Consider the following 57,069-nt stretch of genomic DNA (forward strand, 5'->3'; position numbering starts at 1 on the left):
CGGCGACAGAGAGATGCGCAGGCTGCTGTGCCAGTCGGCGATCGTCCACGTCCGCACCGCCGAGGACTCGGTGGTCTCGGCCCTCTACAACAGGCTGAGGGCGAGGGGGGTCTCCCACCGGGAGGCCCAGGTGGCGGCCGCGCGCAAGCTGGTGACCGTGGTCTGGTCGTGCTGAGGAACCGCAGGCCCTTCAGCACCGACAGGGAGCTCCTGGAACGCTCCGCCGAGATGGCGGAGGAAGCGGAGGGGGATCCGGCGGCGGACTGAACCCCTGATATGCGGGCGCCGAGCGCGGGCATCCCGGGGCCTTAATCGCCGAGCACCATTTGGCCGCCGCATCAGCGGCAGGCCGAAGCAAAAGATGGCGCAAAGCGAGGGACAGCCGGATACGCGGTGAGGTCCTCCGTCCCGGAGGGGCGGATGGGCGTGAATAAGATGGCGGCCCGGCGGAGATCCCGCCCGCACGAGAGCTGAGGCACAGCACCTGCAGAAGGCGGTCGCACAGCGGAAGCTACGCAAAGTTTAACCAAAACGGGGCTGATAATGTGGTTGGCGGGCGCTGCCTGAATGGAATAACGGTGTCTGACGCGACAGGTGTCGGCTCCGGAGCTTTTCATGTCGGACAATCTGCTCCGGAGCCTCCTATCTCTCCCTTGGACGCCGGGCCTGCGGATACAGGCACGGTCCCCGGAACGGCCGCTCAGGAGGCGATCGGTCTGTTCCGGGATTCATTGGATTATATATCCAAGTATAGAACGGTGATGTTTGAAGGATTGATAGATCCTGCGGAGAACCTGCAATGCAGCCTCTCGGAGGGTGCAGAAGGGGCTCAGTGAGCTGAGCCTCCTTCCGCTTTCTTCATCAGTCCGCCGGGCTCCACGAAGTGAAGTTCCTGACCTGTTCCTCATAGGCCGCATTGTAGAACTTCTTCCTGCCTTCCATCTTCCTGATCTCAGCCATCTCAGCGTCTGTGAGCTCGAAGTCGAAGATGTCGAAGTTGTCCTTCATATGCTGAGGGTTGGTGGTCTTCGGGAACACGATGTTCTCTTCCTGGATATGCCATCTCAGGATGATCTGCACATTGCTCTTGCCGTACTTCTTCCCAAGCTCGGTGAACAGGGGTTCCTCGATGAGCCCTCTGTCCCCGTGGCCGATCGGATACCAGCTCTCGACCTTGATGCTGTAAGGCGCGATCTTGGTCTTCAGAGCAGTCTGCTGCCAGTAGGGATGGCATTCTACCTGGATAACGGACGGTTTGATCTCGGACTCGGAGAGGATCCCGTCGAGGCGGGGGCCGTCGAAGTTGGAGATCCCGATGGAGCGGACAAGTCCTTCTTTCTTCGCCTTCTCCAGGCCGCGCCATGCGCCCATGGTGTCGCCTGCCTGCTGGTGCAGGAGGACAAGGTCGATGTAGTCTGTTCCCAGGCGGCCCATCATCTTCTTCACGCCTTCGTAGCTCGCTTCCTCGCCGTATTCCGAAGGCCAGAGCTTGGAGGTGATCCAGACCTCGTCCCTGAGGACGCCGCTCTCCCTGACGCCTTCGCCGACGCTCCTCTCGTTCTGATAGGCGTGGGCGGTGTCGATATGGCGGATGCCCATTCCGAGCGCATCCTTGACCGCGTTCACTGTCTCGGGTCCCTCGGGCATCATGTAGACGCCCAGTCCGAACTGGGGGATCCTGCTGCCGTCGTTGAGAGTAACATATGTCTGATTTGCCATTTTTCTGCCTTCGAAATAGCATACACTATGTTGCTTATAATGATGTGCATGATACGCGGCTGCAGAAGCCTCTTCCGGTTCATTGTTAATTGGATTATACATCCATAAATACGGCTCCGCAGATTCGGAAAGCAGATGTTCAGAGTCTGCGTTCTCGGGATCGGTTCGCATACCGGCTTCCTGTACCTGAAGCCTGCCGCCGAACTTCGTTCAAAAGGATTTGACATAGATGTTCTGGCAGGCGATTCTTCAGAGTTGGATGCCGATCCTGAGAAACTGGTGCGTTTCATGTCGGAGGTCCGCGGATGCGGCGTGATCCTGGTAGCTGCGCACGGAGACGCGACCTTCTTCCGCCACTGGGATGCGTTCAGGTCCGCTGCGGGCGAGGAGCGCATCCCCATAGCCGTTGCAGGGATCAGCAAAGATCTCGACGGGCCCTACGGATCCCTTTTCACCGGCCCTGCCGAGGAGCGCGAGAGGGTGCGGCTGCTGATGGAGGTCGGCGGTGACGCCAATCTGCGCTCCGCCCTCATCTGGTGCCTGAAGAACTACGGAGGAAGGCCGGACCTCGAGGTTCCTCCGCCCGATCTTCCCCCGGCCCAGGGCGTGTACGTCCCGGGCAGGAAGGAGGCCCTGGCCCTGGAAGAGGGCCTGAAGGACGTCGGGAGGTCCGGAAGGCCGGCTATAATGATTCTCTTCGTCGACTCGTACTATGTAAGGCACAACACCGACGCCATCGACTTCCTGTACGATGAGGTCCGGAAGGCCGGCGGGGAGCCGGTCTGCGTCTTCCTTCATACCTATCCCAATCCCGCGACCGGGTCGCTGGGCATCTCGAAGATAGTAGACACTTATCTGCTGCGCGGCGGCAGACCGATCATCGACGCTGTCATCAACACCATGGGGTTCTCGCTGTCCGTCATCGCCGTGCCGGGGTGCGGGGAGCAGAAGGCCCCTGACGATTTCCTCACCCGTCTCGGGGTCCCCGTGATCCAGGCGGTGAACCTCTACGGCAGCGCGGATGATTGGAAGAAGAGCCCTTTCGGGCTCTCGGCCGCGGACATCGCGATGAGCGTCGTCTCCCCGGAATACGACGGGGACATCGACGGTGTCCCCTACTGCGGGACGGAGAAGTCCGAGGACGGGGAATACAGGCAGGCCGCAATCCCGGACCGCTGCGAAGCGCTCGCGGAGATGGCGGTGAGGTGGGCGAGGCTGCGCCGTATCCCAGAGAAGGGCAAGAAGGTCGCGATACTCATCTACATGTACCCTCCGAGGCAGGACCTGGCGGGCGGAGGCTACGGCCTCGATACCATGGAGAGCGTCTGCCGGCTGCTGGCGGAGATGAGGTCGGAGGGCTATTCCGTCGACTGGATCCCCGAAGGCTCCCGGGACCTGGCCGACAGGCTCCTGGCGGGGATCACCAACGACGACAATTGGCATTCCGACGAGCAGATGCGGAGGGCCGCCGTGGACCTGGTGTCTTCAGAGCAATATGCGGAATGGTTCTCGGAGATCCCGGAGAAGGTGCAGAAGGCCTTCACCGATGCATGGGGCGAACCTCCGGGGGACATACATACCCTGGACAGGAATCTGGTCCTGCCCGGGATAATGGACGGGAACGTGTTCATAGGGTTCCAGCCAGACCGCGGGAAATGCACTACCGAAGCCTATCATGACCCGGACACCGCGCCCCCGCACCAATATCTTGCATTCTACCGCTGGCTGAAGGATGTGTGGAAAGCGGATGCGATCATCCATGTCGGGACCCACGGGACCCTGGAATGGCTTCCCGGAAAATCGGCGGGGCTGTCTTCCGAGTGCGATCCGGACATAATACTGTCCAGAATGCCCAACATCAATCCCTACATAATCGATAACCCGGGCGAGGGGATGCAGTCGAAACGTCGGCAGTTCGCGGTGACCACCACGCACTTGATCCCGGCGATGGCCCGTTCCGGGGGCTATGACAGCATCAACCGCCTGGAGCTCGCGGTGCAGCAGTACCTGCAGGCCAGGGGCCAGGGGCAGACGGACAAGCTATCTGCCATCTCCTCGGAAGTGCGGAAGATTTGCGCTGAGATGAACATGCTCGGAGACCTGGGACTTTCGCCGGAATGCTCCGAAGATACCCTCGACGCGCAGATGGACCGCCTTTACGACTATATACTCGAGGCCAAGGACGCCACGATAAAGGACGGGCTTCACATCCTCGGCGAGGTCCCCGAGGGGAAGAGGATGGCGGAGACCGTCTACATGCTGGTCCGCAGCCGGAACGGGGACGTCCCCTCCCTGAGGGAATCTGTCGCCCATGCTCTCGGATATGAACTGGAGGACCTTCTCAGGGGCGCCTCTGCGGTCCTGCCCGACGGGAGGACCGGCGGGCAGGCCGTGCAGGAGATAGACGACGGCACGTTCTCCCTGATCGAAGAGTCCCAGAAGGCCGGTTTCGATACAGATTCGTGTTTAGCTGCAGCCCGCCGCATGTTCCCCCGTGCAGGCCCAGACCTGGAGGAGGCTGTGCGCTTCATGTGCGGTTTCGTCGTCCCGGCGGCGGAGAGGATGGGCGATGAGATCGGGAACATCATGAAGGCCCTCGACGGGGGCTTCGTCCCTCCCGGGCCTTCCGGCTGCCCCAACCGCGGTCGGGCGCAGATCCTCCCCACAGGGAGGAACTTCTACTCCATAGATCCAGACGGGATACCCTGGAAGCCCAGCTGGGACATCGGTTCGGCCATGGCCGAGCAGATGGTCGGCAGATACGTCTCCGACCACGGAGTGTATCCCCGCTCCGTAGGCGTTGTGCTGTGGTCTACCGACACCATGAAGACCGGGGGCGACGACGTCTCCTACATCCTGAAGCTGATGGGGCTCCGTCCCGTATGGGCGGACTACGGGGGCCGCGTCACGGGGCTGGAGGTCATCCCGCTCTCGGAGCTGAAGAGGCCGCGCGTCGATGTGACGGTGAGGATCAGCGGCCTGTTCAGGGACACCTTCCCCAACCTGTGCGTGATGATTGACGACGGGGTTCGCAGGATAGCGGAGCTCGACGAGGACGACGAGGACAATTATCTGGCGGCCAACGTCCGCCGGGACACAGTCGAGGCCATCGAGAAGGGGATCCCGCCTGACCGCGCCCGCAGGGAAGCCTCGTTCCGCGTGTTCGGGGACGCTCCGGGAGTCTACGGAGGCGGGGTCAGCGAGCTGATCCAGACCGGCAGATGGGAGAGCACCGCGGACCTCGGCGAGGCCTACCTGGCCAAGGGAGGCTACGTCTACGGGAGGGGGCAGGCCGGCGAGGCGCGCCCCGACATCTTCAGGAAGCGTCTGTCCGGGATGGATGCGACGGTGAAGAACCACAACACGCGCGCGTCGACATGCTGGACATGGACGACGACATGGATTATCTGGGGGGCTTCAGCGCTGCCGTGGAGGCCGCCCGGGGGCAGAGGCCGGAATCCTACATGGGCGATTCCTCCGATACCCAGAATCTGAAACTTAGGACGTCCCGCGAGGAATGCGCCTTCATATTCCGCAGCAAGATCGACAACCTGAAGTGGCTGGACGGCCTGAAGGCGCACGGGTTCGCCGGCGCAAGGAGCTCTCGAAGCTGTTCGATTACACCATGGGCTGGTCGGGCACATCGGGGATCGTCGAGCAGTGGATGTACACCGACCTGGCGGAGCGTTTCGTTCTGGATAAGGAAACGAGGGAATGGATCAAGGACGTCAACCCGTACGCGATGGCCGCCATGCTGGCACGTTTGTATGAAGCAAAGAAGAGGGGCTTCTGGGATCCAGATGACGAGATGCTGTCGAAACTGAAGGACGTTTATCTCGAGTTCGAGGAGAAGATCGAAGAGATCACAGACAGCTGAGGATCCGGAATCTCGGGAAGAGGCGGTGCCGCCCCGCCCCGATCATCTGGTGTTGTAAACCCTGTCCGCGATCATCCTGCAGCCGTTAAGCCCCAGCAGGGACCTGGGCATGATATCCAGGTAATCTCTGCTCGGAGGGAAGGCGTCGATCGCCGTGCGGCATTCTCCTTTCTCCTCCATCAGGGCGCCCATGAGGCCGGGACCGATGAACACATCGGTATATTCCGCGCGGACGTCCCTTCCGTAGGCGCCCTCAGCTCCCATCTTCGCCAGCATGTCCCTGATCCCTTTCTCGCTCTCCGGATCGTGCTCAGCGGTGGCGATCGCGCAGGGGGCGAGCTTCATCTTCTTCGAAAGCCAATGTGCCAGAGGGTAGGCGACGGAGGACTCGGCGGCTATGGTGTACGATTTGTAGCGAGAGATCTCCCCCATCGTGAACGCAGAATCCACGATGAGGTCGACGTCCGATTCCTCCTCATCAACGATCTCCAGAGCAGGAGATGGATCGGCGTCCGCCGCCTCGCCGACAGATTCCAGCCATGCCCTCAGCGCGTCGTAGCCGACCGGGGCGCCGAGAGGGCCCCTGGCCAGCGGGACGCCGAGCTCCTCCTCGTAGAACTTCCCGGTCTCCGCGAAGTACTCGGGGATGAGGCAGGCGTTGCATGCCGCGGAGGCAGAGTCCTTCAGCTCCTGCACGGTGCATCCGGGGCCGATGTCAGCGGTCACCTTCAGCCCCATCTTCCCGAGGAGCAATCTAATCTCCTTCAGAAGCGGGAAGCATCCTTTGGAGACATAGGTGAGCCCAGTCAGGTTCACTGTCCCCGGGACCTTCTCTTTCTTCTTCACGAGCTTCCTGGCTATGAGCTCCAGAGTGCGGTCGTAGCCGTATCCGAACGTCTCGGACATGAAGCATTTGCCGAGGACAGCCACATGCCCGTCCATGCCGGCGGCGGCCACCTCGTCCGCGAGCCGGTCCCCGATGAGCGACGCCCCCGGAGATTCCAGGACGGTGGCGAAGACGGTGCTGTTCCTTCTCAGTATGTCGAGGATCATCGACACCTTCTCAGGGGAACCGTAGATGTAATCGTCCCCGTCAATGCAGGAGCACGGTATCCTGCTGCGGTGGAAGAAGAAATCGCCTTCTCTGGTCTCCAGCGGGCGCTTCACGTAGCGTGTGGATACGTTGGAAGCATAGGCGCGGCACCCTTCGGGGCCGTGGAGCACGGTCATCCCGTCCTTGATGCTCTCGGCCGCCAGCATCGAGCCGTAGAAGCCGTCCAGGCGCGAGAAGTTGTTCATAGCCTGCTCACCTGCGCCATGCGGACGAGCCGCTTCGCGAACTCGAAGCCGCCTGCCACTCCGGGCAGCGGCCTGCTGATGTAGATATGCGGTATCTCCGCCCTGCTGATCATGATGCTGCTCCCTATGAGGCAGTCCGGCTTCTCCGATGAGATCTTCTCCCGAAGGCGGTCGAAATCGACGTCGTACTCCACGGGAACTCCCAGTCCTTCTACGCTCCTCCTGTCGACCATGCTCCACCTGTTCTCGGTCGGGCAGCAGATGCCGACGGCCTTCATCCCCAGGACACCGAGGATCTCCATGAGCCAGCCTATCTCGGACGTCGTGACCACGTATATGAGGCAGGTGCTCCCCGCGAGGGCATCCCTGTACTTTCCGGAGAGCTCATCGAACTCTTTCCTGAACTCTGCCGAGAGCGCTTTCCTCCGCTCCTCCGGGACCTTCATGAAGGAGCCGAACCCTTCGATCCATTCCTCGGTCTGCCTGATGCCCACGGGCATGGCGTCCGGGTAGAACGGTATCCCGGTCAGTTTCTCCAGGCATCCGGCCTCCTTCCGGCAGGCCAGAGAGCTGCGGTACATGAGATTGATGCCGCCCTTCTTCAGCATGCGCACTTCATCGGCCGTGTTCTCATGGAGGAACCTGCAGTTGATATTCAGCCCCAGGCCCCCGATCAGCTTCATGCATTCGTCGGCCTTCCTGAACCCCCTGTCCGGCTCCTCGGCGTACCCGATCAGGTTGACTGTGTTCTCCTCGGGCCGGACGGACATGTCGACCAGCCTGCAGATCGCAGCATAAGCGATGTCCCTGCCCTGGGTGGCGCCCCCGTTCATGATCCCGTCGGTCAGCACCGGGATGATCTCGGCACCGGTCTCGGACGACACCCTGGCACATACGCCTTCGACATCATCTCCGATGATCCCGGGGACGCAGGCGGTGACCGCGAAGATTAGCTTGGCCCCGGCTTCCGCCCTTTCCCTGAGGAGCTTCTCAAGCTCCTTGGCGCCGCCGAAGATCGCCGACCTGTCGGTGAGGTCCGTGCAGAAGATCCTCCTGTCGACGCCTTTCATGTACGGGACGCGGTCGTGAAGATGATGAACGAATCGTAACCGCCGGAGAAGTAGCAATGGCAGCTCCTCGGGCCGTGGACCACCACGTCGGCATCCTCGATGCCCGCGCAGCAGTACACCGACATGACCGCCCCGCAGGACCTCAGGGCCTCTCCCTCGCCGGTCGCCAGCTTCCTCGGCCTGGCGCGGGAGACAGAGCCTCGTACGGCCTTCTTCCCTTTGGCCACCAGGTCCAGCCCGTCATCGTCCAGGGGCCTGGCGGGATACAGCTCCGCTTTGCCGGATAGCAGTCCCTTCACGATCCTGGTGATCTTCGATACGGCCGCCGCGGCCTCGGAATCCGGGGCCATCTCGGAGACGGTGATCCCCTTGGATTCCGCCTCGGCGAAGTCGCCGGAACGGGGGATGACGGTAACTACCGGAAGGCCGACGGCATCCGCGAAGTTCTGCACGTACTCTATCTCCCCCTCGTTTCCGCGGCGGTTGAGGATCAGCCCGGCCACTCTGCGGCCGTCGCCGTCGAAGTTGCGGATCCCTTTCAGGACGTTGTTGGCGGCGTAGAGGGACATGAACTCCCCGGAAGTGACGATGAACACGGCGTCGGCGTATTTCCGGCGCAGCGGAACGGCGAAGCCTCCGCAGACCACGTCCCCGAGGACGTCGTAGACCATGACATCGGTATCGTCGGGCACGACGTCGTTGGCCTCCATGAAGTTGAACGCCGTCAGGATGCCCCTGCCTGCGCATCCGACGCCGGGCTCCGGACCGCCGGTCTCGATGCAGATGACCCCGTTGCTCCCGACAGAGACGGTGTCGCCGAGATCTTTGATGCCGGAGCCCATGTGGTCGAGCACGGTCGTCTGGGCCTTCCCGCCCAGCAGAAGGCGGGTGGAGTCGTGCTTGGGGTCGCAGCCTATCTGCGCGACCTTCAGGCCGGAGCCCGCCAGCTGGTAGGATATGTTGGCCGATATGGTCGATTTCCCGATGCCGCCTTTGCCGTAGATGGCTATCTGCTTCATCTTCCCGCTTCCTTTCTTTTTCTGTCAATTTATTTTTCCATGTTCCGGATTTCCGATAACGGATCAGACCTTCCTGTTCTTGATCAGGTAGAGGTCGATGAGGTAGAACGCCGCCGCGAAGCAGGCGAGCACTCCCAGCGCCCAGTACGGGAAGGAGTAGATGTCCAGGGCGGCGGACCTGATGCAGATGCTGGCCTCCGTGAGGGGGAGGGCGTAGAGCAGGGCCTGGGCCCATTCGGGCAGGGCCGCGACCGAGAAGAAGGTGCCGCAGAGGAAGGTCATCGGGGTGATGACGACGCTGCTGAAGGTCGCCATGGACTGGTGGGACTTGGCGAGCAGCGCGGCGGTCTCGCCGAGGAGCGAGAACGTGAAGCACGACAGCAGCACCGAGATGATGAGCAGCGGCGTGAGGTTCATGTACGACGGCTCGAGCGCATACCCGATGATGAACATCAGGGAGCAGCTCAGCAGGCTCTTGCACATCCCCAGGACGGTCTTGCCGATGATGATCGCCGAGTTGCCGAGCGGGCACATCATCATCTCGTCGAAGCTGCGGTAGTACAGCCTCTGGACGTTCATCCTCGTGGAAGTGGAGGAGAACGAGGACGAGAGCGATGTCAGGGCGATGATGCCGGGGATGATGAAGTCGATGTACGGAACAGTCACGCCCTCCACCTCCACGTCCTGGGCGTTCAGCCCGTAACCGAAGGCTATCAGGTAGAGCACCGGCAGCATCAGGCTGGAGATCAGGATGTTGACGATGTTGTGGCGCATGAACCGGATGTCCGACCAGGCCACGGCGTAGACCTCGGAGAAGAAGGACGTTTCACATCCCTCCTTTCCCGGCCTTGGCATCGCCGTTGCCGTGGTTCTTCAGGAGGAACCCGTTGTCGCCGATCTTGTTCCCGGTCATCTCCACGAAGGCATCTTCCAGGTTGGTCCTCCTGACGGTGACGGTGAAATCGGTGCCGAGGGTCTTGGAGAAGGCGTCCGCCTCCTCCCTGCTTGCGAAGTAGCGGTACTGGGTCTTCCTATCGGGACCGAAATACTCCACCGTGGCGGTGCCGATCCTGCGGGCCAGCTCCTCCGGGGTCCCTTCCGCGATGATCCTCCCTCTGTCGATGAAGCCCACCCTGGTGCACAGGGACTCGGCCTCCTCGATGTAATGGGTGGTCAGGAAGATGGTCATCCCGTCCTCGTTCAGCCTCCTCAGGAGGTCCCAGAGGCCCCTCCTGGCCTGGATGTCGAGGCCGACGGTGGGCTCGTCGAGGAACAGCAGCTTGGGGCTGTGGACCAGGGCGCAGATGATAGCCACCCTTTTCTTCCATCCGCCGGACAGGTCGTCGACCTTGTAGTCGTAGTACTCCCTCAGCCCGATGTACTCCGCCAGCTCCTTGATGCGGCGCTCGCGGTCCGCTTTGGGCATCTGCTGGTACAGCGCATGGGACATCATGTTCTCCCAGACGGTCAGATCCTTGTCCAGCGAGATGTGCTGCTGGATCACGCCGATGGCCGCCTTGGCCTCCCTCGGCTCCTTCACGATGTCATGCCCGTCGATCTTCACAGTTCCGGAATCGAAGCCGGTCAGGGTGCTCAGCACGCGCACGGTGGTGGTCTTCCCCGCTCCGTTGGGGCCGAGGAAGGCGTACATCTCCCCGCGCCTGACGCGCATGCTGATGCCGTCTATGGCGGTCTTGCCGCCGTATTTCTTCACGAGGCCGTCGACCTCGATTATGCAGTCGTCCAAAAGTCACACTTCCGATATCGCGATTCTGATTGGATTATACATCCTACCTATATATCGGATTCAGTGGCAGGACTGCCGGGCCCACATCATCCGGAGGTCTTCTTCCCGCCCACGATGTAATACTCCGCGTCGTCTTCAGAGAACACTGTTCTCAGGCCGCAGGAACTCAGGATCTCCTCCATGATTTCCGCATCCGGCAGATAATCGCGGCAGACCTCGGCCCCGGCGGATTCGTGGACATGGTTGATGTCGTCCTTCGATGCCGAGTGCGCTATCCACAGCGTCCCGCCGTCCCTGAGCGTCGCGAGATGGTACGCGCCGCCTTTACCGGATCGGGGAAATGCGGGAAGCAGGAGTAGCAGACCGCGATATCGTAGCGCGGGCCCGGATTCAGGTCGCAGACATCCGAAACTACATAGGACAGCCTGTCCGAAGGGGGGTATTTGCAGGCCGCCCTGTCGATCATCTTCGCGGAGTAATCCACCGCGGTGACATGGCCTCCCGGGCCCAGGCGTTTCAGGTAGTGGGGGATCATCACCCCTGTGCCGGTGCCCACATCCAGGATGCTGTCCGACGGGCGTATCCCCAGCAGCCCCGCGATCCTCTCCACTTTGGCTTGGTCGTGCACCGTAATGTTATCCCAGGTGTCCGCACGTTCGTCGAAGAACTCCCTCTGCTTGGGGTTCGTGCCTCTGTTCTCAAGATATCTCTCTGTCTTCTCGCTCATCATTCGCATCGCCTCGGTATCGCCATCAGGTGCCCGTCTATCTCCCTGACATCCACTTGGATTCCGTAGACCGCGGACATGTTTTCCGCCGTCACCGCTTCCTTTCCTCCGGCCGCGTATACTCTGCCTCCGGAGACCAGGACGAAACGGTCGCTGTAACGCAGCGCCAGGTTGATGTCGTGGTTGACCATCACCGCGCACATGCGGTTCTTGGCGACGAGTCCGCGGATCGCTTTCATCACATTGTGCTGGTTCCTCAGGTCCAGCCCGGAGGTCGGCTCGTCCATTATCAGAACCTTCGGTTCCTGGGCCACGGCCCGGGCTATCTGCACCAGCTGGAACTCCCCGCCGCTGATCTTGTTTACCGGCTTCTGGGACAGTTCCGTCAGGCCGAGGAGGGACACGGCGCGCCCGGTCACGCGCAGGTCGCGCTCCGAGACCTCCGTCCCCATATGCGGCCTGCGCCCCAGCAGCACTGACTCGAAAACTGTCATCGGGGATGTTCTTCCGTTCTGCGGCACATAGCCGACCGTGCGGGCGGTCTCCGAGGGACTCATGGGCGCCAGGTCCTTCCCTGCGACGGATACTCTTCCGCCGGAGGCCTCAGGACCTTGTTGATGCACTTCAGTAGGGTGCTCTTGCCTACGCCGTTGGGTCCCAGCAGGGAAACGATATCCCCCTCCCCGGCAGAAAACGTTATACCGTCGAGCACCGGCTCGGAAGGGTACGAGAACCGTATGCCATCGACCTCCAGTTTCATCTTCTGTATCTCCTGATCATCAGATATATGAAGGCCGGCCCTCCGAGCAGGGATGTTATGAGCCCCACCGGGAGCACATGCGGTTTGACGATGTTGAGCGCCACAGCGCTTGAGACCGCCATAAGGAGCATTCCGAAGAGCATGGACATAGGGATCAGGTAGCGGTGGTCGTTCCCGATCAGCATCCTAGCTATATGGGGCCCGAGAAGCCCGACGAAAGCGATGGTCCCGAATTTGGACAGCAGGAGAGCGGTCAGAAGCGAGGATACGGTCATCCCTACAGCGAGGAACAGCCCAGTCCTCACCCCAAGCCCCCTGGCGGCCTCGTCTCCGGCCTCCATAGCGTTCATGTTCCACCTCTGGGTCATGAAGAAGAGGCCGGCGAGGAAGACGGCGGCGGCAAGGATGATATCCCATTCCCAGGTAGCATAGTTGATCGTCCCGAAGCTCCAAGAGACTATCTGGCTCAGCTGGGCACTATCGGCCATGTACTGCATGAGGGTCATGCCGGCGGTGAAAACGGCGCTGACCGCGATCCCTGCCAGGACCATGGCCTCCGAGGAGATGCCGGTGTACCTGGTCAGGAGGAGTATCGTCCCGGTGGCTGCCATCGAGGATGCGAATGCCAGTATGGGGGTGCAGTAAGTCTGCATGAATTCTCCGCCGAGGCGCGCCGGCGTCGAAGTACACAATAGAGGCCGCGGCGCCGAAGGTGGCGGCCCCGGATATGCCGAGGGTGTACGGGGATGCGAGGGGGTTCTTCAGGACGCATTGCATGACAGTCCCTGCCAGCGATAGGCCGGCACCTACTGCCAGGGCGGCGACGATGACCTTCATGTCGATGTTCCAGACGTAGCGTCCCATGAGGGTATCATCGCTGAACGACAGGAATCCGCGGGCCACCTCGGACGCGGAGCGGTCATCGTTGTTCCAGAGAAGAGTGGCGAAGGCCGCGGCGAAAACAGCGGCCGCGGTCAGTGCCAAAGCCCGGCGCTTCCTGCGGATGCTCCGGAGATAGCCTTCCTCGGACAGGGTTTCCTCTCCCTGTCCGTAGATATCGAAGGCAGACTCTTCCGGGGAGTCTGCGGCCCGGCACGGGCACCGGGCTGACCAGGGGCCGGCAGTTCTGGCATTTGTTCACCAGTAGAGCTTGCTCAGGGTCATTCCCTGTCTCTCGCAGACCTTATCGTAATCGATGTCCGAGTCGGGGAAGAACAGTGCCAGGATCCCGTTCACTTTGTCCTCGATGCTGTAGCTGAAGACCGTCGGATCGATGACCGAGCCGATGTAATATGCATTGATCAGTTCCATCTCCCAGTTCGTCCCGTAATACTTGTAGACCAGGTTGGAGTAGATCTCTCCGCTCTCGGCAGCCGACACCGTGCTGGCCAGATCGGTCTTGTCCGTCTGATATGCGGTCTTGCTGTCCGATGCAGTCATCGCGTCGATGAAGATGTACTCGATCCCGTTGCTCTCGCCGGCCTTCATGACCGCGTTCTTGTCTGTCTGATACGGGTTCCCGCTGTTGCTGTCGGGCATGGCGTTCTCCGCGCCGACCAGATCGAACGGGAGATAGTTTCCAGTGGTCTCATAGAGTCCTCCCTTCATGAAATAGAACATTCCCCCGATGTAGCAGTTCGGAGATGCGGTTGAACTCTCATTGTACCCTGCCAGTTCGGCGACGGCCTGATCGATGCCGGAGATGAGCTCAGAGGCTCTGGATTCCATCCCGAGCACTTTCCCGACCAAGGTCACATCTTTCTTGAACCTGTCATCGTTGACGTCTATGCTTCCGTCGGCGTCCACGCATACCACTGCGATTCCGGTAGTGCTCTGGAGTGTGTTCGCATTATCGACATCTGTCATCGAGGTTATGATGACGTCCGCCCCGGTCTCCATGATCGCCTTGGTGCTCTCCTCGCTCCCGACATCAGTCTTGCTCTCGACGTCGTAAGCAATCCTGTAGGTCGCTTTGTAATAATTCGCCGGGAATGCTTTGTTCTTTGCATCGTAAGAATCGATGCCGACAATCTTATCTACCGCATCCTGGCCGAAGTAGGACACCAGGCGTGCAGAACCGGCGGAGAGGGTGACGACCTTGTCAACATCTTCAGGGACGGCCACGCTCCTCCCGCGGACATCCGTGACCGTGATCGTTCCGGGGCCTCCGTCCTCATCATCGCTGTCCGCTGCAATGTAGACTGCGGCCGCGGCGACCGCGATTACGGCCGCGGCGATTATCGCTGCCGTTTTGTATGTGAATGAAACCATGTTAGCACCTTTTTCAAAATCCGTAACAAGAAGCAGGTTTTATATTTTGTTACAAAATTAGAAAAAAGTATTACTTAAGTATCGAACGGGGCTAGGCAATCATTAATACGGAATCTGCGTTGAAGGTGGCAATTGGATATATATTCCATTGGAGGGGTTCCCGCGGAGATCAAAATCGACGGACTGTCATTCTCGTATTCCAGCACCCCGGTGCTGAAGGACATCACTCTCGATCTGACCGGACCTAAGTTCGTATCGATCCTGGGTCCGAACGGAGTCGGGAAATCCACTCTGATCCACTGCATCAACAAGATCCTGTCCCCGACGGGCGGGACTGTGATGCTCGACGGCAAGGACGTCAAGGACATCACGATAAAGGAGATGGCCAAGCAGGTAGGGTATGTCCCCTACTCCGCCAACGACACGTTCCCCCTCACGGTCGTCGACACCGTCCTCATGGGGAGGCACCCCCACAGCAAATGGGGCTCCCTCGATAAGGACCTGGACATCGTGTACGACACCCTCAAGATGCTCGGGATCTCCCATCTGGCCATGAGGAACTTCAACGAGCTCTCCGCCGGCCAGCACCAGAAGGTCATGCTGGCGCGCGGACTCGTCCAGGAGCCGAAGGTGCTCCTGCTGGACGAGCCGACGTCCAACCTGGACATCAGGCACCAGCTCGACGTCACGAAGATGCTGAAGAGGCTGTCCGAGGAGAAGGGCATCCTGGTCATCATGATAAGCCACGACATCAGCATCGCGGCGAAGTTCTCCGACGAGATCATCATGCTCAGGGACGGGGCGATCTACGCGGCCGGCACTCCAAACGAGGTCATCACCGAGCCCAACCTTGAGGCGGTGTACGGGGTGAAGTCCCGCATCGTCGACGACAACGGCCGCCCGCACGTGATCCTGAAGGATGCGCTGCCGATGGACGATCTCATCGAGAGCGGCGATACCCCGTATCCGGCCATGAACCGCGCCATAAGGTCCAAGAAGGGCACGGGGGGATGCGGGTGCGGCAGGCGGCCAGGTGGCCGCCGACGGTTCGGACAGCGACTGATACCGGCCGAGGCACCGAAACCTTTTACCGACGATATAGGAGAATGAGTAATGAGAGGCAAGCTCTACGGAGTGGGCGTGGGGCCGGGAGACCCGGACCTCATGACCCTCAGGGCGAAGGATGTTCTGGAAAAATGCAGTGTTATCGCCTATCCGGTCAGGAAGCTCGGCGAGGGAGGCGTCGCGCTGAACATCATCAAGCAGCGCGTGGACATCAGCGGCAAGGAGATCGCCGAACTGCTCTTCAGCATGGACCCTGACGACGAGGTCAGGAAAAAGTGCAGGGCGGAGGCCATGGCCAAGATGTGCCAGATGCTCGACGAGGGCAGAGACATAGCTATGGTCACCCTCGGCGACGTCGCCGTCTACAGCACCTACATGTACATCGATAGGGAGATCCGGGAGCGCGGCTATGAGACCGAGGTCATCCCCGGGATACCGTCGTTCTGCCACGGGGCCGCCCTCGCGCGCCTGCCCCTCATGATCGGGGAGGAGAGCCTCGCCGTCGTCTCGATGGCCAAGCACAACCTCGCCAAGGCGGAGAAGGCGCTGGATTCCTCGGACAACATCGTCCTCATGAAGGCGTTCTCGTCCATCCCTGATATCGCGGCGATGATGCGCGCCCGCGGCATCCCCCTGGACCGGGCGACGGTCATGAGCAACGTCGGCATGGCCGACGAGTACATCGGACCCCTCGATCCCGAACGTTCTTACGGTTATTTCACGACCGTCCTCATCAAGAAAGGCGATTAAAATGGAGAAAGTGCATTTCATCGGAGCCGGTCCCGGAGACCCCGAACTCATCACGATAAAAGGTAAGAAGCTGATCGACCAGGCGGACGTCATTATCTACGCCGGCTCCCTCGTCAACCCCGCGGTCCTTGCCGGGAGGAAGAAGGACGCGGAGGTCCACGACAGCGCCTACATGAACCTCGACGAGGTCATGGACGTGATGATCTCGGCGGCCAAGGCCGGGAAGAAGGTCGTCAGGGTCCACACCGGGGACCCCTCGATCTACGGCGCCATCCGCGAGCAGATGGTCAGGCTCGACGCCGAAGGGATAGATTACGATGTCATCCCGGGCGTCTCCTCGTTCTGCGCCTCGGCCGCGGCCGTGAAGAAGGAGTTCACCCTCCCGTCGGTGTCCCAGACGGTCATCATCACGAGGATGGAGGGCAGGACCCCCATGCCGGACGGCGAGAAGCTGAAGGACCTCGCCAAACATCATGCCTCCATGTGCATCTTCCTCTCCGTGGGCTTCATGGACGAGCTCACGAAGACGCTGCTCGAGGCCGGCTACGCCCCCGACTGCCCCATGGCGGTCGTCTACAAGGCCAGCTGGCCGGAGCAGAAGATCCTCTACGGCACCGTGTCCGACATGGCCGAGAAGGTGAAGGAGAACAAGATCGAGAAGACCGCCATGACCATGGTCGGCGGGTTCCTCGGGGACAAGTTCGAGCTCTCCAAGCTCTACGACAGCCACTTCACCACCGGCTACCGCAAGGGGACCGACTGAGATGGCCGGCAAGCTCACCGTCGTCGGATTCGGCCCCGGCGGCAAAGAGGACATGACCCTGCGCGCCGTCCATGCCATCGAAGACGCGGACATCGTCACCGGGTACACCGCGTACGTCGATCTGCTGAAGGAGTTCTTCCCGGACAAGACGTACAAGGCCACCGGCATGATGAAGGAGGTCGACCGCTGCCGGTCGGCCATCGAGGACGCCGCGTCCGGGAAGAAGGTGGCCATCGTCAGCTCCGGCGACTCCGGCATCTACGGCATGACCGGGCTGGTCTACGAGCTCGCCGAGGAGATGAAGGCCGGGATCGAGATTGAGTCCGTCCCCGGCGTGACCGCCGCCTCGTCGAGCGCTTCCGTGCTGGGAGCGCCCCTGATGCACGACACCGCCCTCATCAGCCTGTCCGACCTCATGACCTCCATCGAGAAGATTATGGACAGGGTCGACGCGGCCGGCAGGGCGGATTTCGTCATCGCGCTGTACAACCCCAAGAGCCGCAACAGGACGGAGTACCTGGGGCAGGCGGCCGATATCCTGCTGAAATACCGTTCCCCGGAGACCCCCGTGGGCATCGTGAGGGACGCCGGCAGGAAGGACCAGAGCAAGACCCTGACGACGCTCGGGAAGCTGAAGGATGCCGATGTCGACATGTTCTGCACCGTCGTCATCGGGAACTCCCAGACCTACGTCAGGGACGGGCTGATGATCACCCCCCGCGGATACCGCGGGAAGAGGTTCTGAGAAACCGTTTAGATGATATGAGGAGTGAGAAAGCATGACATTCGAGATAATGACCCCGCGCGAGATCGAGGCCAAGAGCATGGAGACCATAACCAAGGAGCTCAACGGACGCACCTGGCCGGAGCCCGAGTTCTCCATCGTCAAGAGATGCATACACACGTCCGCCGACTTCGACTATGCAGACAACCTCTGCTTCAGCAAGGATGCGGCGAAGATCGGCGTAGAGGCGCTGAAGAACGGGGCGGACATCGTCACCGACACCAAGATGGCGTACTCCGGCATCAACAAGAACCGCCTCTCCGCCTTCGGAGGGAGCGTCCACTGCTTCATCTCGGACCCGGACGTCATCGAGGAGGCGAAGGCCAGGGGATGCACCCGCTCCACCGTCTGCATGGAGAAGGGGGCCAAGCTCGGCAAGCCCACCATCTTCGTCATCGGGAACGCGCCGACCGCGCTCATCGAGCTGCACAGGCTCATCAACGAGGAGGGGCTCAGGCCCGCCCTCATCGTCGGCGTCCCTGTCGGCTTCGTGAACGTCGTCGAGGCCAAGGAGCTCATCATGACCGATGACGTCCCGTACATCGTCGCCAAGGGCCGGAAGGGCGGCTCCAACATCGGAGCGGCCATCATCAACGCGATGCTGTACACCATGGGGCGCTGAACGGCGCCCCGGCATTTCCGGGACGGCGAGCAAGTGCCAGACAGCGGATGCAACGCCATAGAGGCCCGCGGGATAACAGTCAGGTTCGGGGACTTCACCGCGGTGGACCATATCGACATAACCGTCCGGCGCGGGGAGATCTTCGGATTTTTGGGACCTAACGGCGCGGGGAAGACGACCACGGTCAAGGTCCTCACGACCATGATGAGGCCCACCGAGGGGGAGCTGTCCATCGAGGGCGTGAGCACGGCGGAGGACCCGAGGGCGATCCGCTCGGAGATCGGCGTCGTCCAGCAGCACATCGCGCTGGACAAGGATCTCTCGGTCCGCGAGAACATCGTCTCGAGGGCAGTGCTCCACAAGATGTCCAGGAAGGACATCGGCCCCCGCCTGGAGGAGCTCTCGGACATGATCGGCATGACTCCGTACCTCGACAAGAAGATCTCCGACCTATCGGGCGGATGGAAGAGGAAGGCCGCCATCATCGGCGCGCTCATGCATTCCCCGAAGATCCTGTTCCTCGACGAGCCCACGGCCGGGCTCGACACGCAGTCCCGGCACATGCTCTGGGACATGATCCAGATGCTCAACCGCGCCGGGGTGACGGTGTTCGTGACCACCCATTACATGGACGAGGCCGAGTCCCTGTGCGATCGCGTGAGCATCATCAGGAAAGGGCGCATCATGGAGACCGGGACCCCGAAGGAGCTCTGCGACCGCCTCGGCAGGTTCACCGTCGAGTACGACGGGGACAGTGGCAGGAGGGAGTACAGGTTCTTCTCCTCCAGAGAGGAGGCCAAGGATTTCTTCGGGGAGCAGGAGAGCAGGAACCCAGTCATCAGGGGAACGCATCTTGAGGATGTGTTCCTCGAGGACACCGGGAGGGACAACATGAAAGTCATAGAGAAGGCGCTGCGCATATGACCCTGATCGGCGACATATTCCGCGTTGCGCTTCCGGACATGTACTATCTCAGGCGGAACATCCTCGTCCTGCTGGCCACCTCCATAGTCACTCCGCTGCTGTACCTGGTGGCGTTCGGGTACGGACTGGGGAACGGCATAACAATGGACGCGGACGGGAAGACCTTCGAGTACATCGCCTACATGGTGCCCGGTGTCGTGGCCCTTACCACTGTGACCTCGTCGTTCACGACGGTATCGAACAAGCTGATGATCCAGAAGCGGTTCTACGAGAGCTTCGACGAGATGCTCCTCTGCCCCATAACCAAGACCTCGCTGGTGCTCGGGAAATCCGTCCTGGGTATCGTGAAGTCCGCGCTCTGCGGGAGCATCATGCTGGTCCTCGGGTCCTGCCTGAGCGGGGACATGCACATCACCGCCGGCCTGATAGGCTGCATGCTCCTCTCCTGCATGACGTTCTCGCTCCTCGGCGTCGCCGCCGGGATGATCATCCCGGACCTGCCGTCGATGAACCTGTTCAACAGCTTCGTCATCCTGCCGATGACCTTCCTGTGCGGCACGATGTTCAGCATCGATTCCCTCCCGGACACCGCCGCGGACATAATCTGGTGCCTCCCGCTGACCCACACCTCCGAGTGCCTCAGGGCCTGCGCGCTCGGCCTCGATTTCCCGTGGGTATCGCTGGCAGTCCTGATCGCCTACGCTGTTGCGTTCTACCTCCTCGGGATGTTCGCCCTCAGGAAGTCGGAATGATACGGCCCGGGCCCTTCGGGAACGGCATGCCGATATACGGACGCGCCCATACTGCAGACGGGGATCCGCTGATCGCCGGTGAACAGGCATGAACAGGATGAGAGCAGACGATGACGTGATGTCCGATGCCGTCAGGCTGCAGAAGGTGAACGAGGTCCTGGACAGGCTGAAGGCCCTCTCCGTGGACCATGTGCTGCTCATCGAGGGCCTGAAGGACAGGCGCGCCCTCACGCCGTGGGCATATACGGGGATATGTTCCAGATACAGTCGTCGGGAGGCCCGGCCGCCGCCGCGCAGTACGTGCAGGAGCATGGAGGGAAAGCCGTCATCCTGACTGACTGGGACAGGCGCGGAGGCTCGCTGGCGTCCGGTCTCAGGGATCTGCTGGGGCCGGATGCGGACACGGACATCCGCGCGGACCTGGCAGCCCTCTCCCGCCATTACATAAAGGACGTGGAGTCTTTGGACTCCTTCATCGAGCGTCTTTCGGCCTCAGATGAGCGACGGAGCTCAGTCTGCCTTCTTCCTCCGCCTCATCTTCAGGTCTGGGACGGGGAGCCCCAGCTCCGAGAGCCTGACGGCGCGTCCGCGTTGCCTTTGGAGGCGGCCTCGGAGTACAGCTTGACCGCCGTTTCCCGGTCCGTCTCCTCGATCATGCGGGCATACCTGGCCTGGGCCTTGGTGTACCCGGCCTTGGCCGAAGCCTCCAGGTACGCCGTGCCCTTCTTCTTATCCTTGGCCTCGGTGTCCAGGAATATCTCCGCCAGGCGGTACAGCGCCCTGGGGCTGCCGGACCTCTCCAGCCAGACGGCGGCGAGCTTCAGGTTCCTGTCCGTTCCCTTGCCGAGCATGTAGAACTCGCCCAGGTTGGTCATCCCGCGCTTGTTCCCGGCCTGCGCGGACCTCACGTACCAGGCGAAGGCCGCGGTGCGGTCCTGAATGACGCCGTTCCCGTAGTCGTACATCACCCCGATGTTGCACATGGCCCGGGCGTTCCCCATCTCTCCGGCGGCGATGTACAGCTTGGCCGCTTCGGCCTTGTCCTTGGCGACGTTCAGCCCGATCGCGTAACAGTAGGCTAAGTTGCGGGTACCGGAAGCATCGCCCAGGCGCGATGCCTCCCTGAAGAGCTCTACCGACCTCGATCTCTGTTCGGAGCCGCCGTCTGAGAAAACGTCCCCCAGCAGGACCATGGATGCAGGGTCCCGGCGGAGATGTTGGCCTCGAGAAGGGCCACAATCTCAGGGTCCCCGGGGGATGATGAGGAAAGTTCGAGAGCTTTGGAGAAACGGCCGCGGATCAGCGGGTCGCCAGATCCGGACTGCAGGGGAATGTCTAGCATAATTTCTGCTATGCTGTCCGATAAGATAATCGGAACCCATTATTGGATTCGATGCCTGTCCATCTCGGCGTTCAGGAGGGCGTCCGCGCGGGGGATCATGCGCTCGGAGCGGCGGACGTTGGTGAACGTGTGGTGCGGGATGAGCGAGACCAGGTTCTGCGCATCGTCGTGAAGCGCCTTCATATCGGGGGATTTGACGGCGTACTGCCCGGTCATCTGGCGGATCACCAGCTGGGAATCCATAACGAACTCGACATCGTCGAACCCGAGCTCAAGGCATTTGGAGATCCCGGCGATGAGCCCGCGGTATTCGGCATAGTTGTTGGTGTGCACGCCCAGAAATTCTGCGTGCTCATGCACGACCTTCCCGTCGACGGTGATGACGATGGCATAGGCGGATTTGCCGGGGTTGCCGCGGGAACCGCCGTCGGAATAGGAGCAGACCTTCGGCATCGGTAATTCAGCTCTTTAGCGACCCTGTTGTGCGAGTCGACGAGGATGACCTTGGCGGAGATCGGGGCATCGGTGAGCTCGTATCCCATGATGATGACCTTGTCGCCGACGGAGGCCAGCCTGGCCGCCGCGCCGTTGAGGGCGATGATGCCGGAACCCCTCTCCCCCGGGAGGATGTAGGTCTCGAAGCGGGCGCCCGTCTCGATGACGGCGACGGTGACCTTCTCTCCGACAAGCATGCCGCTGCGGTCGATGAGGTCGGCGTCGATGGTGATGCTCCCCTCGTAATCGAGCCTGGCCTCCGTGACGGTGGCCCTATGGATCTTGCTCCTGAGCATCCAACGCATGGATGTACCATTCCTGTCCTTTCTTTAAAGTTTCCTGTTCATGTCCGTATCGGTACATTAGTAACACGAATGAAATATTATTTATACACAATATGCTGATAACATTCTCACGAAGAAACGTATTACCTGAGACCGTCAGGCATTCGGGCCCCTGTGCCGCCTCCTTTCAGGGGCCCGTTCCCGGTTTCTGAACGCTTCTGTTTTGGAATCATTCAATTAATAATCATTCATTTATGAATACATATTTTGTGCATAATTAGTTCCTATAAAGTAATATTTATATCAGGTTCCGTATGTAATCCCCCGATGAACAGCAAAATCCTGGTCATGGTCCTGGCCGCCGTCCTCGCCGTTCCGGCGTTCGCCCTGACGGAGTCAGACGGTTCTTCGGCGGAGTCCTCGGACGGGACAGACAGTTCCGGTTTCGAGATAACTTACACCCTTTCGGGCACCGAATACACGGTATCGTACGACGGGCCGGACGATAATGCCGTCATATTCGGATATGCCATCGGCAAGACCGTGGACCAGGCGGGGATGCACTCTAAGGTCTATGCCGCTGACAAATATGCCAACAATGCATTCTCCGAGGACGGGAACGACAAGGTCGCGGAGCTCCCGACCCTGTACAGCTCGGGAAACATCGATCAGATATACGCGACCCTGGTGCAGGCAGCCGATGATGGATATCTGGACAAGGAGAACACGACGGTCATCCTGACCACGTACGTCGCCAATTCCCAGAGTCTCAGGGACAAGCTCGCAGATGCGGGCTTCACACACGTTCTGTTCTACGGCAGCATCGAGACCTATGGCCAGGTGGTCTCATGCGTGTCCGACATCGAGAAGGCGCTCGGTTCATCCAACGGTCTTGCAGACGCGATGACCCAGACGGAAGAAGACGTGACCGCCGCCCTGAGCGGTGCCGAAGAGAAGGATTTCATCTATCTCTGGTACAGCAGCACCAACGGCTGGGGCGCGAAGCAGTCCGGCCTCGCCGTCACCCTGGGCGAGACCGCGGCCGGGAACAACGCCGGATACACCTCTGATTCTACTTCAGGCACCTACTACAACGAGAACTTCATCATCCAGTGCCTGTCGTCGCATCCCGACTGCGTGATCGTCCTCGACAGCGGCTATGTCCGCAATTACGGAGGTTCTGCGGAGAAGTTCGTGGACGAGTTCATGGGCGGTTCGATCGGGGATCACACCCTCTTCGTCTGCGAGCAGGAGTGGAACAACTATGACCCGCAGTTCGCAGACGGCCTGAAGGCGTTCGCCGCCGCGCTCCACCCGGACCTCTACTCTGAGAGCGATGTGAAGGTCTACAGCAGCTCGGATTTCGAAGACGGCAGCAGCGGCAGCGGGATCGGCGCTGCAGTCTACGCCGGCGCCGCTGCCGCCGCCATAGTCCTGGTGGGGGCCGTACTCTGGCTCCGCTCCAGGCACTGAGGCATCCCCTTGGCCGAGGAATGGGGAAGGCGCACCAAGGCGCTGGCATGCGCCGCCGTCCTGGCGGCCCTGCTGGTGCTGGCGGTGTTCCTGGACCTGTCGTATGCTCCGGACCCGATACCCTTCAGGAGGGTATGGGACGTCATCTGCGGGAACGGGACCTGGGCCGACAGCTTAATCGTCCCGATGAACGCCGAGCGCGTATGCATCGGAGCGGTGGTGGGCTCCGGCCTCGCGGTCGCAGGCGCGGCAATGCAGGCCATGTTCCGCAACCCGATGGCCTCGCCGTACATACTGGGTCTTTCCTCCGGGGCCTCCCTGGGGGCCGCTTTGGGCATACTCTTCGCGGTACCGTTCATCCCTGCGGTCGTCAGCACCCCCGTCCTCGCCTTCGTTTTCTGCCTCCTGACCATGTTCCTGGTCTACGGGGTATCCAGGATCGGCGGGGTCACCCATACGGAGACGCTGATCCTGACCGGGATCGCCGTCTCCTCCCTGATGTCAGCCGTCGTCTCGTTCCTCACGTTCATATCGGGCGACAAGATGGAGGACATCGTGTTCTGGACCATGGGCAGCCTGTCCCGCGCGGACTTCGGCGAGACCGCGGCGGTCGCTATCCCCGCGGCCGCGGGATGATCGTCATCTACTCCTACGCCAAGGACCTCAATGCCATGATGATCGGCGACTCCCACGCCATGGACCTGGGGATAGATGTGGCGAAGACCAGGCTGATCGTGCTGGTCGCCTCCACGCTCGTCACCGCTTCCGCAGTCGCCTTCGCCGGCTCCATCGGCTTCGTCGGGCTCATAATCCCGCATATCTTCCGCATCCTCCTGGGCCCGGACAACAGGATCCTCATCCCCATAAGCGCCCTCGGAGGCGCAGCGTTCCTGATCTTCTGCGATTGGCTGGCCCACGTCATCGCCGAGCAGTACGGGGTGCTGCCCATAGGCATACTCACCGCGCTGGTGGGCGCCCCGTACTTCATCTACCTGCTGAGGGTCAGGAGGAACGAGGTGGGATGGTGAGGGACCTGTGCGCCGAGGGGCTGCATTTCAGGTACCGCGAGAAGCCCGTCCTGGACGGAGCGGACCTGGATATTCGCGAAGGAGAGGTGTTCGGGATCCTGGGGCCGAACGGGTGCGGGAAGACCACTCTCCTGAAGAACCTGAACAGGAACCTATCGCCTGAATCCGGGAGGGTGCTGATCGGGGACGACGACATCGCCGATATGGCCAAGAAGGACATAGCCAGGGAGATCGCCGCCGTGCCGCAGGGGAACGAGATCAGGTTCTCATTCACTGTCAGGGACATCGTGGCCATGGGGAGGATGCCGTTCCAGAGGCAGTTCGAGGGGGAGAGCAGCTCGGACGGGGAGATCATCGATCAGGCGATGCGCGATGTCGGCATCTGGAACATGCGCAGCAGGCATATCAACGAGATGAGCGGGGGAGAACGGCAGAGGGTCATCATCGCCCGCGCGCTGGCACAGACCCCGAGGTACCTCCTCATGGACGAGCCCACGAACCACCTGGACATCAACATGCAGTTCGAGGTCCTCGATCTGGTGCACAGGCTGTCGAGGGAGAAGGGCCTGACCGTGGTGATCGTGTCCCACGACCTGCCGATGGCCGCCCGCTACTGCGACAGGGCCGCGCTCATCGCAGACCACAGAGTAATGTGCTGCGGGACCCCGGAGGAAGTGCTGACGCCGGAGAACATGAGGCTGGTGTTCGGCATCGATGCGGAGCTCACGAAGGACAGCAAGACCGGGATGAACAGCGTCATCCTGCACGGATCGGTCCGCAGAAACTGATGCCGCGGCCGTTCGGATGCGGCAGAGGCCGATGCGCATCAAGCGATTGGATGAATGAGAGTGCTCAGAGGAGAGCATAGTGGAGAAAATTGGCGTCCCGGATGGAATTCGAATCCATGTCGGGGCCTCGACAGGGCCCCATGATAGGCCACTACACTACCGGGACGGCTGAAATGACCTATTGATATGTGCTATTTAATGGTTGCTGAATCGGAGGGTCTCGGTACAGGGGGATCAGCTGGCCTGCAGATTCCGAAGGGCTGATGCTGGCAGACGATGCGGATCTTCCAATTCCATTCAGAGCCGAATTCTGCCGGGGAATGCTGCGATATGCAGGCCTTCCGGGATGTTTGTTCCCTGAGCGATGGCTGCGCAGTTCTCTGTTCAGAATGCAGAATATGGACAGGCCAGTATCATCGTGATGGCAGACGTGCCGCCTTTGCGACGTGCTTCTGCACCAGCGATTTCCGATTACGTTGGATTAATAATCCAAATGCATTAAATAAGGATTGGATATAGCATCCAACACTTCATTGGTGATATGAATGAATACCAAATTGATCGCGGTCGCGGTCGTGGCCATTGTAGTGGTCGCTGCGGTGGCAGTCGTGATAGTCGCCAGCGGCAACGACGATGACGATGGCGTAGAGATTACCGCTCAACTCAGAGTCTTCGGAAATGCTGACGGCGATTATGATATCGACAATGATGACCTGGAGATCATCCAGGACATCGCTGACGGAAAGACATCTTGGGATGCCAGCGCGAATCCGCTCGCCGATGCGGACTGCAGCGGTTCCGTTGATTCGGCGGATGTCGAGCTTGTTCAGAAGATCATTAACGGCGAATCCTGCACGATACACAATTACAACACCTGCAGCACCGGGGATTACATCGTTGAAACTGCATGGCCGTGCACTTCAGCGCTTGCAACCGGGTCTTCCAACATGCTCTGGCTCATGACCATGGCAGGGATGGACGATAAGGTACATGGAATTTCTTACAGTTCGAGCAGTCCCCCGGATTCAACCCTCTTTCCGGCGTTCTCCAAGATGACCTCGATCGGGAGCAGTAGCACCACCATGCCCTATGAGAGTGCATCCAATTACATCACAGATTACAATGTCGACGTCATCATCGTCGAGCGTACCGCATCGACTGTCAACAAGACCACTGTCGAGCCCGTTTACGAAGATGCCGGCGTCGATGTAGTGAGGGTCAATCCTTCCTGCGTCGAGGCGGATGATTTCCTCACTGAGCTCTTCATGCTCGGTTTCCTTTTCCAGACGATGGATAAATGCGTCGACATCGCCGAGTGGTGGATCCAGATGCAGGAATACGTTGACAGCGAGCTCTCTTCCGTGGAAGCTGTCAAGGCCATAGCCTGCAATGGGACCTACGACTCTGCGAAAGACAGGATCTGGATCTCTGCCGGAAACTCCGATTACAAGGACCTTCTGGTCCATGCAGGGGCCACATATGCCTTCGGGGACAGCGTCCCGGCCGGAACATATTCCAGCGGATGCTACTTCTCCTCCACCGATACCTGGCTTTACAACTATGATATTGACTACATAATCAACATCAAGACCAACGACTGGTACAGCGGTACGGTGGATATCGTATCGAAGTACGAGTCATGCGTCGGTATCTTCAATCAGACCGAAGCGTACCAGGCCCAGCACGCAACTGTCATCGTCGGAGATGCACCGATACCGATCAGACTGGCGTATGCCGCCGCGACCATGTATCCGGAAGTATTCAGCGAGGAATGGGCTGACGAGCTCAATCAGGAGTTCTTCGAGAAGTTCACAGACCTGTCCATCGACTTCACGAACCTCTTCTTCACCATAACCTATGCGGATTACGTTGCGGCCGGCGGAACAGCATATCTGATTGCCTCGTGAACTCCGGAGTAAAGCAGGTGGCGGATTGAACAGCAATGCAACCGAAATGGCCGAGTACGGCCGTTTCATCAGAAGGAAAGTTGCATTCGTTACAGTCTGCCTCCTGTTAGTGGTGCTCCTTTTCGGGATATCGATAACGATTGGCACCAGGGACATCTCGTTCGCGGATGTGTACTCCTATCTGTGGAGGCACATCTGCGGCGAGACCTACGATGTGGGCACCTACGAGTACTGGGACGATTACATCATCTGGGAAGTGCGCCTTCCCAGGGCGGCATTCTGCATCATAGCGGGAGCCGGATTGGCCGTCGGCGGGGCCGTCATGCAGAATGTCATGAACAATCCGCTGGCCGATCCGTACAGCACAGGCATCTCATCGGGAGCGGTGTTCGGGGTCGCCGTATCGGTCATCCTGGGGATCTCGGTCTCGGCGATCTCTTCCCAGCTCTCCAATTTCGGCGTCATCCTCAACGCCTTCATCTTCGCGATGATCCCGATGGCGTTCATAATCCTCATCTCGCCGAGGACCAATACATCCCCGGCCACGCTGATCCTGGCGGGCGTAGCGATATCGTACCTGTTCAATGCCCTCACCACTCTGCTGATGATGTCCACCGACAGCGAGACGCTGGCAACGGTATATAGATGGCAGGTCGGTTCCGTGGCCGAGATCACTTGGCCCTCGGTCCCCCTGATGGCCGCGATAAACATCGCAGGCATAGCCGCGGCGATAATCCTTTCCAAGAAGCTTAACATCCTCGCGCTGGGCGACGATAGCGCGAAGAGTCTGGGCCTGAACGCTCAGAACATGCGTCTCGTGTGCCTCATGATCGTCACGTTCATGGCGGCATCTGTCATTGCCTATGCGGGGATCATCTCGTTCATCGGACTGATATCGGCGCATATCGTCCGCACCGTCCTCGACTCGGACAGCCGCTTCGTCATACCGGCATCAGCTGGCTTCGGAGCTCTTTTCATGCTGTTCGCCGACATATGTGCCAGGCTGATATCGGATAACGATGCTGTCCCAATAGGCGTCATGCTTTCGTTCATCGGCGCCCCGATCTTCCTCATCCTGATCATAAGACAGAAGAGGGCGGTATGGTGAACGCTGGGGTCGCGGAATACCGTCGCAGGACACGCATCAGGGTCCTGGCCACCGTTATGATCGCCGCTGCGGCCGTTATAATCGGGGCATATTCCATCTGCATCTCGCAGTACGCTGTAAGCTTCAGCGAGGCCTTGGACGTCATCGCGAAGAATCTCAGCGGCGGGACGTTCGACACTTACCACGACAGGCTCGTCAACCACATCGTATGGGAGGGATATCTCCCCATAGGGATCGCAGGACTCCTCATCGGGGCCATCCTCGCCCTCGGCGGGGCTGTGATGCAGACCATCGTCCGTAATCCGGTCGCAGACGCGTATACGACCGGCATATCGTCGGGGGCCCTGTTCGGGGTAACGCTATTCATTGTACTGGACTTCCAGATTGCTGGGTCATCCAAGGACGCCGGTATGATCCTGACGGCTTTCGTGTTCTCCATGATCCCCGTGGCTATCATCGTCCTCTTCGCCTTCTTCAAGAAGGTGATATCGACGGTCATGGTCCTCATCGGGATCGCCGTCATGTACATTTTCGTCGATGTCCACGCTGCTCCGCTATACTGCGAGCGAGGAGGACATCGCATCCATCTATTCATGGACTGTCGGCACGCTCGCAGGGATCGGCTGGAACGCCATACCTTGGCTTTTAGCGGCCTTTGTATCCGCTTTCGCGGTGCTGATGGTGATATCGCCTAAGATCAACGTCCTCGAATCCGGGGACAGGATGTGCACGGCATTAGGGGAGAATCCGTTCCGCATCCGCATAATTTGCCTGGTCGTGACCTCCATCGCCACATCGGTCGCTGTCTGCTATTCGGGAACGATCGGATTCGTAGGCCTCGTCTGTCCCCATATAGCGAGGGCCATAACAGGGTCGAACAATCGCCTGCTGATCCCCTGCTCCGCAGCCATAGGGGCGCTTGTCCTCATCGCAGCAGAGACGGCATCCAGGATGGTAGGGTCCACAGGAGTATCCGTCGGTGTCATAACATCGCTCATCGGCGGGCCGCTGTTCCTGTATTTCCTGCTCAGGCAGAGAAAATCGGAGTGGTGAAATGAGCCAGATACGTATCGGCCGCGGGTGTATCTTCGAGGCTGTCCTGATTGCAGTATGCTTTGTCGTCCTGCTGGTCTCCGTCCGTATCAACGATGCCGGAGGGATCTCGGACAATCAGCTCACGGTCGTATCGTCGATTCTGGGGATAATCGTCTCCACGAGCATCCTCGTCCTGGGGGCCCTGGCCCTCACCGAGTCTCCATCGGAACGCTACCGCAGGAGGCACGGCGGGGACGAATGAGAGGCCGTCGCTTGAAAAGCATGTTCGACGAACGGCCTGTTCAGACGGTTTCCCAATGTCTCTGATCGCATTGCCGAATACTCACTCGGAAACCGTGCTTTTGGAATCAATTTACCATTTTTGACAATATTTAGGACATAATAATCGATTTATACAAAATCAATTCAAACTTTCGATTGCGTCTGTAATCGTATTTTGTGCTGTAACATTCGTAACAAACTTTTGTTGGATTATTATTCCAACTATTTATAGGAGAAATGGATTTACCATCCAATCCCAGCCCAACTGCACAATCTGGGTCGGAGTGCATTAGAATGAATTCGAAAATCATGGCGATAACTGCCGTCATAGTGGTCGTCGTCGTTGTAGCCGCCGGAGCGATCGTCGTCCTCAATGACGATGACAGCGACAGCAGCGATGCTGCGATTGCATCTCAGCTCCAGCTTTACGGAAACGCCAACGATGACAGCACCATCGACAGCCAAGATGCGGAGATCATCGAGAACATCATCAACCAAGAAGAGGGATACACCCTTGAGAAGTATCCCCTTGCCGATGCAAACAACGATGGTGCCGTCGATCAGGAAGATCTCGACCTCGTCAACAAGATGATCAACAGGGAAACCGGGACGGTCGTCAACGTCATTTCCCTCGATACCTCCGGAAACACCACCGTCGTTTCCGTGACCTACCCCCTCAGGAATATTGTCACTTACGCTACCAACGTCCAGATGCCTGTCCTGTATGCCGGAGGCGCCCAATATGTTGCAGGGTTCTTCTCCTCCACATACGACGTTGCTGAGAAGGCGCTCATTGACAATGCGAAGAACTTCGGAGCAAGCGGAAGGACCATCGACGATGCCGCATGGAACAGCTTCACTTCCTACGCCTCCACCCTGGACGGCGGAGTAGGCGCTCTGATCGCAGATTACAGCGGGATCAAGCAGATCACCTCGGCCCGTGTGTCCGATCTCGATGCCGCCGACATCCCCCTCCTCATCTTCTCTTCGGCCGATACCACAGATGAGATCACCACTGTCCTCACTCTCGGATATCTCTTCGGAACAGACTGCGAGCAGACTGCGGTCAAATATGCCCAGACCAGTTGGAACGTCATCTCCCAGGTCAATGATGCCATCGCGGGCATCTCCGACGATGACAGGCAGACGTACATCGCTCTGACCATGTTCATCTACATATGCCAGAACGATTCTACCTTCAACACGACCGCGGCCACTGCGGGAGGAATACCCTACTACAAGGTGAATTCCACTTTCGCTTCGGCGTATGAAGGGACTGGATCCCTCAAGATGGGAAGCACTGAGGCTCTCTCCAACTACAGCGATGTCGACATCCTCCTCAACTGCCGTTCCATGGACTGGGGACTGAGCGACTCATCGGAAGTGAACGCCCTTATCATCGACACCTGGGACCATTATTCCAAGTCCACCTCCTATCTCGCGTACTTCGCAGGGTTCGAGGACAAGCTCGTCTACATCAACAACCTCCTCCCGGGAGCGGTCAAGGTCGCGTACATGGCCCACTTCATGTACGGGGACAAGCTCTCCCTCGATTGGGCAGACGGAGTCCTCCAGGACTTCATCGACATGGGCCTCGATCCGCTCGAGGGACAGACAACCAGCTCGATCCTGAGTTACGTCACCCAGGATACCTACAACGCGGCCAAGGCGGCCACATTCAGCTGAAACCTTTTCAAAAAGGGGGGAAACCCCCTGCCGTATCATGAACGACAACGATCCTCTGACGAAAGAAGAGCTGACGGTCGAGTACCACCATCTGCTGGCCAGAAAGGTCCTCCTGCTGGCAGTGTGCATCATCGGGATCGTATTGGTGGTCGGCCTGCTGTCGTTCGATACTTATCCGGGCATAAGCCTGCGCGAGAGCTACGAGATCATATGGAACCACATCGTCGGCAACAGCTATCCCAAAGGCTCCCTGTACTGGTGGGCCGACCGGCAGATCTGGAACAGTGCGATCCCCCACGCCATCGTAGCCATAATCGCCGGCTGTTCCCTCGCTGTCTGCGGTGCGCTCATGCAGTCTCTGATGACGAATCCTCTTGCCGATCCCTACAGCACCGGGATATCCTCCGGGGCCTGCTTCGGAGCGGTGGCGGCGATCATCATGGGGATCACGATGAACGGCGTCGTAGGGGAGGCAGGCACGATCCTCAACGCATTCGTCGGGGCGATGATCCCAGCCCTGCTCATCATCCTCATCTCCCAAAAGGTCCGCATGACCCCTGCGACGCTGATCCTTCTGGGGACCGCCATCTCGTACTTCTTCAACTCCCTGATCACCTACATGATGATCACCACCGACGCAGATACGCTGAAGAGCGCGTACCTGTGGCAGGTAGGAAGCCTCGACGGGATGACCTGGGACTACGTCCCGATAATGTTAATCATCACGGTCATAGGGTCGGTTTTCGTGATGTACGCCGCCCACACCCTGAACGTCATGTCCCTCGGCGAGAACAGCGCGATAAGCCTCGGGGTCGATGTGGAGAAGTTCAGGATGCTGTGCCTGATGCTCATGTCGGTCATGACCGCGGCGATAGTCGCGTTCACCGGGATCCTGGGATTCGTCGGCCTGGTCGCGCCCCATATCGTCAGGCTCGTGATCGGTTCGGACAACAAGTACGTCATCCCGATCTCCATGGCCGTCGGCGCTCTCCTCCTGCTGATAGCCGATTACATAGCCAGCCGCCTTTCGGGCATACCTGTCGGCGTGGTCCTCAGCGTCATCGGCAGCCCGGTATTCTTCATCCTGATCGTTTGGCAGGGAAAACGCACAGGGGCGGTCTATTGAGCGACAGCTGCCCGAAGAATCAGTACCTCAGATTCAACCGCAGGAACCTGATCTTCATCCTCTTCTTCATCGTCCTGGCGGCGGCATCGTTCTTCCTCACCCTCGGGTTCGGGACCTACAATATCTCGGTGGGCGATGCGATAGGCTGTTTCATCGACCATCTGTCCGGAAATGTGAAGGACCCGACCGGGGACCATTATATCTGGGACGTCCGCCTTCCCAGGGCCATAGCGGCGCTTGCCTGCGGCGTTGCCCTTTCAGTTGCAGGAGCGGTCATGCAGAACGATTTCAGGAATCCTCTTGCAGAGCCGTACACCATGGGCATTGCATCCGGAGCATTCCTCGGAGCGGTCCTGAGCATCATACTCGGAATCTCCATAGTGCCGTTCCTCACGAACCAATATTCCATCATAGCCAATGCCGCCATATTCTCCCTGATCCCTACTTTCATCATCGTGCTGGTCGCGAAGATCAGGAAGACGACGCCGTCGGGGGATGATCCTCACGGGAATAGCGGTCATGTTCCTCTTCAGTTCTATCAGCCAGATAATCATGGTCACTTCTCCCTCGGAATCCATGGCGGAAGCATATGCCTGGAGGGTCGGGGACCTCGGGACCGTGGGGTGGGCGGACCTTCCCTACATGGTCGTTTCGACGTTCGTCATCACTGCCATCATCATGCTTCTCGCCGGCAAGATGAACGTCATGTATGCCGGGGACGATTATGCTAAGACGATGGGCGAGAACGCGGAGAATCTGAGGATAGTGACCCTGGTCCTCGTCTCCGTCATGACCGCCGCGGTCGTGAGCTTCACTGGCACAATAGGTTTCATCGGTCTTGTCGGGCCCCATGTGGCCAGGATCTTCGTCGGTTCCAACAACAGGTACCTCATCCCCGCATCGGCCGCGTTCGGCGCCGCATTCATCCTGCTGGCCGATTCCTTGGCAAAGGTCACCGGCGTGAGCGGCCTGCCCGTAGGCGTCATCAGCTCGATGGTCGGAGGTCCTCTCTTCATCTGGATCCTCGTCCGCCAGCGCAGGAGCGCCTGGGCCTGATCCCCGCGAAAATCGATATAAGCCCAAGGCCATGACCCATACGTCATGGCAGCGACTGTCGGCGATTACATGGTTCGCGACGTTCAGTACGTCGCGCCGAACATGACCGTTGAAGAAGTGAAGGACAGGCTCATCAACTCGAATTTCCACGGTTTCCCCGTGGTCGAGAACGGCTACCTTCTGGGATATGTCACCGCCAAGGAGCTGCTCCGCTACATGGACACTCCCAAGGCGAAGCTCCGCTCCGTCATGTCCCGCGGAACCCTCTGCGTCATACCCTCGATGAGCATCGACGATGCCACCCGCGTCCTCTTCCGCTACGGTCTGCGGAACCTCCCTGTCGTGGACGAGGAGAAACGCCTGGTCGGCATCATCTCGAACATCGACATCGTGAGGTCCCAGATCGAGAAATCCCGCCCCGGGAAGGTCATGAACGTCAAGAACTTCATGGAGCAGCAGAACGGCATCACCATGAGGATCCACAACGAGGAGATCCCCATCGACCAGATGATCCCAACCCAGAAAGAGGTGTATATGGATGAGCTCGTCGGCCGCCAGTACGAGATCAAGAGAGGCCTGAACGAGCCCCTTATCGTCATCAAGAGGCACAACGGCTACCTGGTCGTGGACGGGCACCACCGCGTGATGGCCGCCAAGCGCCTGGGCATGAAGACCTTCAAATGCATCGTCCTCGAGCCCAACAACCTCGACATCCCGCTGGGCCTGGAGACCACCGCCGAGAGATGGGGCCTCCATACTCTCGACGATGTGAAGATCATCGAGGGATCCAGGCATCCGTTCATGGAGATCACCACTATGCTCCTGCCCAAGGAGCAGGCCGACAACATCAATCAGATCCTCATGGAGAGGATGGAGGAGGATCCCGGGCCAGGGGTCCCCTCGCCCCTTTCCCCCAGGGTCATGAAGAGACAGTCCCAGAGGAAGGATGGGAAGGCCGCTCCCAAGAAAACCGCCGGCGGCAGGAAAAGTGCTGCCGCAAAGCCTGCCGGCAAGACGGAGAAACCTCGGAAGGCCCCGAAATCCGCATCTAAGGAGAAGAAGGCGGCCCCCAAGAAGAAGGCCGCCGCGAAGACCGCGGAGTGAAATCTCCGAGGCTTTCGGTTTTTTATCAGCCAAAACGGCCGGGGCCTGCGGACGGCTCCTTCCGGAGTGTCCGGCGGGCGTGCCGGCCGGTCCGCTCTCAGTCCTTGCCGTCCCAGGCGGTTATCCCGGTCCGGTCCGATAGGCATGAGGGGTCGAATACCGGCTCTTCCTTCCCCTCCTTCTTCTGCCTCCGGTAATCCCGGAAGGCCTCTGCGCCGCGGCGGTACAGCTTCAGGATCAGGTAGGCGTTGAAGAACGCGCAGACCGCCATCATCACGTCGAGCGCGATGAACGCGTAATCCGAGGAGATCCAGCTGAAGACGAAGACGACGATGATCACCAGCAGCTTGAGCCCCAGCTTGGCCGCCTTATGGTCCCCGAACATGAGCAGGTTGCCCTCGGCCACCACTATGTCGGACATGAGGCAGGTGAACGCGAAGACGAACATGAACACGGTCAGCAGCGCCGGCGCGAGACCGCTTCCGATGGTGTCCTTGAAGACCTCCTGGAGGCAATCGATGGAGTCTCCGTCCCCGCCGATGAACGCTCCCACGTCCGCATAGGACAGGAAGACAAGGGCGGTCAGGGTGCTGACCAGGGTGTCGACCAGGACGCCGAACGCCTGGGTGTAGCCCTGCTGGGCAGGGTGCTTGACATCGGCGATGGAGGACAGGTTGGTGATGGTGCCGATACCTGCTTCGTTGGACCACACTCCCCTCCTGAGGCCCCACATGATCGCTGTTCCGATCCCTCCGCCGATGACTGACGGCGGGGAGAGGGCGTCGCCGAAGATGCTGCCGAACGCGTCGAGTATGCCGTCGCCGCTGAGGGCGATGGACACGATGCACATGACGAACCAGCCGAGCGCCATGGCCGGGACGATCCATACCGACATGTCGGCCACGCGGTACACGCCGAGGAACACGATCACCGCGGCCAGGGAGGTGATGAAGATCGCAGTGAACCACTGTCCGTCGATGTCGTGCTCGTCGAAGAGGCCGTTGAGCGCCTCGGCCATGGACACGGCCTCGCCGGAGACGTACCCTACGAGGTACATCAGGATCATGATGAACGCCAGGGCCAGGCCGAGCTTCTTCATGCCGAGCCCGTGGAACATGGTGTAGGCCGGGCCTCCGCGGAATCCTCCGTCCTCTTTCGGCGTCTTGTAGATCTGGCCGATGGTGGTCTCCAGGAAGCTCGTGGCCATGCCGATGGCGGCGAACACCCACATCCAGAAGATCGCTCCGGCCCCGCCGGCGATGATGGCCGTCACCGGCCCGGCAATATTGCCGACGCCGATGCGCGAGCCCATGCTCATGCAGAAGACATGGAACGAGGAGATCTTCCCCGGGCGGGGTGTTTTGTTCAGGTCGAAGGTTGTGCGCACCATCTCCCCGAGCCCGCGGAACTGGACCCCTCTGAGGAGGACAGTGGCGAGGACCCCGATGGCGGCTATTACAGCAAAGGCGACGTACCAGATGTAATCGTCGATCGAATAAAGCGAATCCACTAACGACATGGGATGCCTGGTGCGGATAGCATGACGTATTAATCACCCTTGTCATTAAAATGTTAGAATAATGCGGAATCCGAAGACACAATTGCGGAAACGCGATAAAATCTATACGATAATCGCAGATGAGCCGGGACGTCCGCGGATGCCGCAGAGCGACCGGTCAGGAACAGAAGGAGACCGGCCCTAAGGGCCGGGGAAAAGGTTTCAGGGCCTGCTCACTGGGTCCTTTCCCTTACGGCCCTGAGGAGCATCCTCTGCTCGGCAGAGGCGATGATCCTCTTGGTCCTGACGAAGGTGTCGGGGTTCAGGGAGATGCAGTCGATCCCCTGCTCCACGAGGAACTCGCAGAACTCAGGGTAGACGGAGGGGGCCTGCCCGCAGATGCTGACGTGGTTGCCGTTGGCGTGGGCGACCTTGATGAGGTGGCTGATGGCGGCCTTCACGCCGGGGTTCCTCTCGTCGAAGTAGCCCATCTTCCCGAGGATATCGGAGTCCCTGTCGCAGCCCATGGTGAGCTGGGTGAGGTCGTTCGAGCCGATGGAGAACCAGTCGCAGTACTTGCAGAACTCCTCGGCCATGAAGATGTTCACAGGCACCTCGGCCATGAAGTAGAGCTTGAAATCGGGGCCGCGGTAGAGGCCGACGGACTCCATCATGGCGGTGATCTGCTTGACCTCGCCGACGGTCCTGACGAAGGGCAGCATGACGTTGACGTTCTTCATGCCCATGTCGTCCCTGACCTTCTTGATGGCCTTCAGCTCGCACATGAACGCCTCGCGGTAGTTCTCGGAGACGTACCTGGAGCATCCCCTCCATCCGATCATGGGGTTGTCCTCGTTGGGCTCGAACTCGGCGCCGCCCCTCATGTCGCGGTACTCGTTGGTCTTGAAGTCGCTGGTCCTCAGCGTGACCGGCCTGGGGTAGAACGCCCTGGCGACCTTGGAGATGCCGTCCGCGAGCTTGTCGATGAGCTCCTGGGCCCTGCCCTCCTTGATGACGGCGAGGGGGTGCTCCCCGATGTAGTTGGTGAAGAGGAACTCGGACCTGAGCAGGCCGACTCCGTCGCAGGGCAGCTGCGCGACCTCCTCCGCCTTCGAGGGCATGGACATGTTGACCATGACCTTGGTCCCGGTGATCGGGACGGGCTCGGTGAAGACGGCGGGCGCGGCCGCGGACGGAGCGGACGCCTCCGGGGCGGCCTTCTTCTTTATCTCGCCGCGGTAGACGGTCCCGGTGGAGCCGTCGACGGTCACGACCTCGCCGTTCTTCAGGGTCTCGGTGGCCTCGCCGGTCCCGACGACGCAGGGGGTGCCGAGCTCGCGGGAGATGATGGCCGCATGGCAGGTCATCCCGCCCTCGTCGGTGACGATGGCGACGGACCTGCTCATGGCGGGGACCATGTCGGGCATGGTCATCTTGGTCACCAGGACGTCGCCGTCCTTGATGACGTCCAGGGACATGCCCACGCTGTAGATGCAGACCTTCCCGGTGGCCATGCCGGGGCTGGCTCCGAGGCCGGTGAGGACGACGTCGCCGCCGGCGATCTCCGCTTCGGTGGACTTCTCCTCGCTTCCTCTCCCGATGGCGGTGATGGGCCTCGCCTGGACCAGGTAGACCTTGTCGTCCTCGATGCACCACTCCATGTCCATGGGCCTGTTGTAGTGGATCTCGACCTGCCTGCCGATCTCGGCGACCTCGAGGATCTTGGCATCGGTGATCTTCTGGACCTTCTGGAGGTCCTGGGGGATGTCCTCCTTGACCGCGCCGCCCTGAGGCCCGCGGACGTACTTCCAGGTCTGCTTGGAGATCCTCTTCTTCGTGATGGCCATCTTGGACTTGTCGATCTGGAAGGTGTCGGGGGTGACCTCGCCGCCGACAACCGCCTCTCCGAGCCCGTAGATGCCCTCGACGATGATGTTCTTCGCTCCGTTGTGGGGGTCCACGGTGAACATGATCCCGGAGTATTCGGAGTTGACCATCTTCTGGACGACGACGGCCAGCTTGACGTCCTCGTGCGAGTAGCCCTGCTTCTCCCTGTAGGATATGGCGCGGGCGTTGAAGAGGGAGGCCCAGCATTTCCTGATCTTGTCGAAGAGGTCCTTCTCGTCCTTGACGTTCAGATAGGTGTCCTGCTGCCCGGCGAAGGACGCATCGGGGAGGTCCTCGGCGGTCGCGGAGGACCTGACCGCAACGAACCCTTTCTTCCCGTCCAGGAGCAGCTTGTAGTTCTCCTTGATCTGCTTCTTGAGGTCGGCGGGGATCTCGTGCTGGGCGAAGAGGTCCTGGATCTTCTTGGATGCCGCTACAAGGGTGTCGTCGGAGTCGGGATCGACCTCCTTGATGGCCTCCATGATCTTCGGCATGATCTTGCTGGATTTTATGAAATAATCATAAGCAACAGTGGTCAGCACGAAGGCGTGGGGCACCGGGAACCCGGAGGAGGTGAGCTCTCCGAGGTTAGCTCCTTTCCCTCCGACGACGGGGACGTCGCCGACGCGGAGCTCGTTCGAATCAATGATCATCCTTTTCTCGATATTAGAGTCGACCATGGAAATCGCCATTCTGGAACCAGTTTCGCGGCACTCGCCGCACTGAATGAGAAATCCTGTTCAGGCGCTTATAAAGCTGATGGGGGACGCACGTTCTTAGGTGGTCTCAGGAGGGCGCTCGGCAGCTGTTTTCCATCTTTCCGAAGGGCGTTCGGGGGGTTTCCGCGGTGTTTCCCGAAAATATAATTATTAATATAATAATACAAATTATATAAATCTCGGTCCCGGAGGCCCGTCATGCCCGAAGCTCTTGTCGGAAGGAGGAAGGAGATGCTGATCCTGGAGAACCAGTTCCGTTCCGAGGGGTCGTCGCTGGTAGCGGTCACCGGCAGGAGGCACTCCGGGAAGACCGCGCTCCTCACATATTTCGCGTCCAGGCACCCCAACACCCTCTATTTCCCAGCCAGGGAGGAACCGGCATCCAGGAACCTCGCGTATTTCAGGCGCGCTGCCGGAGAGTTCCTCAATGATCCTTCGGCGGCCGCCGATGCCGACTGGAACCGCACGTTCAGGGCGCTGGTGGGCGGGAGGAGGTCGCAGAAGGTCGTGGTCATCATCGATGACTTCGACAGGATAGGCAGGAAGGACCCTTCGTTCCCGCCTCTGGTCCGCTACATCTGGGACACCGTCCTGAGGAATTCGCGCACCATGCTGGTCCTGAGCGGTTCGTCCTTCGCGGAGATGGACCGCCAGGTGACCGATTACGATGCGCCTCTCTTCGCTGCCATGACCGCCCGCATAGACGTGCGCCCGCTCGCATACGAGGCATGCCGCGAGCTCCTGGGCGGAGAAAAGGCGGGGAACGCGCTGGAATACTACGCGGCCGCCGGCGGGATCCCGCTCTTCCTGAAGCGTCTGGCTCTGCACCAATCCGTCTCCGAAGGCATCTCGGAGGAGCTGCTGGTGCCCGGGGGCTCTCTCTGCAGGGAGCCGATGGAGGTCCTCCGCGCGGAAGTGGCCGATCCAGGCGTCTACGTATCCGTCATGACCTCGATAGCCACCGGGCACCGCCGCCTCCTGGACATCTCAGAGGACCTGGGGGTCCCGCAGACAGGGCTGACCAGCTACCTTGCCAACCTGGTCTCTGCGGGGATCGCCGAGAGGGAGGTCCCGGTCCCGGGCGGAGGGAAGAAGGGGAGATACTGCCTCTCCGACCCCCTGTCGGAGATATGGTTCGGCTGCGTCAATCCGAACCTGGCGCTGCTGGAGACCGGGCGCAGGTCCGCGCTCACGGCGCTGATAAGCGCCAAAATGAGGGACGACATGGTGCCGAGGGCGTACCGCCGGGCATGCACCGAGAGGCTGTGGGATATGTCGTCCTCCGGCGCCTGGAACTTCGCGCTCACCGAGGCGGGCGGATGGTGGGACCGCGAGGCGGAGATCGGGGTCTGCGGCTATGATGCGTCGGGGAGGAACCTGGTCGCAGGCGACTGCTCCCTGCGGGGGCGCCCAAAGGGGCTGCAGGACCTTGAGGAACTGGAGGCGGCATCGGAGAGGGCGGCGCGCCAGCTCCGTGCCGGGGCGGTGTACTGGGTGATGTTCTCGCCGGACGGCTTCGATCGGGAGCTGGAGGCCAGGGCCGCCTCGGACCAGCGTATCCGCCTGGTGCCTCTGGAATGATATTAGGGGAGCCTAAGAATATTGGTGTTTTACGTAATCAGTTCTACGGAAAACGTAAACTTGAACATTCCATCCGTCAGAAATGGGCATTTTTTCTGCGAAATCCTACGAAAAACACAGCATTCCATATACAAGGGTTTAAATGATATGGCATAATCTTCGGTCAAGGTTGTTCTAAATGGACACAGAGATTTGCTGGCACGGAAGAGGCGGTCAGGGTGTCGTCACCGCGAACGAGATCCTCGCCGAATCTGTCATTTATTCCGGAAAGTACGTCAAGGCGTTTCCCGAGTTCGGGCCGGAGAGGATGGGCGCACCCATCAGGGCCTTCGCCCGCATCTCCGACCAGCCTGTCAGGGTCCATACTCAGGTCTACGAGCCTGATATCGTCATAGTCATCGACCCCACCCTGATCGGCAAGGTCGATGTGGCTAAGGGTCTTAAGAAGGGGGGTTTCATCCTCGCCAACTTCGAGGGGACCCCCGCCGAGCTCCAGAAGGCCATCGGCACCTCTGCCGAATGCCACACGGTGAACGCATCCAAGATCGCCCTGGAGGAGATCGGGAAGAACCTCGTCAACACCGCGATGCTCGGGGCCCTCATCAAGATCAGGCCCATCATCCCCTACAGCGAGATGGAGGACCACATCACGGACAAGTTCACCGGGAAACTCTCGGACAAGCTGATCGTGAAGAACCTCGCCGCCCTCAAAAGGGCATACGAGGAGGTGCAGTAAATGGTCAACCTAGCAGGATACAAGGATCTCATCATTGGCAGCAGGGTGATCGAGCCCGGGAACTCCGAGAAGTTCCACACCGGAGACTGGCGGTCCATGGTACCCGTCATCGACCCCGACAAGTGCATCGACTGCCTCACCTGCTGGATCTACTGCCCTGACAACTGTATCCTCACCCAGGACAACAGGGTCACCGGCATCAAGCTGACCCACTGCAAGGGATGCGGCATCTGCGCCAAGGCATGCCCCAGGCAGGCCATCGTCATGAAGGAGGACATCGAATGAGCAGCAAGGTCGGAAAGGACATCGCCATCAACGGCGACGGCGCCGTCGCCCTCGCCTGGAAGCAGATCAACCCCGACGTGTGCGCGGCCTACCCCATCACCCCGCAGACCATCATCGTCGAGGATTTCGCCAAGTACGTGGCCAATGCCGAGGTGGACACCGAGTTCGTGGACGTCGAGTCCGAGCACTCCGCGCTCACCCTCTGCACCACCTCCTGCGCCGCCGGCGCCAGGACCTTCACCGCCACCGCGTCCCAGGGACTCGCCTACATGTGGGAGATGCTCCCGATCACCGCGGCCATGAGGACCCCGGTCATGATGGCCGTCGCCAACAGGACCGTCAGCGGACCCATCAACATCAACAACGACCACGGCGACGTCATGTCCGCCAGGGACACCGGATGGCTCTCCATCTTCGCGGAGAACGTCCAGGAGGCCTACGACATGAGCGTCATCGGCCCCAAGATCGCCGAGAACCCCGAGGTCCAGCTCCCTATCCTCGTGAACCTCGACGGTTTCATTCTGACCCACGCCATCGAGAGGATGACCCCCATCGAGACCGACCAGGTGAGGGCTTTCGTCGGCCCGTTCAAGCCGTTCCACCCGCTGCTGGACACCGACCACCCCACCACCCACGACCTGATGGACGGACCTCTGTTCTACTTCCCGCACAAGTACCAGATGGTCATGGCCATGGAGAAGGCCAAGTCCGTCGCCCAGGACGCCTTCGACGAGTTCGCGGAGATCTCCGGAAGGCAGTACCACCTCGTCGAGCAGTACATGTGCGACGACGCCGACACCGTGGCCATCGTCCTCGGTTCCTCCTTCGGCACCATGAAGGAGGCCGTCGACAGGCTCAGGGGCGAGGGCATGAAGGTCGGAGTGGCCATGCCCAGGGTCTTCAGGCCCTGGCCTGCCGAGCAGATCGCCAAGCTCATCGACGGCAAGAAGAACATTATAGTCATGGACAGGCACCTGAGCATCGGAGCCTACGGCCCGATGTTCCCCCGAGGTCTGCGCCGCGGCGACGTGAATTCCAAGGTCCCGAAGATGTACAACTTCATCTACGGCCTCGGAGGGGCCGACACGCAGGTATCCGACTTCATGGGCGTCTTCAAGGAGGCGTCCGAAGGAAGGGCTGCCAAGGTCAACTATGTGGGGGTGCACGAATGAGCGGACTTTCGCTGAAGGAGCTCAACAACATACCCGAGAGGCTGGCCTCCGGGCACAGGCTCTGCGCCGGGTGCGCGGAGTCGATAATCGCCAGGCAGGTCCTCATGGGGACCGAGAAGGACGTCGCGGTATCGGTCTCGACCGGATGCTTCGAGGTCTCGACCACCATCTTCCCGTACACATCCTGGAAGGTCCCGATGGTCCACACCGCCTTCGGTAACGGGGCCGCCGCCTGCGCGGGCCTCGAGACCGCCTACAAGTCCCTGAAGAGGCAGGGGAAGACGGACAAGGACATCAAGTTCGTCAACTTCGCCGGAGACGGCGCCACCTACGATATCGGACTGCAGTCCCTGTCCGGAGCCATGGAGAGGGGGCACGAGATGGTGTACGTCTGCTTCAACAACGAAGCGTATATGAACACCGGTATCCAGAGGTCCTCTGCCACCGAGAGGGGAGCATCCACCACCACCTCGTGGAACGGATCAGTCTCCTACGGAAAGAAGGAGTACCCCAAGGACATGACCGCGGTCATGGTCGCGCACGGCATCCCGTACGCCGCTCAGGCGCCCCGCATGCCTGGAGGGACATGGTCACCAAGGCCAACAAGGCGTTCGAGTGCGGAGGCCCTGCCTTCATCAACGCCCTGTCGCCCTGCCCCAGGGGATGGAGGTTCGCTCCCAGCGACACCATCGCCATCTCCAAGCTGTCCGTCGAGTGCTGCATCTGGCCCCTCTATGAGGTCGTCGACGGCGAGTACTCGATGTCCGCCGAGTCCAGGAGGATCGCCGAGAACCCCGACCTGAAGAAGCCCATGTCCGACTGGTTCGCGAGCCAGGGCAGGTTCAGGCACCTCAAGGACGAGAGGTGGGCGCCCGTCGTGGAGGAGATCCAGAAGGACGTCGACAGGAAGTGGGCGAAGCTCCAGAAGCTCTGCGGGCTCTGAGCCCTTATTGAAACATCTTCGGGCCCCGGGCATCCGGGGCCCTCATGGTTATGTCTGAAATGGGACGCTTTACGAAGGATCCGACAGACAGCGCTTTTCCAGAATACCGTTTCCCGACTATTAATGCATATTGAACAGCCGTTTTCCGATAGGACATCTGAAAAATCGATAAATACGCAGCATGCGGGTTCGCCGTTTCGGAATCAGTTCGTTTTTGTTTATGTAAAATTAAGTTAACAGGCCCCCCGTTTCCCGACCGGTACTTAAAGATGACTGAGCCCATCGATCCTCGTGAAAACCTTATATATAGCCCAGAAGGCCGTTCATCAGCCATGGTTGGCAAAGCCCGTTCCGGAAAGAGCCGTGCAATCGAACAGAAGAAGACTGCTCAGAAGAGGAGCGGGTCAGGAGGCCGCGGATCCCGCCGCGGCCCCTGGGAGGCCCAGCCCCGCACCGCGGACGGGAGGTTCGCCCCGTTCCCGAGGAAGCACTCCAGGGCCGCGAAGAAGCTGGCCGCCGAGGGGAGGCCGAAGCGCTTTCCGGGCGCGTGGATCCTCGGCGACAACGCCGAGCCGGCGGACATCAGGTTCAGGAAGGCCCTGCTCGAAAGGACTGTGGACATCCGGTGCAAGGGGGAGCAGAGGAGGAAGGTCGAGGACGCCGTCGCCAGGAACTTCTCGGCCATGGACATAGCGACTTTCGACGACCATGGAAGGCCTGTTGTGAGACCTTTTTCCAAGGCAGAGGAATCTGACCGTAGGTATGGCAAAGGCAACTACAGAAGGAAAACCAAGAACGATAAAGGCAAAGTTGATGGGCCTGAAATCGCGCTTCGCAAGAACGCCAGCGAGTACACGATTACACACGAGTTCGTCCACCATGAGAGAACCGTGGACTGGCGCCGTTTCGGATTCTCCAAGACCGCTTATCCCATAGATAGAAAAGGAACATATCACACGAACACCAAAACCATAGAGGACATAAGGAAAGTGAATGTGGCTGAAGAATCAGCAACGACAGCTGAAACCGCCATGCGCTGCGGGAAGGCTCAGAAGTCCTATCCGTTCAGTTACTACAAAAATCTTGAGGATCAGGTGAAGAAGGACGTTGCGGCACATCCGGAGAAAGAGGAGAGCATCAAGAAGAAGTACGGAGTGGACAGCCTGAACGGCCTCAGCAGGAAGATGTACGAAAGGGACCGTGAGATGCTCAGAAACGTTGCTGGTGCCGATGAGGGCGAGCCGGTAACAGGCTACAATGCAATCAAAACGATAAACGGCAATTTCAAAAAGACCAACATCTCCGATTTGAAGATGGGTGATGAGACTGCAAGGAGCATATTCGAAAGAATAAAGAGCCTCAGGAGGAAAAGGAGATATGACTACCTTGACGAATGAATGCGAACGCATCGGCGTAGGGACGTCGGCTTCGGAGGCGGTATGATGGTCTTCAGATGCACAATGGACCGTCCGGGCAGGAGATTGGGAACTGTCGAGCAGATACAGAACATGTACGCCGCTGAACTGTACATCCTCCAGGACAGGTTCGGGTTCACGTTCTAGGAAGCGTGCTTCTATCTCTCCTGGGACAGGATGGAGAGCGAAGACGAGATCGAGCGCAAGTACGGCATCGTAAGCAAGGACTATTTCAGCATTCTTCACAATCTCAGAAGGCGTCTTCCCAGAAACATATTCGACACATTCGGCCCCTATACCCCGCTAGTGGTAAACATCGATTTCGAAGGTGAGGTTCCTCCGAGTCTATTCTGAAAGGTGATTTGTGGTGCCAGACACACACGAAGATGGGACTGACAAGCCGAAAGAAGACTCTAGGTCAGAAGCCTTCTACGATGAGAGCTTCTTCAGGCAGCCGTCGTTCAACAGGCAGGGGCAGACCACCGAGAGGGAGTTCCGCTTCATACGCTACTCCACCCGCGTCTGGCTCCTGCAGGAGAGGGCGGGCCTGTCCTTCGCGGACGCCCGCATCTACACGCACCGCGAGAAGCCCGAGTCGTTCGCCGACATAGACGAGAAGTTCAGCTTCGAGCCCGGCGAATCCGAGCGCAGGTACCCTCAGGTCTGCGCGGAGGTGGAGGAGAAGCTGAAGACCGTCGACGTCTTCTGCGGGTTCGATCCCGTCTACCCCGAGGACGTCCTCCAGTGCATCAAGATCAAGAACCGGTGAGAATCCGGAAGGGGAGCAAGAGAGAGGAATACCCGGCAGGGGAAATGAGCCAGGCGTCAGCGTTCATGAGATAAGGAAGTACAGCAGATATCCGACGATCCCGCCTGCCAATGCGGTTATGAAGTTGTTGCCGTACTTGGATATTATGCCCTTGTTCTCAAGGACGGCCCCAACGATGCTGTCGAGGAGGTTCCCGATGATTCCGCAAACCGCCGGGATGAGGAACAGGGCATCGATCTCCCCGAAGATCAGGATCCATCCGATGAGCGCATAGGCGAACGACATGACGGTGGACGACGCAAGACCCAGGCGGGAGATCCCTCCGTTGATGCCCGGCTCGGTGCGCTTCATGGTGGTGATCATCCACACCTTGCCGTCGAGCACCCCGATTTCGCTGGAGATCGTGTCGGCCACGGAGACTGCCACTGCCGAGATGAAAGCGCAGGCCAGCAGATCGGACGCATCGCCCCCGCCGAAAGCGCTGTCGGCGAAGTTGGCCAAGGAGATGACCGCGGGCGCCAGGCCCACGCCGAGGATGTTCAGGGCCGAGCGTTCGCCCTTCTTCCCTTCCTGGAGTCCTTTCTCCTCCTTCTTGCTTATGTCCATCAGGGTCGCGGCGAAGGCGATGGCAGGGAACACCAGATATGCCAGCAGCCACCAGAACGAGCCGCAGAGCCCTATGATGCATGCTGAAACGAAGGCTGCGGCGGCGCCGTCCTTGGTCAGGAAGCCCTTGTGGAAGGCCACTGCTGACATGACAGCAGATAAAGCCAATATTGCCAGGGCCTCGAGCGCATCCATGGCTGGAGATTACAGTCATCGTATATAATTGGGCACTGGCTCGTATGCCGTTATTCACTGGCACATCGGACTCGGCGGACCTTCTCGAGGATCTCGGTGGCGTCGGATATGCATTTGGCGCGGTCGGTCTGCGGGAGGAACATGACCTTTCCCTGGGAATAAAGGGTGACTTCCATCCCGTTCCAGTCGAAGACGAGCATCATCTCATCCTTCTCCTTGATCGTGCAGCCCTCTTCCTCCAGTATCTTAGCGGCCCTGTCCATATCAATGTCCAGAAGGTCGGCGGAGATCGCCATGAGCGCCTTGCCCCCGCAGAGCCTCGCCGTGGTGAACCTCATAGCAGGGACCCCAGCAGCTGCGCGGACCTGGCGCGGAAATCCTCAAGGGAGGACATGTTCTCTATAGTGAGGTCGGAAAGGGCTATGACCTCGGCCGATCCCCACGATATCTCGCGGGCGTCGCGGGCATCGAACTCAGCGATGCTCCGGGGGGCATCCTCTCTGGCCCGCTTCACCAGCTGGCATATCTGGTCTGCGGGGAGGCGTGGACGGAGACCACGGTGACCTCTCCGTGCTTCCGGAAGGCTCTGACCTCATCCATGCTGCGGCATCCGTCGATCATGAAGACGTCTCCCTCAGTTTTTTCGACGGCCCTCTTTGCCCAGATATCGGTCCCGTGGGCATCGCGTTCGGCTCCTGCGAACTCGCCCATGCCGATGCCGCGGCTTCCGCCCCGGACGCTGCATAGAACTCCCTGACCAGGTCGCCCATGCGTACGAAGGGGATGCCGGCCGCCCGGCCGGCGGAGAGGAACTCCTCTTTCCCGGCCCCGGGCATGCCGGCGACGACTATCATCTTCATAGAAGGTTTTCCGAGATGTTGTTGAGGGTGCGGTCGCAGTAAACGCACCTCAGCTTCGGCGGGTTCCTGCACTCGACCCAGAACTTGGGGGTGACCGGTTCGCCCTTGTTGGTGATGCAGTTCGGGTTGCTGCATCTGACGAGCCCCTCGACCTTGTCGCCGAGCTTGACATCGTATTTCTCTGCGACGTAATAGTCGCGGATGATGGAGATGGTGGCCTCGGGGGCGAGGAGGGCGATCTTGCTCACCTGGGTCTCGTCGAGCTCGATGTCCTCGATCTTCACGATGTCCTTCCATTTCTTCCCAGACTTCTCGGTCCTGACATGCATGCCGATGCTGATCCCGGAATCGATGTTGTTCTCGTTCACGCCGAGGATCTTCAGGACGTTGAGCGCCTGTCCGTTCTCGATATGGTCTATGACGGTCCCGTTCCTGATCGGCGGGATCTTGATCTCCATATCCTCTGCACCGTTCAAATCTCTCCCCCCAGTATGGAGCACAGGATGGCCATCCTCACCGGCACGCCGTTGAACGCCTGCTGGAAGTAGCGGGCGTGCGGGGTGCTGTCGACCTCCGTCGCGATCTCGTTCACCCTCGGGAGAGGGTGCATGACGATCATGTCGTCCTTGGCGTTCCTGAGCATAGCGTTATCGATCCTGTACGTCCCGGCCACCTTCTGGTACTCAGCAGGGTCGGGGAACCTCTCCCTCTGGATCCTGGTGACATAGAGGACATCGGCGTCGCCGATGACGTCCTCCAGCCTGTCGGTCCTGCGGGGGTTGCAGCCGTGGCTCTTGATCCTCTCGACGATGTCGGCAGGCATCTGCAGGCTGTCGGGGGCGACCAGGGTGAGGTGGACGCCGAAGTTGGTGAGCGCCTGCGCCAGGGTGTGCACGGTCCGCCCGTACTTCAGGTCCCCGACCATGGTGACGTTGAGCCCCTCGAGGGAGCCCTTGGCCTCCTTCATGGTGAAGAGGTCGAGCAGCATCTGGGTCGGATGCGAGCCGGCGCCGTCGCGCGTTTATGACCGGGTTCTCGGAGCGTCCGCGGCCAGCCTGGCAGCTCCTTCGTAAGGATGCCTGAGCACGATGACATCGCAGTAGGCGTCGACCATCCTGATGGTGTCCGCCAGCGTCTCGCCTTTGGCAATGGAAGTCATTGACATCTCGGACACATCGATGACGTCGCACCCGAGGCGGTAGGCCGCGCTCTCGAAGGACAGCTTGGTCCTGGTGGACGGCTCGAAGAAAAGGTTGCCGAGGATCTTCCCGTCCAGGGCGCGTTTGACCTTCTCCCCTCTCGCATAGGGGACCATCTTCTTCGACAGGTCGAGGATGTACTCTATCTGGTCCTTGCTCAGGTCCCGGATGGAGACGAGGTCCTTGTCATAAAGCGATTCCATGCGTGCTTGATGGACGACTGGCGTATTAACCCTTTACCTGCGGCGGCCGGGGCGCTGCAGCCTCGGGCTCATTTTCTTATAAATGCGAGCGATAGCACAGCGTATGTTGGATGTCATCTGCAGGTCCCAGAGGGGCAGGGCCTGCGATTACGGCAGGGAGGGCGCGGCCCTCAGGACGCCCCTCCTGCTGAAGACCGGAGCAGAGGGCGGCACCGGCGTGGAGACGGACGGGAAGGGCCGCACGGTGCGCATCCTGGGCGCAGAGATCTCCGTAGACCCGAAATGCAAGACCTCTGCGAACTCTGGTGTCTCGGCGGAGGCTCGGACCAAGGACGGCATCTCCGTCCTGAGGTTCCCGCTGCGGGGCGACGAGGTCCTCCCGGAAGATTCCGAGATTCTCATCATCCCCAACGGATTCGATTTGAAGGAGGATTTCCGTGCCCTCTGCGACCAGGTTATGAAAGCGCGCAATGTGGCCGGCTTCGGCCGCCTGCTCGGCATCCTGGGCCTCGCCGAGCCCGCAGACCTGGCGCTCCTCGTCTACATGGGCGTCGATATCGTCGATGACGGCTGGTGCAGGGCGGCCGGGTCATGCGGCATGAAACTCATACCGGAAGGCAGGATCGAGGGCAAGGGGGACTTCTCGGAGGAGAACGTCCGTGCCATGGAGGAGGAGCTTTCCAAGGTCAGGGCGTTCCTCGGAGCCGGCAGGCTCAGGGAGCTCGTCGACCAGAGGTCGTTCTCCTCCCCGGTGGAGGTGGCTGCTCTCCGTGTCTTCGACGCCGACGGCTACGCCTACCAGGAGGAGTGCTTCCCCACGGTCGGGACCAGGTTCTCCTGCAACACCGTCCAGTCCCTGAGGAGGCCGGACATCGTCAGGTACGAGAGGATGATGGCCGAGCGCTACGTCCCGCCCGAGCACAAGAGGATACTGCTCCTGCTCCCGTGCTCCGCGAAGAAACCGTACCACACCTCGAAGACCCACAAACTCTTCGCATCGGCGATCCACACCGCCCCGCACGACACCCTGGTCCACGAGGTCATAGTCACCTCCCCGCTGGGCGCGGTGCCGAGGGAGCTCGATGCCATGTGCCCGGCGAACTCCTATGACATCCCGGTCACCGGCGAGTGGAAGCCGGAGGAGAAGGAGAGGATACGCCGGATGCTGAAGGACCTGATTTCCAAAGGGCATTACGAGAAGGTCGTCTGCCACCTCGGCGAGGACAGGGAGCTGGTGGAAGGGCTGTTCGGCGATACCGAGGTCATCGACACCGTCGTCGGGGACCCAGTGTCCCCCAAGTCCCTGGAGAACCTTGACAAGCGCTCAGGTCCGCGGCCGCTGACATGGAGCCTGTAGATTACATGATCGACAGGAAGGAGACCATACGCTCCGCGCTCGGGTTCCAGTTCGGGAGGGACGTTGCCGATGCCATAATGGACGGCAGCACCTACGGCGTCGGAAGGTTCCCCTATTGGAAGATCTTCAGGGACATGCCGAACGGCGGAGGCAGGATCCAGCTGGGCATGATGTCTCCGGAGAGGGGGATGTTCTCCCTCACGATGGACGGAGCGCGCATCCTGGCCGGTATGGGCAGGAACACCGTTCAGATCCAGGACTTCCCTCTGAAGGGCAGCCTTTTCGCCGTCGGAGTGGAGAAGGCCGACCCGTCGCTGCGCATCGGCGATGAAGCAGTCATCGTCTGCAACGGGGATGTCCGCGGGGTCGGGGTCGCTGCCATGTGCGGGCGCGAGATGGAGCAGCTGAAGCGCGGGATCGCTGTGAAGACCCGCCACAAGCTGGAGGGCTGAACGGCCCGGTCTGTCAGAATCGGTCAGAATCGGCGACCCCTCCCGATTCCGCTTATATACACCGCATGCGTGAAGAGGTATAGAGGAAAAGGGAGCGGTTCCCCATACCTGCTCTTTCCCTCGGCCCGCACAAAATTCCATCCATCCTATCCCTAAATATCCCGTGCGGGCCATTCTTTTTCTCTGCGGACATCCGGGCATGATGCTCGGACCGTTCCGCCAGAGCTGTTCATTGTGCTCCGATGAGACGTCGGAATGCACCGAATGAGATGCCGTCGGCATCCTGCTGCCGATTCATGAGTCCCAGATATCAGATCTTATCCGGATCCGGGTCGGGCATGTTCATATTCTGGAGGTCGCCCTTCCTGAGGAACCAGATGCTGACAGCGAGCCCGATGATTAACGCCCCGGCCCCTCCGACTGCATGGATCCATCCGTCGATGTCGGCGATCGTGGAGAAAGCGACGGTCACGAGCGATCCAGCCGTGAGGCCGAAGATGAGGCATCCGGTGAGGCGGTGGTGCTTGGTAAGGGCGTACTGCACGACCTTCGAGAATCCCAGCACCCCGATGATGGCTCCGAGCGCCAGGGGCAGCAGGAGGACTGCGTCCATGTTGCTGATGCTGTCGGTGAAGGCGGTGAAGAGGCCGAACACGACCAGGACGGTAGAGTGGCTGATGCCGGGCATGAGCGCCGAGACTGCCACTACGAGCCCCACCGCGAACATGATCGCCATATCTGCCGCGGAATGGCCCAGCTCGGTGTCTCTGCCGTTCCCTATGAGGTCGGCGGCCAGCATGGAGCCCATGATGATGAAGCCGACGGCGGTCGCGATCCATTCGCCGCGGCCGAACCCGCCTTTATCGGGCTCGGTCATCTTCCAGACAGCTGGCAGCTGCCCGGCGATGAGGCCGGCGAACAGGAACAGGGATTCCGTGGGGTAGCGGTCCATAGCGCCGCTGAGGATCTTGGCGGCGATGAAGGTCCCGATAAGGACCCCGGCCACCAGGTAGAGGATGAACCAGAAATCCTTCTTCAGGTACACGCGCAGAAGGGCCAGGTCGCGGACGATGCGCTCATAGATGCCGAAGCATACGCAGATGACCGCGCCGCTGATGCCGGGGAGCATGGCCGTGATGCCGACCAGTATCCCGACCACGATCTCCTTGAATCCGCGGAAACGTTCTGCCATTGCGCCTTGTCATCCGGTCTTTTTATATAAACGAGTGAGGTCGCAGAGCAATTCGTCTCTATATGGGTATAAATGGAACGTATATCAACTCTCATCAGTGCCAGACATCTTCAGTGCTTCGCATCGTAATGCCGTCCGGCACTGAGTCCTCTTTGCGGGACAGAGGCCTGCGATACGGTATCGGGATCGGCGTTCGATTAATTCGGGACAGCAATAAAGGATCTCAGCGATGAAGAAGAAAAGCATCTTCCGACTTGTTTCAAAGAAGCTCTGAAACGAGTGTATCCGGAAACGAATCCCGGGCCTGCTGAAGTCCGAATGAAGCGAGGCCGCGGCCAGGCCTAAGTTTGGGGCCGGGGGCAGATCCCGGGAGTATCCCGATCAGTCCCAGATGTCCACGGTGTCCTCTTTCTTCTCCAGGTCGTCCAGGAGGAAGAATCTTCCGCGAAGGGCCCTGGCGAGGTCCTTCGGAGCATCGTTCTTGGTGAACCCGAGTCCGGTGTCGATGACGATCCAGTCGGCGTTGGGGATGCGGATCTGCTCCGCGATCTCGATGCTCTCCTTGATGGGGTCCTTGGAGGAGTCGAGGGCCAGCGTGGACTTCCCGTCGGTTATGAGGACTATATGGCACCTCTCGTCGCTGTGCTTGATGGTGTACGGCATCATGTACTCGTACACCTTGACCAGCGCTTCCGAGAGCGGGGTCCCCTGCCCGACGGCGATGTTGTTGATGATCGGCTCCAGCTGCTCGATGGCCCTGGTCGGAGCGAGGACGAGCTCGATCTGCTCCTCGTTGAAGGTCATCAGCCCGACGCGGTCCCTCTTGACGTAATGGGTCTCCAGCATCGAGATGATGGACGCTTTGACCTTGGACATCCTATTGCGGATGATCAGCGATCCGCTGGTGTCCAGCAGGAACAGGAAGGTGGACGAGACCTGCTTCTGCCTCACCTTCTCCCTGAGGTCCTGCTTCTCCAGCTTCACGCCGGGCGTCGGGTCGGCCTCGTGCCTGCTCTTCTGGTACGGCGCGGCGGCGCGGACGGTGGCGTCGAAGGCGATGTCGGTGCAGGTGCCTCTCGGGATCCTGGACTTGATGTACTTGCCGTTCCTGTCCTCGGTCTCTACATACTTCCTCTTGGCGGCATCGTCGCCGGCGCGGAACCCCTCGGAATCCTCGGCCTCCAGGAGATCGATGGCCTCGAAGGTCTCGCCGACCTCGGACACCACATCCTCCAGGTCCTCGGATTTCATGAACCCGACGTCCACGCTGGTCTTGGAGACGGCCTCGGACTGCTCGTTCATCTTCTTGACGATCTTGGCCTCCTCGGTCTCCCCCTTCTCGTCCTTGATGAACCTGCGGATGCCGCCGAGCGGGTTGTAGCCGGTCTCGAGCGGATTGTACTCCTTCTTCTCCTTCTTCTTCGGCTTCACGGTGCGGCGGTGGCCCAGGCAGAGCACGGCCGCGCGGGCGGTGTCCTTCTTGCTGACCATTCTCCTGCCGTCGAGCGCGCAGAGGGCGGCAGCGGCGTAGGCGGTGGAGAGGGCGCCCCGGCAGCCTTTGACGCCGAGTGCGGTGCATATGCGCGCGATGCTGCGCATCTGGGTCTTCGGGATGCGCACCTCGGGGAGCCGGCGCCTCGCCTCGGCGACCTCTTTCGAGATCTTCTCGTCATCGCCGGCGAACAGCTCTTCCAGCTTGCTGTCCCCGTCCCCGAGGCCGAGAGCGCGGCGTATTATCTCCTCCGCCCTGCTCTCATCCTTCTGCCTGCGCATGGAGACGCTGATGTCGAACATGTCGAGGACGTGCCTGTCCAGGTACCTCCTGGTGGAGTTCATGCTCGCGAGGAGCTTCGTCCGGCAGCCGTACTCGGCCGAGATATTCTCCCTCTCGACACGGACCCGCCCGGAATGCACCGAGTCCAGCATCTGGATCAGCAGGCTGGTGTCGAAGAGGTCGGCGTCGTCCATGTAGACATAGTTCCCGTCGGCGCGGTTCAGGAGGCTCTCGGCCATCTCGACCCTGCCGGTGGCGATGGCTGCCTCCATGTCGATGGCTCCGAAGATCTGCTCCCCGGTGGCGTTCAGGGGGACGTTGACTACCTTCTTCCCCGGGTCGATGCAGGGGACCGAGCGGGCGATGGCCGTCTTCCCGGTGCCGGAGAGCCCCCTGATGAGGACCGCCTTTATGCCGGGGCTGACGGCCGCGCAGAGGACAGCGGTCTTCGCCATCTCATTGCCGACAATGGCCGAGAAGGGGAACGCGCCGGCGTCACATCGAGGCCAGGCATTTGCGTACCCCGGCCTCGTCGAACCCGGACTTGTCGAAGGCCCTCTTCTTTACCCTGTGGGCGAGCACGAGCGCCGCAACGGCCTCCATGTCCTCCTTGGCGATCTTATCCCTGCCTTCGAGGGCGGCGTTGGCCCTGGCGGCGCGGATGAGCGTGATGTCCGCCCTGTGCCCTTCCATGTTGTAGTTCATCGAGATCTTGGCTGCCATGCGGACAGCATCATCGTCGGCCGGGATTTTCTTCACAAGTTTCCTGGCATCCTCGATCTTCCGGGTGAGTTTCTCCAGCTCGTCCTTCTCTGCGGCAACGTATGCCTCGGGATCGGCATCGAACGCGATCCTGCGCTTGATGACCTCCATCCTGGTCTCGATGCTGTCCTCGGCCTCCACTTCAACGGAGAGCCCGAACCTGTCAAGCAGCTGAGGTCTCAGGTTGCCCTCTTCGGGGTTCATCGTTCCGACGAGAACGAACCTCGCCGGGTGGGAGAAGGAGACCCCCTCCCTCTCCACGTAGTTCACGCCCATGGCCGCGGAGTCCAGGAGCAGGTCGATGATATGGTCGTCGAGAAGGTTGATCTCATCGACATAGAGTATGTTGCCGTTGGCGCTCGCGAGGATGCCGGGCTCGAACTTCTTCTTCCCGGTCTTCAGGATGTACTCGATGTCAAGGGTCCCGGACACCCTGTCCTCGGTGGCGTTCAGGGGCAGCTCGACGACCTTCATGGGGACGTTCACGGTCTCGAGCTTCTCGCCGGCGGCGATCCTCGCCTTGCAGTCGGCGCACAGCCTCTTGGGGAAGCGGGGGTCGCAGCGGTAAGCGCACCCTTTGACGGCGGGCCTGGAGGGCAGGAACTGCTCCATGGACCTCACCGCAGTGGACTTCGCGGTCCCTTTCTCCCCTTTGATCAGCACTCCGCCGATCGTGGGGTCGATGACGTTCAGAAGGAGCGCCCTCTTCATTTTCTCCTGCTTTACGATCTTCGTGAACGGGAACAGCGTTGCTTCGGTTTCTTCCATTTTGACATTCTCCGCCGCGCCTGCAGGGGCGCATCTGCATCGATGAACTATCCAACAGTATATACCATATCCGTTAACTAGACGCTTGGCCCGCAGCCGCCGGAGGCCCGCGCACGCCGATATCCGTATTAACGCCGTGCAGATGCATGCTCTCAGGAGAAGGTTGAGCATGAACACGCAGAACAGCAATGATGCACCGGTTCAGAAGATGGACAAGGCTGAGAGGAAAGAGATGAAGGCCAGGAACAAGGCCGCCAAGCTCGACAAGGCCTCGAAGAGCCTCTACAAGAACAAGACGTTCGTCAACAAGCACTGAGATGCCGCACGGCACGTGGCCCCTGCATTCTGTCGGGCCCGTGTCCGTTCGGGCAGGCGGGAGCCCCGTCTGCCCGGTCCTTTAAACTTCTGACATTTTCCAGGTCTTCTTCGATAATGTATAAGTAATCGGGTCCGTCATTACTCCACAGCATTGGCTAATAAATCCAATCTATGACTGGGGCCGCCGGCCGGTCCTGTGTCCGCGCAGTCAGGGCGCGGGAACAGGAGGTAAATGTCTGCACATAATGGAAGGTTACCTCCCGCTGGAATGGTGCATCATCTGGTATCTCGTGATGATCCCGTTCGTGGCGCTGGGGTTCAGGAAGATCGTCGGGATCGTGCGCTCGCATCCGGAGCAGAGGATGCTGGTGGCCCTTTCGGGGGCGTTCATATTCCTGCTCTCATCGCTTAAGCTGCCGTCCGTCACCGGATCGAGCTCCCATCCGACCGGAACAGGGCTCTCCGTCGTCCTTTACGGAGTGTTTGTTTGTTCTTCGCTCTCTATGATCGTCCTGATATTCCAGGCCCTGCTCCTCGCCCACGGAGGGATAACCACCCTGGGCGCGAACTGCGTCTCCATGGGCATCATCGGGCCGGCCGCCGGCCTCCTGGCATGGAGGCTGCTCAGAGGGCTCCGCGTCAGAGTCGTTCCCTCGATGTTCGCGGCGGCGTTCTTCGCAGACCTCACGACATATGTGGTCACAGCGGTGCAGCTGACCATCTGCTACCACAGCAGCGGATGGGGGGAGGCGTTCGCCGACTTCATGACCACGTACGCAGTGACCCAGATCCCCCTTTCCTTCGTCGAGGGCATACTGTTCGCCATGTTCGCGAAGTACCTGCTCATCACGCGCCCCGACATATTCGGCCAGGACAAGCCGGACAAGCCGGTCAACTGGAAGGCGTATGCGGCCGGGTTCGCGGTCATCGCCGTCGCTCTGGTGGCGATCCTCGCCTACGGAGATTCCCAGGGCATGGACTTCGGCGGGTCCGACGATGCCGGTTCCGGCGATATCGCAGACAACAACGGCGGCAGCTACGAACCGTGGACCTCCGGTATCTGGGGCGATTATGAGCTTCCCGGCGAGACGGAATCGATGCTCTTCGCCCTGCAGGCGGCCATCGGCGCCCTGATCATCGGCTACTTCATCGGGATACAGCACGCCAAGAAGAAATCCTCCGTGCCTCCTCCCGGTCCGGCCGTTACGGATTCCGACCGCAGCGAGAAGAAGGACGAAGAGGAGATCCTCGAGAGGATCTACGAGTTCCGAGGCGGGGCAGGATGGCGCGCGGGCTTATAAGCGACCAGGTGGAGATGGACGAGCTGGCATACAGCTCGCGCATGGCCGACTGGTCCCCCCTCGGGAAGCTCCTCTTCACCGTTCTCCTGCTGATAACCGGGCTCCTGACCCAGAGCATAGCCGTCCCGATGGCCGCGTTCTGCATCGGCCTGGGCCTGATGGCCTACTCCACCAATATGAAGCTCCCGCCGGTGATAGCGCTGGCCATCGCCGA

51 protein-coding genes, 1 tRNA gene and 8 pseudogenes (1 of these 60 only partly in view) are annotated in these 57,069 nt (G+C 60.2%); 34 read left to right on the plus strand and 26 right to left on the minus strand.

The window, feature by feature from the left end:
• Window positions 1–861: 861 nt before the first annotated feature.
• Window positions 862–1,719 (minus strand): aldo/keto reductase, encoded by an 858-nt coding sequence (locus AUQ37_RS00005; protein ID WP_058746883.1) that lies wholly within the window; start codon window positions 1,717–1,719, stop codon window positions 862–864.
• A 492-nt stretch (window positions 1,720–2,211) separates the two neighbouring features.
• Between AUQ37_RS00005 and cobN the strand changes: the two are divergent.
• Window positions 2,212–5,596, plus strand: a pseudogene (gene cobN / locus AUQ37_RS00010) (cobaltochelatase subunit CobN).
• A gap of 42 nt (window positions 5,597–5,638) precedes the next feature.
• Here cobN and AUQ37_RS00020 read toward each other — a convergent pair.
• From AUQ37_RS00020 to AUQ37_RS00065, 10 genes and pseudogenes are all read right to left on the minus strand, one after another.
• Window positions 5,639–6,895 (minus strand): nitrogenase component 1, encoded by a 1,257-nt coding sequence (locus AUQ37_RS00020; protein WP_058746885.1) that lies wholly within the window; start codon window positions 6,893–6,895, stop codon window positions 5,639–5,641.
• Window positions 6,892–7,965: a nitrogenase component 1 gene (locus tag AUQ37_RS00025; RefSeq protein ID WP_058746886.1), complete on the minus strand. Its 1,074-nt coding sequence runs from the start codon at window positions 7,963–7,965 to the stop codon at window positions 6,892–6,894. Before AUQ37_RS00025 ends, AUQ37_RS00020 begins: the two co-directional genes overlap by 4 nt.
• Window positions 7,962–8,984, minus strand: coding sequence for a P-loop NTPase (locus tag AUQ37_RS00030; protein WP_058746887.1), 1,023 nt, complete (start codon window positions 8,982–8,984; stop codon window positions 7,962–7,964). The genes AUQ37_RS00025 and AUQ37_RS00030 overlap by 4 nt, the downstream gene beginning before the upstream one ends.
• Window positions 8,985–9,047: 63 nt before the next feature.
• A complete protein-coding gene (locus AUQ37_RS00035; RefSeq protein ID WP_058746888.1) occupies window positions 9,048–9,839 on the minus strand; it encodes an ABC transporter permease in 792 nt (263 codons plus the stop codon).
• The gene (locus AUQ37_RS00040) at window positions 9,811–10,731 is read right to left on the minus strand and encodes an ABC transporter ATP-binding protein (RefSeq protein ID WP_058746889.1); all 921 of its coding nucleotides are present in this window, start codon (window positions 10,729–10,731) and stop codon (window positions 9,811–9,813) included. Before AUQ37_RS00040 ends, AUQ37_RS00035 begins: the two co-directional genes overlap by 29 nt.
• A gap of 271 nt (window positions 10,732–11,002) precedes the next feature.
• Window positions 11,003–11,458: a class I SAM-dependent methyltransferase gene (locus AUQ37_RS00045; protein WP_157844217.1), complete on the minus strand. Its 456-nt coding sequence runs from the start codon at window positions 11,456–11,458 to the stop codon at window positions 11,003–11,005.
• Window positions 11,458–12,218, minus strand: a pseudogene (locus tag AUQ37_RS00050) (ABC transporter ATP-binding protein). The gene AUQ37_RS00045 and the pseudogene AUQ37_RS00050 overlap by 1 nt, the downstream one beginning before the upstream one ends.
• Entirely contained in the window at window positions 12,215–12,871 is a 657-nt protein-coding gene (locus tag AUQ37_RS00060; protein ID WP_058746893.1) for an iron ABC transporter permease, read from the minus strand. Before AUQ37_RS00060 ends, AUQ37_RS00050 begins: the two are co-directional and overlap by 4 nt.
• A gap of 34 nt (window positions 12,872–12,905) precedes the next feature.
• Window positions 12,906–13,202, minus strand: a pseudogene (locus AUQ37_RS13250) (iron chelate uptake ABC transporter family permease subunit); the annotation flags it as partial.
• A gap of 153 nt (window positions 13,203–13,355) precedes the next feature.
• Window positions 13,356–14,489, minus strand: a complete 1,134-nt coding sequence (locus AUQ37_RS00065; RefSeq protein WP_058746894.1) for an ABC transporter substrate-binding protein — start codon at window positions 14,487–14,489, stop codon at window positions 13,356–13,358.
• Between the two features lie 132 nt (window positions 14,490–14,621).
• Between AUQ37_RS00065 and AUQ37_RS00070 the strand changes: the two genes are divergently transcribed.
• The 8 genes from AUQ37_RS00070 (at window position 14,622) to AUQ37_RS10295 (ending at window position 20,483) form a co-directional block, all read left to right on the plus strand.
• A complete protein-coding gene (locus AUQ37_RS00070; protein ID WP_235584742.1) occupies window positions 14,622–15,599 on the plus strand; it encodes an ABC transporter ATP-binding protein in 978 nt (325 codons plus the stop codon).
• Window positions 15,600–15,602: 3 nt separating this feature from the next.
• Window positions 15,603–16,304, plus strand: a complete 702-nt coding sequence (gene cobI / locus AUQ37_RS00075; RefSeq protein ID WP_058746895.1) for a precorrin-2 C(20)-methyltransferase — start codon at window positions 15,603–15,605, stop codon at window positions 16,302–16,304.
• Window position 16,305: 1 nt separating this feature from the next.
• Window positions 16,306–17,067, plus strand: a complete 762-nt coding sequence (gene cobM, locus AUQ37_RS00080) for a precorrin-4 C(11)-methyltransferase (protein ID WP_058746896.1) — start codon at window positions 16,306–16,308, stop codon at window positions 17,065–17,067.
• Between the two features lies 1 nt (window position 17,068).
• A complete protein-coding gene (gene cobJ / locus AUQ37_RS00085) occupies window positions 17,069–17,812 on the plus strand; it encodes a precorrin-3B C(17)-methyltransferase (protein WP_058746897.1) in 744 nt (247 codons plus the stop codon).
• 34 nt (window positions 17,813–17,846) lie between these two features.
• Window positions 17,847–18,473, plus strand: coding sequence for a precorrin-8X methylmutase (locus tag AUQ37_RS00090; RefSeq protein WP_058746898.1), 627 nt, complete (start codon window positions 17,847–17,849; stop codon window positions 18,471–18,473).
• A gap of 33 nt (window positions 18,474–18,506) precedes the next feature.
• Window positions 18,507–19,397 carry an ABC transporter ATP-binding protein gene (locus AUQ37_RS00095; protein ID WP_082662303.1) on the plus strand — a complete coding sequence of 297 codons (891 nt, stop codon included), beginning with the start codon at window positions 18,507–18,509 and terminating at the stop codon, window positions 19,395–19,397.
• Window positions 19,394–20,149: an ABC transporter permease gene (locus tag AUQ37_RS00100; protein ID WP_058746899.1), complete on the plus strand. Its 756-nt coding sequence runs from the start codon at window positions 19,394–19,396 to the stop codon at window positions 20,147–20,149. Before AUQ37_RS00095 ends, AUQ37_RS00100 begins: the two co-directional genes overlap by 4 nt.
• An 88-nt stretch (window positions 20,150–20,237) precedes the next feature.
• The gene (locus AUQ37_RS10295; protein ID WP_201013576.1) at window positions 20,238–20,483 is read left to right on the plus strand and encodes a hypothetical protein; all 246 of its coding nucleotides are present in this window, start codon (window positions 20,238–20,240) and stop codon (window positions 20,481–20,483) included.
• A 205-nt stretch (window positions 20,484–20,688) separates the two neighbouring features.
• On the opposite strand, the gene AUQ37_RS09215 is transcribed toward AUQ37_RS10295, so the two are convergent.
• The 3 genes and pseudogenes from AUQ37_RS09215 to panD form a co-directional block, all read right to left on the minus strand.
• Complete coding sequence (locus AUQ37_RS09215; protein ID WP_082662304.1) at window positions 20,689–21,342, minus strand: tetratricopeptide repeat protein; 654 nt, start codon at window positions 21,340–21,342, stop codon at window positions 20,689–20,691.
• Window positions 21,343–21,530: 188 nt separating this feature from the next.
• Window positions 21,531–21,944, minus strand: a complete 414-nt coding sequence (locus AUQ37_RS00110) for a ribonuclease HI family protein (protein WP_058746900.1) — start codon at window positions 21,942–21,944, stop codon at window positions 21,531–21,533.
• Window positions 21,945–21,949: 5 nt separating this feature from the next.
• Window positions 21,950–22,282, minus strand: a pseudogene (gene panD, locus AUQ37_RS09220) (aspartate 1-decarboxylase); the annotation flags it as partial.
• 315 nt (window positions 22,283–22,597) lie between these two features.
• On the opposite strand from panD, the gene AUQ37_RS00120 reads away from it, so the two are divergent.
• From AUQ37_RS00120 to AUQ37_RS00135, 4 genes are read left to right on the plus strand one after another with little or no spacing between them, the layout of a single operon-like run.
• Window positions 22,598–23,743, plus strand: a complete 1,146-nt coding sequence (locus AUQ37_RS00120) for a hypothetical protein (RefSeq protein WP_058746902.1) — start codon at window positions 22,598–22,600, stop codon at window positions 23,741–23,743.
• Between the two features lie 9 nt (window positions 23,744–23,752).
• Complete coding sequence (locus AUQ37_RS13255) at window positions 23,753–24,379, plus strand: iron ABC transporter permease (RefSeq protein WP_058746903.1); 627 nt, start codon at window positions 23,753–23,755, stop codon at window positions 24,377–24,379.
• Window positions 24,376–24,771 (plus strand): iron ABC transporter permease, encoded by a 396-nt coding sequence (locus AUQ37_RS13260; protein ID WP_058746904.1) that lies wholly within the window; start codon window positions 24,376–24,378, stop codon window positions 24,769–24,771. The genes AUQ37_RS13255 and AUQ37_RS13260 overlap by 4 nt, the downstream gene beginning before the upstream one ends.
• The gene (locus AUQ37_RS00135; protein WP_058746905.1) at window positions 24,765–25,559 is read left to right on the plus strand and encodes an ABC transporter ATP-binding protein; all 795 of its coding nucleotides are present in this window, start codon (window positions 24,765–24,767) and stop codon (window positions 25,557–25,559) included. The genes AUQ37_RS13260 and AUQ37_RS00135 overlap by 7 nt, the downstream gene beginning before the upstream one ends.
• 90 nt (window positions 25,560–25,649) lie before the next feature.
• Here the strand turns inward: AUQ37_RS00135 and AUQ37_RS00140 are convergent.
• Window positions 25,650–25,725, minus strand: a tRNA-Asp gene (locus tag AUQ37_RS00140).
• 379 nt (window positions 25,726–26,104) lie between these two features.
• Here AUQ37_RS00140 and AUQ37_RS00145 point away from each other — a divergent pair.
• The 8 genes and pseudogenes from AUQ37_RS00145 (at window position 26,105) to AUQ37_RS00185 (ending at window position 34,863) form a co-directional block, all read left to right on the plus strand.
• Window positions 26,105–27,466, plus strand: coding sequence for a hypothetical protein (locus AUQ37_RS00145; RefSeq protein ID WP_058746906.1), 1,362 nt, complete (start codon window positions 26,105–26,107; stop codon window positions 27,464–27,466).
• A gap of 25 nt (window positions 27,467–27,491) precedes the next feature.
• A complete protein-coding gene (locus tag AUQ37_RS00150; protein ID WP_235584743.1) occupies window positions 27,492–28,574 on the plus strand; it encodes an iron ABC transporter permease in 1,083 nt (360 codons plus the stop codon).
• 56 nt (window positions 28,575–28,630) lie between these two features.
• Window positions 28,631–29,627, plus strand: a pseudogene (locus AUQ37_RS00155) (FecCD family ABC transporter permease).
• A 1-nt stretch (window position 29,628) separates the two neighbouring features.
• Window positions 29,629–29,871: a hypothetical protein gene (locus AUQ37_RS00165; RefSeq protein WP_058746910.1), complete on the plus strand. Its 243-nt coding sequence runs from the start codon at window positions 29,629–29,631 to the stop codon at window positions 29,869–29,871.
• A gap of 329 nt (window positions 29,872–30,200) precedes the next feature.
• Entirely contained in the window at window positions 30,201–31,577 is a 1,377-nt protein-coding gene (locus AUQ37_RS00170; RefSeq protein ID WP_058746911.1) for a dockerin type I domain-containing protein, read from the plus strand.
• Window positions 31,578–31,614: 37 nt separating this feature from the next.
• Window positions 31,615–32,703 carry an iron ABC transporter permease gene (locus AUQ37_RS00175; protein WP_235584744.1) on the plus strand — a complete coding sequence of 363 codons (1,089 nt, stop codon included), beginning with the start codon at window positions 31,615–31,617 and terminating at the stop codon, window positions 32,701–32,703.
• A 128-nt stretch (window positions 32,704–32,831) separates the two neighbouring features.
• Window positions 32,832–33,759 (plus strand): annotated as a pseudogene (locus AUQ37_RS11620) (FecCD family ABC transporter permease).
• Window positions 33,760–33,804: 45 nt separating this feature from the next.
• Window positions 33,805–34,863, plus strand: coding sequence for a CBS domain-containing protein (locus AUQ37_RS00185; protein ID WP_058746913.1), 1,059 nt, complete (start codon window positions 33,805–33,807; stop codon window positions 34,861–34,863).
• A gap of 97 nt (window positions 34,864–34,960) precedes the next feature.
• On the opposite strand, the gene AUQ37_RS00190 is transcribed toward AUQ37_RS00185, so the two are convergent.
• Window positions 34,961–36,382 (minus strand): sodium:alanine symporter family protein, encoded by a 1,422-nt coding sequence (locus AUQ37_RS00190; protein WP_058746914.1) that lies wholly within the window; start codon window positions 36,380–36,382, stop codon window positions 34,961–34,963.
• 212 nt (window positions 36,383–36,594) lie between these two features.
• On the minus strand, window positions 36,595–38,928 hold the full coding sequence (ppsA, locus tag AUQ37_RS00195; RefSeq protein WP_058746915.1) for a phosphoenolpyruvate synthase: 2,334 nt from the start codon (window positions 38,926–38,928) through the stop codon (window positions 36,595–36,597).
• A gap of 237 nt (window positions 38,929–39,165) precedes the next feature.
• Between ppsA and AUQ37_RS00200 the strand changes: the two genes are divergently transcribed.
• The 8 genes and pseudogenes from AUQ37_RS00200 (at window position 39,166) to AUQ37_RS00230 (ending at window position 45,868) form a co-directional block, all read left to right on the plus strand.
• The gene (locus AUQ37_RS00200) at window positions 39,166–40,548 is read left to right on the plus strand and encodes an ATP-binding protein (protein ID WP_058746916.1); all 1,383 of its coding nucleotides are present in this window, start codon (window positions 39,166–39,168) and stop codon (window positions 40,546–40,548) included.
• A 178-nt stretch (window positions 40,549–40,726) separates the two neighbouring features.
• Window positions 40,727–41,284 carry a 2-oxoacid:acceptor oxidoreductase family protein gene (locus AUQ37_RS00205; RefSeq protein ID WP_058746917.1) on the plus strand — a complete coding sequence of 186 codons (558 nt, stop codon included), beginning with the start codon at window positions 40,727–40,729 and terminating at the stop codon, window positions 41,282–41,284.
• On the plus strand, window positions 41,285–41,569 hold the full coding sequence (locus AUQ37_RS00210) for a 4Fe-4S binding protein (RefSeq protein WP_058746918.1): 285 nt from the start codon (window positions 41,285–41,287) through the stop codon (window positions 41,567–41,569).
• Window positions 41,566–42,741: a pyruvate ferredoxin oxidoreductase gene (gene porA, locus AUQ37_RS00215; RefSeq protein ID WP_058746919.1), complete on the plus strand. Its 1,176-nt coding sequence runs from the start codon at window positions 41,566–41,568 to the stop codon at window positions 42,739–42,741. The genes AUQ37_RS00210 and porA overlap by 4 nt, the downstream gene beginning before the upstream one ends.
• Window positions 42,738–43,684: pseudogene (locus AUQ37_RS00220) on the plus strand (thiamine pyrophosphate-dependent enzyme). Before porA ends, AUQ37_RS00220 begins: the two are co-directional and overlap by 4 nt.
• Before the next feature lie 332 nt (window positions 43,685–44,016).
• Entirely contained in the window at window positions 44,017–45,081 is a 1,065-nt protein-coding gene (locus AUQ37_RS00225; protein WP_058746920.1) for a hypothetical protein, read from the plus strand.
• 195 nt (window positions 45,082–45,276) lie between these two features.
• Entirely contained in the window at window positions 45,277–45,453 is a 177-nt protein-coding gene (locus tag AUQ37_RS09810) for a hypothetical protein (protein ID WP_157844219.1), read from the plus strand.
• A gap of 13 nt (window positions 45,454–45,466) precedes the next feature.
• The gene (locus AUQ37_RS00230) at window positions 45,467–45,868 is read left to right on the plus strand and encodes a hypothetical protein (RefSeq protein WP_058746921.1); all 402 of its coding nucleotides are present in this window, start codon (window positions 45,467–45,469) and stop codon (window positions 45,866–45,868) included.
• A gap of 63 nt (window positions 45,869–45,931) precedes the next feature.
• Here AUQ37_RS00230 and AUQ37_RS00235 read toward each other — a convergent pair whose 3' ends face one another.
• The 6 genes and pseudogenes from AUQ37_RS00235 to pyrB all read right to left on the minus strand — a co-directional run bounded on the left by AUQ37_RS00235 (window position 45,932) and on the right by pyrB (window position 48,931).
• Window positions 45,932–46,624 (minus strand): DUF92 domain-containing protein, encoded by a 693-nt coding sequence (locus AUQ37_RS00235; protein WP_082662305.1) that lies wholly within the window; start codon window positions 46,622–46,624, stop codon window positions 45,932–45,934.
• 95 nt (window positions 46,625–46,719) lie between these two features.
• Window positions 46,720–47,007 (minus strand): hypothetical protein, encoded by a 288-nt coding sequence (locus tag AUQ37_RS00240; protein WP_058746922.1) that lies wholly within the window; start codon window positions 47,005–47,007, stop codon window positions 46,720–46,722.
• Window positions 47,004–47,183 (minus strand): hypothetical protein, encoded by a 180-nt coding sequence (locus AUQ37_RS10315; protein ID WP_058746923.1) that lies wholly within the window; start codon window positions 47,181–47,183, stop codon window positions 47,004–47,006. Before AUQ37_RS10315 ends, AUQ37_RS00240 begins: the two co-directional genes overlap by 4 nt.
• 103 nt (window positions 47,184–47,286) lie before the next feature.
• A complete protein-coding gene (locus AUQ37_RS10320) occupies window positions 47,287–47,529 on the minus strand; it encodes a hypothetical protein (RefSeq protein WP_058746924.1) in 243 nt (80 codons plus the stop codon).
• On the minus strand, window positions 47,526–47,987 hold the full coding sequence (gene pyrI, locus AUQ37_RS00255) for an aspartate carbamoyltransferase regulatory subunit (protein ID WP_058746925.1): 462 nt from the start codon (window positions 47,985–47,987) through the stop codon (window positions 47,526–47,528). Before pyrI ends, AUQ37_RS10320 begins: the two co-directional genes overlap by 4 nt.
• 14 nt (window positions 47,988–48,001) lie before the next feature.
• Window positions 48,002–48,931 (minus strand): annotated as a pseudogene (pyrB, locus tag AUQ37_RS13265) (aspartate carbamoyltransferase).
• 103 nt (window positions 48,932–49,034) lie between these two features.
• On the opposite strand from pyrB, the gene AUQ37_RS00265 reads away from it, so the two are divergent.
• Together AUQ37_RS00265 and AUQ37_RS10325 are read left to right on the plus strand one after the other, a co-directional pair.
• Complete coding sequence (locus AUQ37_RS00265) at window positions 49,035–50,288, plus strand: DUF5591 domain-containing protein (protein WP_201013579.1); 1,254 nt, start codon at window positions 49,035–49,037, stop codon at window positions 50,286–50,288.
• Entirely contained in the window at window positions 50,276–50,740 is a 465-nt protein-coding gene (locus tag AUQ37_RS10325; protein ID WP_201013580.1) for a PUA domain-containing protein, read from the plus strand. The genes AUQ37_RS00265 and AUQ37_RS10325 overlap by 13 nt, the downstream gene beginning before the upstream one ends.
• Before the next feature lie 310 nt (window positions 50,741–51,050).
• Here AUQ37_RS10325 and AUQ37_RS00270 read toward each other — a convergent pair whose 3' ends face one another.
• From AUQ37_RS00270 to AUQ37_RS00280, 3 genes are all read right to left on the minus strand, one after another.
• Window positions 51,051–51,932 (minus strand): DUF368 domain-containing protein, encoded by an 882-nt coding sequence (locus tag AUQ37_RS00270; RefSeq protein WP_058746926.1) that lies wholly within the window; start codon window positions 51,930–51,932, stop codon window positions 51,051–51,053.
• A gap of 381 nt (window positions 51,933–52,313) precedes the next feature.
• Window positions 52,314–54,161, minus strand: coding sequence for a VWA domain-containing protein (locus tag AUQ37_RS00275; protein WP_058746927.1), 1,848 nt, complete (start codon window positions 54,159–54,161; stop codon window positions 52,314–52,316).
• 40 nt (window positions 54,162–54,201) lie between these two features.
• Entirely contained in the window at window positions 54,202–55,236 is a 1,035-nt protein-coding gene (locus AUQ37_RS00280) for an ATP-binding protein (protein ID WP_058746928.1), read from the minus strand.
• Between the two features lie 169 nt (window positions 55,237–55,405).
• Between AUQ37_RS00280 and AUQ37_RS09815 the strand changes: the two genes are divergently transcribed.
• The 3 genes from AUQ37_RS09815 to AUQ37_RS00290 form a co-directional block, all read left to right on the plus strand.
• The gene (locus tag AUQ37_RS09815; protein ID WP_157844220.1) at window positions 55,406–55,552 is read left to right on the plus strand and encodes a hypothetical protein; all 147 of its coding nucleotides are present in this window, start codon (window positions 55,406–55,408) and stop codon (window positions 55,550–55,552) included.
• Between the two features lie 247 nt (window positions 55,553–55,799).
• Complete coding sequence (locus AUQ37_RS10330; protein ID WP_201013581.1) at window positions 55,800–56,855, plus strand: energy-coupling factor ABC transporter permease; 1,056 nt, start codon at window positions 55,800–55,802, stop codon at window positions 56,853–56,855.
• Window positions 56,837–57,069, plus strand: partial view of an energy-coupling factor transporter transmembrane protein EcfT gene (locus tag AUQ37_RS00290; RefSeq protein WP_058746929.1) — the 5' portion only. Its footprint extends 613 nt past the window's final position; 233 of the gene's 846 nt are visible here — the first part of the coding sequence; its start codon is at window positions 56,837–56,839; its stop codon lies beyond the right edge, outside the window. Before AUQ37_RS10330 ends, AUQ37_RS00290 begins: the two co-directional genes overlap by 19 nt.

Source organism: Candidatus Methanomethylophilus sp. 1R26, assembly GCF_001481295.1.
In the GTDB taxonomy this organism is placed as follows: domain Archaea; phylum Thermoplasmatota; class Thermoplasmata; order Methanomassiliicoccales; family Methanomethylophilaceae; genus Methanomethylophilus.

What these genes read in the sequence shown, in the direction of transcription:
- AUQ37_RS00005 (WP_058746883.1), bottom strand. Translation starts at nt 1,719, where the DNA reads ATGGCAAATCAGACATATGTTACTCTCAACGACGGCAGCAGGATCCCC.
- AUQ37_RS00100 (WP_058746899.1), top strand. Translation starts at nt 19,394, where the DNA reads ATGACCCTGATCGGCGACATATTCCGCGTTGCGCTTCCGGACATGTAC.
- AUQ37_RS00090 (WP_058746898.1), top strand. Translation starts at nt 17,847, where the DNA reads ATGACATTCGAGATAATGACCCCGCGCGAGATCGAGGCCAAGAGCATG.
- AUQ37_RS00210 (WP_058746918.1), top strand. Translation starts at nt 41,285, where the DNA reads ATGGTCAACCTAGCAGGATACAAGGATCTCATCATTGGCAGCAGGGTG.
- AUQ37_RS00120 (WP_058746902.1), top strand. Translation starts at nt 22,598, where the DNA reads ATGAACAGCAAAATCCTGGTCATGGTCCTGGCCGCCGTCCTCGCCGTT.
- AUQ37_RS00280 (WP_058746928.1), bottom strand. Translation starts at nt 55,236, where the DNA reads ATGGAAGAAACCGAAGCAACGCTGTTCCCGTTCACGAAGATCGTAAAG.
- AUQ37_RS00205 (WP_058746917.1), top strand. Translation starts at nt 40,727, where the DNA reads ATGGACACAGAGATTTGCTGGCACGGAAGAGGCGGTCAGGGTGTCGTC.
- AUQ37_RS00020 (WP_058746885.1), bottom strand. Translation starts at nt 6,895, where the DNA reads ATGAACAACTTCTCGCGCCTGGACGGCTTCTACGGCTCGATGCTGGCG.
- AUQ37_RS10325 (WP_201013580.1), top strand. Translation starts at nt 50,276, where the DNA reads ATGGAGCCTGTAGATTACATGATCGACAGGAAGGAGACCATACGCTCC.
- AUQ37_RS00110 (WP_058746900.1), bottom strand. Translation starts at nt 21,944, where the DNA reads ATGCCGAAGGTCTGCTCCTATTCCGACGGCGGTTCCCGCGGCAACCCC.
- AUQ37_RS00170 (WP_058746911.1), top strand. Translation starts at nt 30,201, where the DNA reads ATGGCGATAACTGCCGTCATAGTGGTCGTCGTCGTTGTAGCCGCCGGA.
- AUQ37_RS00185 (WP_058746913.1), top strand. Translation starts at nt 33,805, where the DNA reads ATGGCAGCGACTGTCGGCGATTACATGGTTCGCGACGTTCAGTACGTC.
- AUQ37_RS00235 (WP_082662305.1), bottom strand. Translation starts at nt 46,624, where the DNA reads ATGTCAGCAGTGGCCTTCCACAAGGGCTTCCTGACCAAGGACGGCGCC.
- AUQ37_RS00225 (WP_058746920.1), top strand. Translation starts at nt 44,017, where the DNA reads ATGGTTGGCAAAGCCCGTTCCGGAAAGAGCCGTGCAATCGAACAGAAG.
- ppsA (WP_058746915.1), bottom strand. Translation starts at nt 38,928, where the DNA reads ATGGTCGACTCTAATATCGAGAAAAGGATGATCATTGATTCGAACGAG.
- AUQ37_RS00045 (WP_157844217.1), bottom strand. Translation starts at nt 11,458, where the DNA reads ATGAGCGAGAAGACAGAGAGATATCTTGAGAACAGAGGCACGAACCCC.
- AUQ37_RS13260 (WP_058746904.1), top strand. Translation starts at nt 24,376, where the DNA reads ATGATCGTCATCTACTCCTACGCCAAGGACCTCAATGCCATGATGATC.
- AUQ37_RS00030 (WP_058746887.1), bottom strand. Translation starts at nt 8,984, where the DNA reads ATGAAGCAGATAGCCATCTACGGCAAAGGCGGCATCGGGAAATCGACC.
- AUQ37_RS10320 (WP_058746924.1), bottom strand. Translation starts at nt 47,529, where the DNA reads ATGAAGATGATAGTCGTCGCCGGCATGCCCGGGGCCGGGAAAGAGGAG.
- AUQ37_RS00190 (WP_058746914.1), bottom strand. Translation starts at nt 36,382, where the DNA reads ATGTCGTTAGTGGATTCGCTTTATTCGATCGACGATTACATCTGGTAC.
- cobM (WP_058746896.1), top strand. Translation starts at nt 16,306, where the DNA reads ATGGAGAAAGTGCATTTCATCGGAGCCGGTCCCGGAGACCCCGAACTC.
- AUQ37_RS00240 (WP_058746922.1), bottom strand. Translation starts at nt 47,007, where the DNA reads ATGAGGTTCACCACGGCGAGGCTCTGCGGGGGCAAGGCGCTCATGGCG.
- AUQ37_RS00065 (WP_058746894.1), bottom strand. Translation starts at nt 14,489, where the DNA reads ATGGTTTCATTCACATACAAAACGGCAGCGATAATCGCCGCGGCCGTA.
- AUQ37_RS00165 (WP_058746910.1), top strand. Translation starts at nt 29,629, where the DNA reads ATGAGCCAGATACGTATCGGCCGCGGGTGTATCTTCGAGGCTGTCCTG.
- AUQ37_RS10330 (WP_201013581.1), top strand. Translation starts at nt 55,800, where the DNA reads ATGGAAGGTTACCTCCCGCTGGAATGGTGCATCATCTGGTATCTCGTG.
- AUQ37_RS00275 (WP_058746927.1), bottom strand. Translation starts at nt 54,161, where the DNA reads ATGGCGAAGACCGCTGTCCTCTGCGCGGCCGTCAGCCCCGGCATAAAG.
- AUQ37_RS00145 (WP_058746906.1), top strand. Translation starts at nt 26,105, where the DNA reads ATGAATACCAAATTGATCGCGGTCGCGGTCGTGGCCATTGTAGTGGTC.
- AUQ37_RS00035 (WP_058746888.1), bottom strand. Translation starts at nt 9,839, where the DNA reads ATGCCAAGGCCGGGAAAGGAGGGATGTGAAACGTCCTTCTTCTCCGAG.
- AUQ37_RS00200 (WP_058746916.1), top strand. Translation starts at nt 39,166, where the DNA reads ATGCCCGAAGCTCTTGTCGGAAGGAGGAAGGAGATGCTGATCCTGGAG.
- AUQ37_RS09815 (WP_157844220.1), top strand. Translation starts at nt 55,406, where the DNA reads ATGAACACGCAGAACAGCAATGATGCACCGGTTCAGAAGATGGACAAG.
- AUQ37_RS10295 (WP_201013576.1), top strand. Translation starts at nt 20,238, where the DNA reads ATGAACAGGATGAGAGCAGACGATGACGTGATGTCCGATGCCGTCAGG.
- AUQ37_RS00135 (WP_058746905.1), top strand. Translation starts at nt 24,765, where the DNA reads ATGGTGAGGGACCTGTGCGCCGAGGGGCTGCATTTCAGGTACCGCGAG.
- AUQ37_RS00270 (WP_058746926.1), bottom strand. Translation starts at nt 51,932, where the DNA reads ATGGCAGAACGTTTCCGCGGATTCAAGGAGATCGTGGTCGGGATACTG.
- AUQ37_RS00265 (WP_201013579.1), top strand. Translation starts at nt 49,035, where the DNA reads ATGTTGGATGTCATCTGCAGGTCCCAGAGGGGCAGGGCCTGCGATTAC.
- cobI (WP_058746895.1), top strand. Translation starts at nt 15,603, where the DNA reads ATGAGAGGCAAGCTCTACGGAGTGGGCGTGGGGCCGGGAGACCCGGAC.
- cobJ (WP_058746897.1), top strand. Translation starts at nt 17,069, where the DNA reads ATGGCCGGCAAGCTCACCGTCGTCGGATTCGGCCCCGGCGGCAAAGAG.
- AUQ37_RS09810 (WP_157844219.1), top strand. Translation starts at nt 45,277, where the DNA reads ATGGAGAGCGAAGACGAGATCGAGCGCAAGTACGGCATCGTAAGCAAG.
- AUQ37_RS00175 (WP_235584744.1), top strand. Translation starts at nt 31,615, where the DNA reads ATGAACGACAACGATCCTCTGACGAAAGAAGAGCTGACGGTCGAGTAC.
- AUQ37_RS09215 (WP_082662304.1), bottom strand. Translation starts at nt 21,342, where the DNA reads ATGGTCCTGCTGGGGGACGTTTTCTCAGACGGCGGCTCCGAACAGAGA.
- pyrI (WP_058746925.1), bottom strand. Translation starts at nt 47,987, where the DNA reads ATGGAGATCAAGATCCCGCCGATCAGGAACGGGACCGTCATAGACCAT.
- AUQ37_RS00060 (WP_058746893.1), bottom strand. Translation starts at nt 12,871, where the DNA reads ATGCAGACTTACTGCACCCCCATACTGGCATTCGCATCCTCGATGGCA.
- AUQ37_RS00025 (WP_058746886.1), bottom strand. Translation starts at nt 7,965, where the DNA reads ATGAAAGGCGTCGACAGGAGGATCTTCTGCACGGACCTCACCGACAGG.
- porA (WP_058746919.1), top strand. Translation starts at nt 41,566, where the DNA reads ATGAGCAGCAAGGTCGGAAAGGACATCGCCATCAACGGCGACGGCGCC.